We start from the raw sequence: 57148 nt of genomic DNA on the forward strand, positions 1-57148 counted from the left end.
AGTGGTTGCAAGGTCCTACCGATGGCCCGATTGCTGTGCCTGTTCGCGGGCGATCCGCTCGTTGTGGATACGGACGAGTTCGCGGTAACCGATATGCTTCCATTCCGGTTTCGGCTGTACTCCCCATTGATCCTGGGCCGTCGTCTGGCCTGCGGCTTCAGGTTTGCCGCCGAGCGGTGGCGCGTTGAGCGCACCCTGGTTGCATTCGAGCGTGTCGTCGGAGTAGCGGACCTTCATCATCTCGTCGCAGATTTCGGTGATCGACAAGGTGGGCCAGCCGTACCAGAGGGCGAGGGCGGGCACGGTCAGCGAACCTTCGACGACCAACGCGATCAGGCAGACGAGGATGCCGCGCTTGAGCCACTTGTGCATTCGCGCGAACGGTGCCGTCGTACCGAGCGGCAGATCTTGTTCCGGCGACGACTCCGCCGCAGGCGACTTATTGCTCATGGTGTTCTCCTGGAACCGGATTCGAGGTCAGTCGGAGAAGATCTCGCGATTGACCGTGTGCAGGTAGGGAATCGCGAGGAATGGCGTGATGTAGAAGATGTCGTACAACCACCAACCGGTCACCGGCAGCACGACGCCGTGGAAACGCACATCGGCGTACATGGTCATGTTGACGACGTAGCCGATCCAGATCACCACACCGAACCAGCAGGTGACGATCAGCCACTGGTGTCCCCAGCGCTTCATCTGCAGGAATGCGATCGCGGCCGCGACTCGCATCGGGAATACGGTGAGTATCAGCGCGACTTCCCAGCCTTTTTCGCCGGGTGCGCCCGCGCCGCCGATCCACAACTCGTTGTAGTGCCAGAAGTATCCGGCATCGACGAAATTGCCCCACGCGGTGAAGAACACGCGCGTGACGACGGTGTGGTTGGCGAATAGGTCCAGCACCCAGCCGATGCTGTTGAGGAAGGCGTCGAGAATGACCAGATAGCCGATCAGGGTGACGATGATCGGCCGGACGGACAGACCGTCGCGTTGTGCCTTGCGCTGCAACCACACCCCGCGCAAGAAGATCGGCAATCCGACGAATCCGAAGATGAAGGTGCCCATCAGCGCGGTTCCGGCGGTGAGCCACCGGTCGGCCCGACGCTGCGCGCGGCGACTTTCCTCGTGGTGTTCGTCGTAGGTCACCGGGGCTTCCTGCGCGGATTTTCCGGAGCCGCGGCGCAGGGTGAATGTCGGCATATTCATGATCGCCCCTACCAGTCCCTGGTCATATACATCTGCAATTGGATGAGGAACATCGCCAGCAGAAATCCGTATATGGCGATCTGGAAAACGATGAGCGCCCGGCGGCGCTGCCGATCTTGTTCGTTCATCGAACGGTCCTCCTTGGGTGACTACACGGCCGGGTCGTCGGCGGTGAGCAGGCTGGCCGCCGCGATCTCGCGTAGGCCTTCGTTGATGGCGCCGTCGCTGCTCAGCGGCGCGAGGACACATACTTCGGCCGCCTCGAGTTCGTTCGCACCCGCGGCGATGAGTCGCGCCGCCGCCACCAGCACGCGTGTCGACGGCGATTCGAAGTGGAAGACGTCGTCGGCATTACGAATGGTGTTGGCGCAGTTGACCAGTCGCCGTGCGACGGAAAGATCGATACCGGCTTCCGCGACCAGCACCTCGGATTCGCTCTCGGGCGGCAGATAAGCCATGGCGATGGTGACGAACCGCTGTCGCAGCGACGGCTTCAACTCCTTGAGCGAGCTGCGGTAGGCCGGGTTGTAGGAGCAGACGAGCATGAACGAGGCGGGCGCGGACACCACTTCGTCGGCACGATCCAGGAACAGCGTGCGCCGGTGGTCGGTGAGCGAATGCAGTATGGCCAGCGAATCGTGCCGGGCCTCGACGACCTCGTCCAGATAGCAGATCGCACCGGACTTGACGGCTTTGGTCAGTGGGCCGTCCCGCCAGGCGACGTCGCCGCCGGACACCAGGAATCGGCCGACCAGATCGGAGCTGGTGAGATCGTCGTGGCAACTGATGGTGACCACCGGGCGGCCGAGCAGGTGGCCCATGTGCTCGACGAATCGCGTCTTGCCGCAGCCGGTCGGTCCGGTGAGCATGACCGGCATGTGCTGCTGGAAGGCCCAATCGAACAGTTGCACCTCGGTGCCGCTGGCGTAGTAGAGATCGGTTGTCATCGAAACTCCGGAATTCGCAACATCATCGGTCGACCAACTCGCGGTGGATATGGGCGAGTACACGGGGCAGCTCCTCCACCCGCAGGATCCGGCGCGACCGGCGCGCGGCGAATACCTCGGGCAGCGGATCGACGCGGGTCGGGCCGACGGCGAGGTAGTAGATCGCGACGCCCGCGTCGTCGGCTTCCTCGATGGCGTGCGCGACATCGGCCCAGGCGTAGCGGCCCTCGTAGCCTTCGTCGGACATCAGGCCGTCGCCGATCACGATGATCAAGCGTCGTTCCGAAGGCTGTTCGAGCAGGCGACGGGTCAGGTGCCGCAGTGGCGCGCCGAGGCGGGTGTAGCCGCCGGTGATCAGGCCGAGACTGCTCGGGTCCACGAAACGGGCATCGTCGAAATCCTTCAGGCAGCGCACCTCGACCCGATGGCGGGTATTGCCGGTGAAGACGAACAGTCCGTGGCGTTCCCGGGCGAGCGTCATGGCTCGGGAAAGGGCGTCGGCGCAGGACAATTCGAGTCGAAAGATACGGCCGCCGTGTACGCCGAGGGAAGAACTGCCGTCCAGGAGTACGGCGGTGGTGACGTCACGGGACCCGGGCAGCAGCTCGCGGAACACCTTCGGCTCGGCCGCCGCACCGGAGATCGTGTCGACGTAATGGCCTACATACCGGTCGATATCGAGGTCCGACCCGTCCTCGAGGCCGCTGCGCATGGCCCTGTGGGTATGTTCTTCGAACCAGCGGCGGATATCGGGGGAGACCGGGGCGAGCGGTCGCGGTCGGGTGGGATGTTTGTGTTCCAGCACCGCGACGTGGTCGCGCAGAAAGCTTTTCGTCCACAGGTTCCATTCCGGATAGGGCAGGCCCGCGCGTTGATCGGCTCGGATTTCGACGTCTTCGTTCTCCGGTCGGCTCGGCGGGGGCAAGTTGGTATTGCGGCTGCCGCCGTCACCGCCGACGGGTACCGACATGACGCGATAGGAGTCGCTGCGCGTAGATGTCCACGGCATCCGGGCGTATACCCGACGCGCCGCCACGGCCAACCCACCACGCGCGGGTGCGACCAGCGGGAGCTTGCCCAGCAACGGATGCCTCGGAATCTGCTGCCGAGATCGCGCCAAACCCAGTGCACGGTCCAGTATTTCGTCGCCTTCGAGATCATGGTCGGCGATTTCGAGGTGGGGCAGCAGCCGACGGAGCTCGGGCAGCAGGCCCGGGAGCCGGTCGGCGATCCAACCCGCCGCCACGCCGCCCTCGACGATCGACAGCGCACCCAGTTCCCGCGGTGACAACTCGTGCAACGGGTATCGCGCGATGCGGTCCTTCGACGGCGAACACTGCAGTGCCACACCGCATGTCAGCGTTGCCCTGGTCCAGTCCGGCGCGACGGGTGGATATGGGACCTGGACGACGCTGCGGTTGGTGTTCAGGCCGAAACTGCGCCGCGCACCGGTCACCAGCCGCACGCCCTCCCGACGCCGCCCGGAGAATGCGACGGCAGTGACCGCGCAACTGCGCTCGATCGACAGCCCTGCCACCGCACCGTTCATGACGGACATCCACTGCCGCCGGGCCCGGACCTGCTCAGAAGGTGCCGATATTCTTCATGATCCAGTACCAGAACGCGATGATCAGCAGCACCGCGCCCCACGCGAGGGCGATGCGCACGAGGTCCAACAGCATGGCCGTATCTCCATATTCGTCGGTTCGAAGTGGGTCGATGGGTGGTCCGCGATGGTTGCTTCATCGGGGCTCCAGACTGCGCAGGACGGTGACCAGGTAGTTGTCGAGTACATTGGCGCGCAACGCCTTCGAGCCCGAGGTCGTAGTCAGCAGGGCGTAGAGCCCGAGCAGAAAGAACACCGCACTGTGGTAGGGATCCACGGCGATCTCGGCCTCGCCCTGATTGCGGGCGCGCTGGATCTCCTCGACCACCAGGACGATCACGGGATGTTCCCGCCATTCGTCGTCCAGTGGCCGTGTCGGCGAGAAGTGAATCGCGAGCAGCTCTTTGAACAGCAGGCTGCCCAGGCGGCGTTCGAGACCGACTATCAGCTGAATCGTTTTCCGCAGCGCCGATTCGAGATGGTGCGGTGCGGCGAGAAACCGGGTGAGTTCCTTGGCGATCCGGGCTTCCTCGCGTGCCTCCAGCTCCAGCAGCGCGTGCTCTTTGCTGGGGAAGTGGAAATAGAAGGTGCCGCGCGCAACGCCCGCCGCCTCGACGATCGTCCCGATATCGGCATCGGCCATGCCGACGTTCTTGAATTCGGCGATGGCGGCATCGAATACCCGCTGCCGGGTCTGCAGACGCTGGGCTTCCCGGCCCTGGGGCTTGTCCTGAACTTCGCTCATGCGCAAATTTCTAACTTCTATCGCTGACGGGTGTCAATGAAGAACGGTGCGCACGGTACTGACGTGCACCGAAATGTGTTCTCCAGCTTGCGATTTGCTATCGCGGAACGAATCCGCGAATTGCCGCTCAGAACATACTGACAGATGTCATTGAATCGCGTCAATGAAATCGATGGATCAGCGGGGAGCCTGATCACTGCCGTTCAGGACGTCGTCCAGCGCCGTCAGCCGCGCCTGGAGAAAGGCTCGCGAGATGGGCGCCCAGGTCTCGATCAGATCGAAGCCGTGGTACGCGCCGGGCACCACGTGCACCGTGCAGGGGACACCGGCGCGGCGCAGGCGTTCGGCATAGGCGATGTTCTCGTCGTGGAACAGATCGTTGGTGCCGACGCCGATCCAGGCCGGGCAGACCCCGGACAGGTTCTCGTATCGGGCCGGCGCGGCCAACGGTGGCACCGCACCGGACGCGGCCGGGCCCAGGTAGGAGTGCCATCCGAAGCGGTTGCTCCGCGGGCTCCACAGACGTAGTCCACGGTGGTCGATATCGGTGCGCTCGGTGGTCCGGTCGTCCAGCATCGGATAGGACAGCACCTGCAGTACCGGGAGCACCTCGGCGCGTTCGCGGGCCAGCAGTGCCAGGGCGGCGGCAAGGCCACCGCCTGCGCTCTCCCCGGCGAGCGCGATGCGTTCCGAATCGACGTCCGGCTGGTCGGTGAGCCAGCGCAGCGCGGCATAGCAGTCCTCGAGCGGTGTCGGGAAAGGGTGCTCGGGCGCCAGCCGGTATTCCACCGATGCCGCGACGACGCCCAGCCGGTTGGCGACTCGGCGGCAGAAGCTATCGCCCATTGCGGCGGTGCCGATGACGTAGCCGCCCCCGTGGATGAATAGCAGGCCGGGTGCCGGGCATCGGACCTGCGCCGGTCGGAACACTCGCACCGAGACATGCGCGTCGACCGTTTCGACTGTCCCGCCCGACGGTCGGGTGCGCCCGATGAGATTCGTCAGCTTGCGGACCGGGCCGAGCGTGCGCGCACCGACCGCCGAGCGCGGCAGGAACCGTGCGATGCGGAGTTCGGGGTGGAAGGCGGCATCCGAACCCATTGTGGTTCGTCCTCTCGCGGCTGCCGTCAGGCGACCAGGTCGTCCGACTCGAACGGGGCGAAGAATGCGCCCATTCCGCGTCCGGTCAGTGCGTCGCCAAGCGCGACGAAATCATAGGACGGACCCGGGTCCCCGCCGACGCGGCAGACTTCGACCAAGGCGTCGTGGTCGGCCAGCAGCGCACGGTGGATACGGATGAGATCGGCATCGAGCGATCCCGTCCGTCGCTCCGCGTACGCGACCATCAGATACAGACACAGCTGCTGTGCCGGGGTATCCGGATGTGGGTCGAGTCCGCGCGACAGTTTCGTCCGTAAAGCGTCGAAGGTCTGCTCGATGTAGTACAGGAATACCGGCCGCGGGCTGTGCAGGATCTTCGTCCGCACTTGATCGGCCAGCGCCTCGGCCGCGCTGAGCAGGGCCTGCACGGTTCGCGGTGTAAGACCGGGGACCTCGTTGTCGCTCATCTTCTCTCCTAGCGCAACGGCCCCGGATCGTGACATGTGCACCGGGGCTCAATGTCGAGCGTGAGCCGGCTCCACCGCTCTTGTGGCATTAACTGTAAACCATTCAGTATGCTGCCGCAAGTAAGTGATGGTGCGCTGCTCACGCAGGGGATTCGGCCGCGGGAGCGGCGAAATCGCTGGCCGTCGAGTCGGTCGTTCACGTGTTCGCCGCCTCTGGGTGGTGTTACAGTTAGCATTACTGGATGGGCAACTAATGCATATCGCCGTGCCCGAACGCGGCGGCGGAAGACGGGTTCGAGTGGGGTCGGCCTTCGGCGGTGATGCTCGATCTCAGCTGAGTTCCGACTGGAAAGACGTCACGCATGAGCACTGGAACCACCGGACAGTCGATCGGCGACACCGCAGCGGACCGGCCGCTGGCGCCGGCCGCGATCCTGGAATTGCAGCGGCAGGCCTATCTGCGGGAGGGGCCGCCCTCGGCCGCGGTTCGTCGGCGCCGGATCGACCGATTGCTCGCCATGGTCCTGGATAACCTCGATTCGTATGTCGACGCGCTGGCTCGCGATTTCGGCACCCGATCCCGAACCGGGACTCTGTTCGCCGAGATCATGGGCATGTTCTCGACCATCGAGCACACCCGCTCGCATATCGGCAAGTGGATGCGTGCCCGCAATCCCAAGTTGACGGCTCGCCTGTACGGGATCCGTGCCCAGGTGCAACCCACGCCGCTCGGTGTGGTCGGCATCATCGGGCCCTGGAATTTCCCCCTCCAACTGGTCGTCGTGCCCGCCGCGGCCGCCTTCGCCGCCGGTAATCGGGTCATGATCAAGATGTCGGAGATCACCGCGCATACCGCGGAGCTCACCCGATCACTGGCGCCCGAGTATTTCGACCAGTCCGAGCTGGCGGTGGTGACCGGTGGACCCGACGTTGCCGCCGCCTTCGCCGAACTGCCGTTCGACCATCTGTTCTTCACCGGATCGACCCGCGTCGGCCGACTGGTGCAGCGGGCCGCCGCGGCGAATCTGGTCCCGGTGACCTTGGAACTCGGTGGGAAGAATCCGGTGGTCGTGGCGCCGAATGCCGATATCACCCGGGCGGCCGCCCGGCTCGCCCGCGCGCGGATGGTCAACGGTGGGCAGGTCTGCGTGAGTCCCGACTACGTTTTCGTGCCCGAGGACCGCATCGACGCCTTCGCCGACGCGGTCGGTGCGAGTTTTCGGGATATGTTCCCGGCCATCGCGGCTGACGAGGACTACACGGCCTGCGTCGACCAGGCCAACTACGACAGGGTTCGCGCCCTCATAGACGAGGCACGTGCCCGAGGAGCGCGAGTCGAACAGATCGTGCCGCCGGGCGAGACGCTGCCCGACCCGAGCACGCGGAAGATCCCGCCGACCGTCGTCCGCGACATTGCCGATGACATGCGGATCGCCACCGAGGAAATCTTCGGACCGGTTCTCGTCCTGCGGCCGTATTCGAAGCTCACCGATGTCGTCGACCACCTGAGTGGTGGGCACTCGCCGCTGGTCGCCTACTGGTACGGACCCGGCGGGCGGGACTTCCGCACCTTCGTCAGGAATACGCGCAGCGGCGGCGTCTCCCGTAACGACTTCGCGCTCAATATGTTTCCGGAGGACGCACCCTTCGGTGGGGTCGGGGCCAGCGGTATGGGGGCATATCGCGGGAAGGCGGGTTTCGACACCTTCACCCATTACCGCACCGTGGTCGGCACCGACCTCCCATTCGTCGTCACAGCGCTGGCCGCGCCGCCGTTCCCGCGGTTCATCGGCCGCATCATCGATGTCGCGGTACGCGTCGCACACCGGCGTACGCGTCGCCGTCTCGGCGTTCGCGGCTCCGGACGATGAATCCGAGCGCCGGACTCGAAATCTTCCCGAGATCTGTTGTAATCATTACTGTATAGCTTACAGTTGCATCGTCAGACTGCGTCGTACGCAGCACACGACCGAGGAGCCACCGTTGTCTCGTTCCGTGACCAGATCAGAACCGTCCACGTCGCAATTCACGCTCGCGGCGGCCGCCGATGCCGCCGCGGCCGCCATCCCGGATCGGGAACTCATCTGCCAGGGCGATCGGCGCCACACGAACGCGCAGATCGCCGAGCGGTCCAAGCGGTTGGCGGCCTACCTGCACGCCCAGGGACTGGGCTGCCACACCGAACGCTCGGCACTCGCCGACCACGAGGTCGGGCAGGACCTGCTGGGGATCTACGCCCACAACGGACACGAGTACGTGGAGGCGATGATGGGCGCCTTCCGGGCGCGGGTCGCACCGTTCAACGTCAACTACCGATATGTCGAGAACGAACTGCGGCATCTGCTGGCGCATGCCGGTGCGACCGCGCTGATCTATCACGCCGCGTTCGCGCCACGGCTCGCCGAGGTGCTGTCCGAGCTGCCGACGCTGCGCGTACTGATCCAGATTGCCGACGAGTCGGGTAACGAATTGCTGGACGGCGCAGTCGATTACGAGACTGTCATCGCCTCGACCGCACCGGAACCGCTGCCCGTACAGCCATCTCCCGACGATCTCTACGTCCTCTACACCGGCGGCACCACCGGTATGCCCAAAGGTGTGTTGTGGCGCCAGCACGACATCTTCATGGCGGCCTGCGGCGGGCGGGATATGTTCAGCGGATCGCTCATCGGGTCCTATGACGAGGTCGCCGCCCGGGCGGCCGCGAATCCCGGTGTACCAATCATGCTGCTGCCCCCGCTGATCCACGGTGCGGCGCAGTGGGCCGTCCTTACCGCGATGATGACCGGGGGGACCGTCGTGCTGTCCTCGGTCGTGAAGCATCTCGATGCCGACGAGATCGTGCGCGCCATCGAGCGGGAGCGGGTCGCGATTCTGGTCGTGGTCGGTGACGCGATGGCCCGTCCGCTGCTCGCCGCGATCGAGTCGAGTTCGGCCGACGTATCGTCGCTGGTGGCTGTGGCCAGCGGCGGTGCTGTGCTGAGTCCGTCGGCCAAAGAGCAGTGGATCGCGGCGATTCCCGGTCTGGTCGTGATGGACGCCGTCGGTTCCTCGGAGGGCGGTACCCAGCTGAATCACGTCTCGGCGTCCGGATCCGTATCGACCGGCACGTTCATGGCGGGCGCGGATACCTGTGTGGTGGCCGAAGATTTCGGTTCGGTGCTGGCAGCGGGCCACGACGGTATCGGATGGCTCGCGCAGCGTCGCTTCACACCGCTCGGGTACAAGGGCGACGCCGCCAAGACCGCGATCACCTTCCCGGTCATCGACGGTGCGCGATACGTGCTGCCCGGCGATCGGGCACGGCTGCTGGCAGACGGATCCATCGAACTGCTGGGGCGTGATTCGGTCACGATCAACTCCGGCGGCGAGAAGATTTTCGTGGAGGAGGTCGAGCTGGCGATCTCGTCGCATCCGGCCGTCGCCGACGTCGTGGTGGTGGGCCGCCCGAGCGAGCGATGGGGCCAGGAGGTCGTCGCGATCATCGCCCCAGCCGAGGGGGCCGAGCCGGGTGCCGAGGAACTGATCGCCCACGCCGCGGAATCCATTGCGCGGTACAAGCTTCCGAAGGCGGTGGTGTTCTGCCCGGAGATCGTGCGCAGTCCGGTGGGCAAGGCCGACTACCGCTGGGCGCGCGAACAAGCGATCGCCGCGGGCTGAGCAGTCAGCGCCCGGAGGACGTCACCACGCAGGGCCCCGCCAGGCGAGATCGGATACAGCTGATTCGCGACAGAGATAAGGGAACCGAAGTGGACTTTGCCAGGGTCGAGCCGACCGCCGAAGATCAGGAATTCCTCGACCGGGCCCGGGATTTCCTCGCGGCCACTGTGACCGAGGATGTGCTGCGCCGCGCGCACGAGTCCGGCGACGGATTCGTCGAGGAGCTGCATCTGGCGATGGGGGCGCAGGGGTGGCTCGAGCGGGAGGTGAACAGCGCGGCAGACGGGGGACTGACGCCGGTGCAGCGCCGGAGCTGGGATCTCGAGCGGCGCCGGGCCAAGGTGCCGCTGGTGACCTGGGGCGCCACCATGATGATCCTGCGGGCGGTGCGAGAGTTCGGCTCACCGGAGCTGCTCGAAGAGGTGCTGCCCGGGGTGTATCGCGGTGAGATCCGGTTCGCCATGGGCTACACCGAACCCGAGGGCGGATCCGATATCGCCGCCTGTGCGACGCGGGCGGTGTGCGCGGGTGCGGACTGGATTGTCAACGGGCAGAAGATGTTCACCTCCGGCGCGCACAACTGCGGGTACGTATTCCTGCTGACCAATACCGATCCGGATGGGCGCAGACACCGCAATCTGACCATGTTCCTGGTGCCGCTGGACTTGCCCGGCATCGACATACAGGGTCTGCGAACCGTCGACGGTGAACGCACCAATATCACCTATTACCAGGATGTTCGGGTGCCGGACCGCTACCGGCTCGGCGAGGTGAACGACGGCTGGCGGGTGCTCAACGGTCCGTTGTCGGCCGAGCACGGCGCCGACGGCGCCGATCCGAACGGGCTGGCCGATATTGCGATCATGAGCGGCTTCGGCACCACGATGGCCCTGACCGCCGACCGCGTGACGGCGGTGGCCGCCGAGACCGGGCCCGACGGGCGTCGGCGACTCGACGACGGATCGATCGCCTACCGGCTCGGCCGGGCCCATGCCCGCATCGAGGCGGCACTGAGCGCACCGAGCCTGTTCGGGCGCGTGGCCATCGCGCAGACCATGCGGGATATTGCCCCGGACCTCATGGACGTCCTCGGTGACGGGTCGGCGCTGCCGGTGGATGACGCGGGCGCGGTGGCCGACGGCGCGGCCGAATATCTCTACCGGTGGGCACCGTTGATCGGCATCTACGGCGGGACCCTGGATGTATTCCGCAATATGATCGCGCAATACATTCTCGGGCTGGGACGTCCGAACTACTCTGCGATGAAATAGTCCCGGAACCACGCCCCGCGCGGATGCGCAGCACCAGGCATATCTAGCGGGGGATGATTTCGGCTTGTATCGCACACGGGATATGCCGGAGCTATAGCTCTGGTGTAGCCATACCAGATTCGTCGTCCCGGGGCCCCGGCCGGGACGACGAACGGTATCGGACAGGTTCTACGAGGCCGGTGCGGCGTCGCCCGAATTCAACTGGATCAGCAGGCTCGCGCGATCGAGGATGCAGCGCAGTCCGTATTCGAAATTCCGGTCGTCCGGTGCACCCGATCGCAGCCCCTTGTCCATGGCCTCGGCGAGCAGCGGTGTGGTCTCCGGCTCGACCAGAATGCTGTCGTAATACGCCCGGCCCTCCGCCTCCAGCTCCTGGTTCTTGTCGTAGAGCCGTTGCAGCACAACCGATCCGCGGATGTGCAGATTGATCGCGGAATAGATATCGAAGGCCTGCTCGACCGATAGGCCCGCTTCCACCAGGCTGGCCACCGTCCGCTCCACCTGTTCGGCCCCCACCCGCCCGGCGTGCTGGCTCAGCGCCGATCTGACCAGAATCAGATCGCACAGGATCGGGCTCGCGAGGAAGGTGCGGCGCATGGTGCGTGCGTGATTGCCCAGCGTCTCACGCCAATTGCCCGACTCGACGAACGGGAAGGGCACGGCATACACATACAGCCGCAGCGCCCGGTCGGTCATCGCATTGAGCAGATCGTCCTTCTTGCGGAAGTACCAGTAGATGCTGGTCACCCCGACATTGAGATGCTTACCCAGCAGCGGCATGCTCAGGCCGTCGATCGAAACCTGTTGTGCGAGTTCGAAGGCGCCATCGATGATGTCCTCGGGATTCAGCGAGCCGCGTTCGCGTCGCTGCCGTCGCTCGACGGTGATCCGTTTCGCCATTGCTAACCTCCTGTGCCCCACGCCCCGGTGAAGACCGGCTCGCGTTTTTCGGCGAATGCGGCGAACGCCTCGATGACGTCTGCGCCGGACAGGTTGATGGTCTGGGCGCGCGCCTCGTTGGCGAGCGCCTCGCGCATCGTCCGATCCGTTCCGTCGTTCAACAGCGCCTTGGTCTGCGTGAGTGCCAACGGCGGCCCGGCGGCCAACCGCACCGCCAGCTCGTCGACGAACTTGTCGACAGCCTCGTCGGGCTGTATCCATGTCACGAGTCCGAGGGCGTGCGCTTCTTCGGCGCCGATCATGTCGGCCAGCAATGCCAGGCGTTTGGCCTGCTGCAGGCCGACGAGTTTGGGTAGCAGCCAGGAGCCTCCGCAATCCAGCGACAGCGCCCGCCGGGAAAAGATCTGGCAGAACCGCGCGTCGGGCGTGGCCACCACCAGATCGCATCCGAGCGCGAGATTCCACCCCGCGCCCGCCGCCACGCCGCGCACCTTCGCGACGGTGGGCACCGGGAGGTCGTGCAATTGCTGCACGACCTCGTTGATGACGCGCAATTCCCGGCTGGGATCCGGAAACTCGTCCATGCCCGCGGTATCGGAGATGTCGGCACCGGAACAAAACGTACCGTCGGCCCCGGTCAGAACCACGGCACGAACGTCGCGACCGTGCGCGACTCGGCGGAACTCCGCGCGCAGCTCCGCCCAGAGCTCGCGGGTGAGCGCATTCTTACGGTGTGGGCGATTCAGCGTCAGTGTCAGCACTGCACCCACCTGCTCGGTGAGCAATACCGGTTCGTCGGTCACAACTTCACCTCGCTGTCGCTCGGCTCCGCCGTGACCGGCGGTGCTGTGCCTATGGTTCCCTCGCTACACTCGGTCACAATCTCGTCCTTTCATATCCGGATCAGCGGACGGGTTGGTCGGTACCGGGCCCGATGGCGCCCCGGTCACGTAGGCGGGCGATGTCGTCGGCGCTGAATCCGGCTGCGGCCAGGACGGTTTCGGTGTGCTGCCCGAGAGCGGGGATCGCGCCCATGGGCGGTTCGTATCCGGCGATGACGGGCGGCGGCAGCAGGGCGGGTACCGGACCGGCGGGTGTTTCGATCGGCCGCCAGCGTCGGCGCGCCGAAAGGTGCGGATGGGCGATCACGTCGGTGGGGGTGTTGTAGCGGGAGTTCCCGATGCCGGCCGCGTCAGCGCACAGCTGGACGGTGGCCAGGTCGTGTCGCGCGCACCACTGCGCGATCGTGGCATCGAGTTCGGCACGGTGGCGCACCCGTCCGGCATTGGTGGTGAATCTCGGATCATCGGCGAGATCGGACCGGTCGAGAATGTCGCGGGCCAGGCGCTGCCATTCTCGGTCGTTCGTCGTGCCGAGCACCACGGTGCGGCCGTCTCCGGTGGGGTAGGCGCCGTAGGGTGCGACCGCGGGGGAACTCATGCCCAGCGGCTGCTGATCGATTCCGGTGTGCCGGGTGTAGTTGAGCGCGTAACCCATCAGCTCGGCCGCCGTGTCGAAGAGGCTCACAGCCGCCGAGGCGGATTTCGTCGCGGATCTGCCGGGCGCTCGTCTGCCGCAGATCATCGCCACGATCGTCAACGCGGCGTACAGACCCGAGCACACGTCGGCGATCGGCGGGCCGGGTTTGGCCGGGGCATCCGGGAACCCGGTGACCGCGCAGACCCCTGATTCGGCCTGAATCAGCAGGTCATAGGCTCTTTTGTGGGACAGTGGTCCGCCCGGGCCGTAACCGTCGATCTCCATCGCGATCACGTCCGGATGCCGCACCGTCAGATCGTCCGCAGCCAGGCCGAGTGCGGCGGTCGCCCCCGGTGCCAGATTGGATACGAAAACATCGGCGGATTCCAGCAAGCGGTGCAGAACCGCTTGTCCCTCAGGATCTTTGAGGTTGAGCGCCACCGATTCCTTGCCGCGGTTCACCCACACGAAATGCGCGGCGAGCCCGTTGACCACATCGTCGTAGTCGCGCGCGAAGTCGCCGCCGCGCGGATTCTCGATCTTGATCACCCTGGCTCCGAAATCGGCCAGGGCGCGGGTGCACATGGGTGCGGAGACGGCCTGCTCCAGGGCCACGACGGTGACTCCGGCGAGCGGCCCCGCGGTCGGATCGGCCATCACATCACCAGGCCACCGTCTACCGGCAGTACCTGACCGGTGATGTAGGAGGCGGCATCGGAGGCCAGAAATACGAAGGCTCCGGCGACCTCATCCGGTTCGGCCCACCGCCGCATCGGAATGCGATTGAGCATCTGTTCGGCGAACTTCGGATCGGTGCGGATCTTGGCCGTCATCGGGGTGGCCGCCGCCGGCGCCAGCGCGTTGACGGTGATCTGCTTGCGCGCCAGCTCCCGTGCCAGCGATTTGGTCAGCCCGACGATGGCGGACTTCGCTGCCGAGTAATTGACCTGCCCGAGCGCACCGGCCAGACCAGCGGACGAGGTCACGTTGATGATGCGGCCGGTGCCGTCGGTGGGCAGGTATTCCAGCGCCGCCTTCGCGCAACGGAACGCACCCAGCACATGGATGTCGAGCAACAGCTGCACCGACTCCTCGGTGGTATTGCCGAACATCGCCGGTGCAGTCACCCCGGCGTTGTTGACCACGATGTGCAAGGTGCCCCCGGCCAATTCGGCCGCCGCGGCAACCGCGGCGGCGGCGGCCCCGGAATCCCGGACATCCAGTGCGGTGCTCGCGGCCCGCCCGCCGTCGGCAAAGATCTTTTCCGCCGTGGTCGCGGCTGCCGCCGCGTCGAGATCGGTGACCAGCACCGCAGCGCCCTGATCCGCCAGGGCGGTGGCAACGGCCGCACCTATGCCGCCGCCGGCACCAGTGACCAGCGCAGCGCGCCCGGATAGGTCGAAGCGGTTTCGATTCTGTTGCGGCTCAGGCGATGACATCGAAAGTCACCGGGAGTGTGTTGGGCGAACGGAACGGCTGGCCGAAGATATGTGGATCGCCCCCGGGTACCAGGGTGAATCCGGTCAGCCGACTCAGCAGGGCTTCCATGGCGACCCGGGTCTCCATGCGGGCCAGGTGCAGACCGAGGCAGGTGTGTGCACCGGCGGTGAAGCTGATGTGCGGAATGTGGGTTCGGAAGATATCGAACTCCTCCGGTCGCTCCCAGCGGGTCTCGTCGCGGTTGGCCGAGCCCAGGCACAGGTCGAGCACCGCGCCCTGCGGAATGGCGACACCTTCCAGTTCGGCGTCCTCGGTCACGTACCGCTGCACCAGTGTGAGCGGCGTTTCGTAGCGCAGCCCTTCCTCGACGGCCTGGGCGATCAGGTCGTGGTTGCGCTGCACTGCCTCGAATTGCTCCGGGTGCGTGAGCAGCAGATACAGCAGATTTCCGGACGACCGATAGGTGGTTTCCAATCCGGCGGGCAGCAGCAGCCGCAGGAAGGAGTAGATGGCCTCCTCGGTCAGCTTCTCCCCGTCGACCTCGGCTGTCACCAGATCACCGATGATGTCGTCGGTCGGCTGGGACCGCCGCTGCTCGATATGCCCGAGGAAGTACTCCTTCAGGTCGTTGGCGGCTGCCAGCGCCTGCGGAACCTTGTTGGCGTAGCTGATGATCGACACCGCCGCCTGCCGGAAGAAGGGCAGATCCTCCTCGGGGAGGCCGAGCAGTCGGGCGATGACCCGAGTCGGAAATTCGAAGGTGAATTCCTTGATCAGGTCGGCGCTGCCGCGCTCGGCGAACTCGTCGATGAGCGCATTGCAGATCGGCCGGACGATATCCGGTTCCCAGCGCACCAGTGACTGCGGTTTGAATGCCGTGGCCACCAGATTCCGGTGCGCCCGATGCTTCTTGCCGTCCATGGCGAGAATGGTCGGGCCCATGAATACGCCGATCGTGGAGTCGTACAGCTTGGAACTGAAAACCCGACTGCTGCGCAGTGCGGTGCTCACCGCCGGGTAGGAGACGGCGGCATAGCTGTCCGACGGGCGCAGCGACTCCGGTGTATGGGAGTAGTCCATGACCGTTCCGTGGAAGACACCGCCGTCGCGCCGCTTGGCGGCGAAGAACGGGTAGGGATCACGAAGATCGAGGGTGTCTTCGGCCGTCGCCGATTTGTCTTGAACAGGGATATCCACAGCTCACCTCTACGTTGTCACAGCGCACGGCGCCCGTCTGGTACGAGATACTGTAATATATACAGTATAGCTTCTTCGCGGGCACGCCGAACGGCTGTGGTCGGCATTTCGACAGGTTGTCGGCTACAGCTGAATCGGTGCCCCGGCGACCAGCGGCGCGACGAACCCGCCATCCACGTGGATGTCCTGTCCGTTGATCCAGCGCGCCTGCGGTGAGCCGAGGAAGGCGATGACGGGCACGATGTCGTCGACCGTGGCGTGCCTGCCGATCGTCGCCTTCACGGTGTCGAGGACGTCCTTGCCCATCGATGCCTCGAAGTCGGCCAGGATCGGCGTCTCGGTCGGCCCCGGGCTCACGGTATTCACCCGGATCCCGTATTTCTGCCAGGCCGCGGGTGCCAGCCGCTTGGCGTAGATGATCGCGGCCTGCTTCGATGTGCTGTACACCGGATAGGCCGGGTCCTGGCCCTGCTGCCAGCGCTCGACGGTCTCGGCGTCGGTCGCGGCGAGCAGTCCGGCAACCTCGTCGAGGCGCTGCTGCCAGCCGAGGGCCGCCACCGACGCGACCGTGACGATCGCGCCACCGTGTCGCAGCAGCGGCAGCATCCCCTCGACCGTGAGCCGCATACCGAGATAGTTCACCTTCAGCACATCCGCGGCGGGCGCGGTACCGGGCACTCCGGCGATGTAGGCCAGCAGATCCCAGCCCGTACCGATCCGGTCCAGCAGCGCCGCGATGGCCGCGGCGTCGCGCAGGTCGCACTGTTCGTGCTGTGCGGCCGGGGTTTCGTTGGGGCGCAGATCCACCGCGAGCACATGGTCGCCGTTGTGGTGGAAGTGGGCGGCGGTCGCCGCACCGATTCCCGATCCGGCGCCTACCACCACGATTTTGTGTTGCCGGGAGTCCATGAATACCACCGTTCCGCTGCACGGATGTGCGTTATAGAATGCTTGACAGTAAGGGTCACTATAAATCAGGCTGTTGGCCGATACAAACGATCTGGGACGCGGTCTGCCCGCCGGATCGGACCCGCATGAAGACGGATGGAATGGAAGTGCCGCAGATGAGCATGCCGATCGTCGACGAAGCCGCCAATGTCCTCGCGGACCCGACCGCCTATACCGACGAGGCACGATTGCACGGCGCGCTCACCGCGCTGCGGGCGAAGGCTCCGGTATCTCTGGTCGACGTGCCTCGGTACAAGCCGTTCTGGGCTATCACCAAACATGCCGACATCATGGCGATCGAGCGGGCAAACCGGCTGTTCACGAACTGGCCTCGACCGGTGCTGATGACGGCCGAATCGGATGAGATGCAGGCGACGGCCGGTATTCGCACACTGATCCATATGGATGATCCGCAGCACCGGGTGGTGCGCGCGATCGCGGCGGATTGGTTCAGCCCGAAAGCCATGAAGGCACTGAGTGATCGAGTCGAACAACTGGCGAAACGCTACGTCGACAAAATGCGCGATGCCGGTGGGGAATGCGACTTCGTCCAGGAGGTCGCGGTGAATTTCCCGCTGTATGTGATCATGTCGCTGCTCGGCGTTCCGGAGGCCGATTTTCCCCGGATGCTCGAGCTCACCCAGGAATTGGTCGGCAGCGACGACGCCGAGCTGCAGCGCAGCGCACCGGCGGACGAGAAGATGAACTCGCTGATCGAAATGTTCGAATACTTCAAGCATCTCACCGAGTCCTGGCGGGCGAATCCCACCGGAGACCTCGGGTCCACGATCGCCAACGCTCGTATCGACGGCGAACCGCTCTCGGATGTCGACACCATGTCGTACTACGCGATCATCGCCACGGCCGGGCACGACACCACGAGCAGCAGCATCTCCGGTGGCCTGCGAGCGCTGATCGACCATCCCGATCAGCGCGAACGGTTGCGTACCAATCCGGATCTGATGCCGCAGGCGACCGAGGAGATCATCCGGTGGGTCACGCCGGTCAAGGCGTTCATGCGGACGGCCGCCGAGGATACGACGGTCCACGATGTGCCCATCGCCGCCGGGGAATCGGTATTGCTGTCCTACGTGTCCGCGAACCGTGACGAGGACGCCTTCGACGACCCGTTCCGCTTCGATATCGAGCGGGAGCCCAATAAGCACGTCGCGTTCGGATTCGGCGTGCACTTCTGTCTCGGTGCCGGGCTGGCCCGGATGGAGATCAACAAATTCCTCACCGAACTGCTGCCGCGATTGACCTCGATCGAGCTGAACGGTGTGCCCGAACTCAGTGCGACCACATTCGTGGGTGGGCTCAAACATCTCCCGATTCGCTATTCCCTGGTGTGACCGGAACGCCAGACTCGAATCGACGAACGATCAATGTGGATTAGGACGTAGTAATGACGAATGCCCGGACCTGGGACGAAACCCTCGAAGACTTCGAACGGCGCCGTGCGCGCGCACAGGCGATGGGCGGGCCCGAACGGGTCGCCAAACATCGCGGCAAGGGCAAGCTCGACGCCAGGGCGCGCATCGAGCGGCTGCTCGATCCCGGCACTTTCCACGAATTCGGCACCCTGGTCGGTGGTGAGGTCGCCGCCGACGCGATCGTGACCGGTTCCGGACTCATCGATGGTGCGCCGGTGATGGTGGGGGCGGAAGACTTCACGACCCTGGCGGGCAGCATCGCGCCGGGCAGCAATTCCAAACGCTATCGGCTGGCCGAACTCGCGCTGCGCAACAAGGTGCCGCTGATAATGCTGTTGGAGGGTGCGGGATTTCGGCCCACCGGCGACCACTACGGGCGCACGCCAACCGATTTGCTGGCCCAGGCCATGTGCTCCGGCCGGGTGCCGATGGTCACGGGGGTGCTCGGCCCCTCGGCCGGACACGGTGCGCTGATCGCCCCGGTGGCCGATTTCGCGATCATGAGCCGGCAGGGCGCGATCTTCACCGCCGGGCCGCCGGTGGTGAAAGTATCGACGGGGGAGGATATTTCGAAGGAGGATCTCGGCGGCCCGGATGTCGCGCTGCCGAGCGGGCTGATCCACAACCTCGGCGAAACCGACGAGGATGTGCTCGACGCGATCCGCCGCTACCTGTCGTATTTCCCGTCGAGCGCGTGGTCGTATCCACCGGCGGTGGCTCCCGACGAATCGGCCGGGCCGCGGCCGACGCCGGAACTGCTCGACATCATCTCCCGTGACAACCGGCGCACCTACGATATGCGTGCTGTGCTCGATGTGGTCCTGGATCATCCCGACTGGTTCGAGGTGCAGCCCGACTTCGGCGAGGCGATCATTTGCGCGCTGGCGCACCTCGGTGGTCACCCGATCGCGGTGGTGGCCAACCAGCCGCAGGTGTTGGCCGGGTCGATCGATGCCGCCGCCGCCGACAAGGCCGCCCACTTCATCACGGTCGCGGACTCGTTCCATCTGCCGATCGTGTTCCTCGCCGATAATCCGGGCATGCTGCCGGGCAGCGAATCCGAGCAGGACGGCGTATTACGCAGTGGCGCAAGGATGTTCGTCGCGCAGACGGCGGCAACGACACTGAAGCTGCACGTGACGTTGCGCAAGGCGTACGGCTTCGGGTCGATGGTGATGTCCCTGATCGGGTTCGACAGCCAGGTCGCGACCTTCGCTTACCCCGGGGCGACCATGGGTGCGATGAGCGCCGCCGCCCTGAGTAGTGCCTCGCATGCCGAGGACGACGTCGCCGCGTCACTGCGTGCCATGGAACTGCAGGCGTCGTACCACTCGGCCGAGCATATGGGCTTCGACGAGCTCATCCGTCCGGAGGAGACGCGAAACGCGCTGCTGCTGTCACTGCAGCGGGGCATCTACGCCCGGCAGGCGGCGGCCGAGCCGGTTTCTCGCACCGTCATCGTGCCCTGATCAGGCCGGTCAGGCGATCGAGGACGGCGCGCAGTGAAAGGTCGCCGCGACGACCTTCGGTGGCCTGCTTGCGCTCCAGGGTGCTCAATCCGCGGCCTGCTGACTCGCGCACCGGGAGCGTCCGGGTGCCGGAACGAAAACCGGTACCCGGGCACTCGTCTGGTGCCTGTATTTGGCCATCGGCCTTCGGCGGAACCCTTGTGCAATGCTTTATCGATAGGTATACAGTAGACATATCTATTCGACCTGCGGCAGGTCGTTCGGTAGCAGGAGGTGGCACCCGGAATGGACTGTCACACCGCGCTATTCGGCTAGCTCGGTCCGCACGGCAAGGCCGCGGGCACCGCTGTCGTCGAAGCCGGTGCACGGGCCGGCCACCGGACAGGTCGAAACGACCATCCGGCGAACTGAAAGGACGCTGATGACTGCGCTCGACTACAAGGCGATCGACGTCGACAACCACTACTACGAGCCGCTGGACGCGTTCACTCGGCACCTGGACAAGAAGTTCCGGCGGCGGGGGGTGCAGATCGTCCAGGACGGCAAGTACCAGACGGCGATTATCGGCAACCGGGTGAACCGGTTCATTCCGAATCCGACCTTCGATCCGATCATCGTGCCGGGCTGCCTGGATCTGATCTTCCGCGGTCAGGTCCCCGAGGGGGTGGATCCGGCGACGCTGATGCAGGTCGAGAGCCTGGAAATGCGGCCCGAATATCGCGATCGGGATGCCCGCGTCGCCGTGCTCGACAAGCAGGGCATCGAGACGATCTTCATGTTCCCGACGTTCGGCTGCGGCGTGGAAGAGGCCCTCAGGGACGATGTCGAGGCGACGGCGGCGTCCCTGCACGCCTTCAATCTGTGGTTGGACGAGGACTGGGGTTTCGACCGACCGGACCACCGGATCGTCTCGGCGCCGATGATCTCACTGGCCGATCCGGCGGCCGCGGTCGCCGAGGTCGACTTCGTGCTGGCCCGTGGCGCGCGCGTCGTCCACATCCGGCCCGCCCCGGTCCCCGGTCTCGCCAAGCCGCGCTCGCTCGGTGACCGTGCGCACGATCCGGTGTGGGCGCGCCTGGCGGAGGCGAACGTGCCGGTCGCCTTCCACCTCGGCGACAGCGGATATCTGAAGATCGCCGCAATGTGGGGCGGTAAGGACACCTTCGAGCCGTTCGGACCGGGGGATGCGCTGGACAAGATCCTCGTCGACGACCGCGCCATCCACGACACCATGGCCTCGTTGATCATCCACGGTGTGTTCGATCGGCATCCGAAGTTGCGGGTAGCCAGTATCGAGAACGGCTCGGACTTCGTGCACCGGCTCGCCAAGCGGATGAAGAAGCTGGCCAACCAGTCGCCCCGCTCGTTCCCGAACGACCCGGTCGACACCCTGCGCGAGCACGTCTGGGTCGCCCCGTACTACGAGGACGATCTGCCGCTGCTGAAGGAGAAGATCGGCGCCGAGCGCATTCTGTTCGGCTCGGACTGGCCGCACGGCGAGGGACTGGCCGAGCCGGTGGCCTTCACCGACGAACTGACCGCCTTCGACGCGACCGACGTGCGAAAGATCATGCGCGACAACGCGCTCGAATTCCTTGGGCTGCCCGTCGCGGCTGCCGCGTGAGATCACGGCGAGGATCCGCGCCCATGTGTATGCGACCAGTCGGAGGGCTGCGTTGACCGAATGGAGTATCGGGGCCGTCTTCGACGCTGTCGCGGCGGCGGTTCCGGACCGGACGATGACCGTCTGCGGCGACCGGCGCAGCACCTTCGGCGAGTCGGCGCTGCGGATCCGGCGGTTCGCGAACTTCATTGCGGCTCGAGGTTTCGGCGAGCACACCCCGCGGTACCGGCTCGATCGGTGGGAGTGCGGTCAGGATTGCGTCGCGCTGCTCATGCGCAACGACCTGTATCTCGACGTGCTGATCGGCTGTATGAAGGCCCGTCTCGTACCCGCGAATATCAACTACCACTACACGGCGCGCGAGATCCGGGACCTGCTGGCGTATGTCCGGCCCCGTGGCATCGTCTTCCATCGATCATTCGGGCCGGTGGTGGCCGAGGCTGCGCCGGAGGATGTGGAGTTGCTGATCTCGATCGAGGACGGCAGTGACGCGCCCGTTCCGGCGGGTACGGTGCCGTTCACGGACACGGTGCTCGAGGGCGACACCGCTGCGGTAATCACCGCTACGCCCGACGATCTGGTGATGTTGTGCACCGGCGGAACCACGGGGCGACCCAAAGGCGTCCTCTGGCGGCAGAGTGATCTCTATGTGGCGTCGATGAACGGTGCCGATCACGAATCTCTCACGCCCGTACAGGATCTCGCGCGATCGACCGAACACGTGTGGTTCGCGGTGTCACCGCTGTCGCACGCCGCCGGCATCATGACCGCCTGCGCGGGGCTGCTGGCCGGGCAGACGATCGTGCTGTACGACGACCGAAAAGCCTTCGACGCGCGCACGGCTCTGGAAATAGCGGAATGCGAGAACGCGGCGTTGATGACGATCGTCGGCGACGCCTACGCCGGCCCTCTGGTCCAAGAGCTTCGGGAGCGCTCGTACAACCTGTCCTCGCTGCTGGCCGTCGGAACCGGGGGAGCGGCGACCAACCCGCGCCACAAACGGCAACTGCTCGAGTTGCTTCCGCACGTGATGGTCGTCGAGGGGTATGGAGCCTCGGAGACCGGTGGTATGGCCTTCGGGCGTAGTCGGCGCGGCGCCGAGGTCGAGACCTTCGATCCGGGCCCGGGCGCGACCGCGGTGTCGGCGGACCGCACCCGCTTTCTCGCGCCCGGTGATACCGAGATCGGGTGGGCGGCCAGAGTCGGCCGGGTTCCCCTCGGCTATTTCGAGGACCGCGCGGCCACCGAGCGCACCTTTCCCGAGATCGATGGGCAGCGCATGGCCATCCCCGGCGATCGGGCGAGCGTCGATGCCGACGGCACCCTCCGATTGCTCGGCCGCGATTCGCTGGTCGTCAATACCGGCGGTGAGAAGGTTTTCGTCGAAGAGGTCGAGGAGGTGCTGCGGGCGCATCCGGGGATATTCGACGCACTGGTGGTGGGGCGGCCGAGTCCGCGCTGGGGTCAGGAAGTCGTCGCGCTGGTGTGCCCGCGGGCGGGGGCGGACATCACCGATGTGGCACTGCGGCAGGTGTGCAAACTCGAGCTGGCCGGCTTCAAGGTGCCGAAGGAATTCATATTTGTAGCGGAGATCCGACGCCTGGGAAACGGTAAGCCCGATTATCGCTGGGCCGCGAAGCGGGTGGTTCCGGGCGTCGCGGAGGAAATTGGGGCATGACTGTGCGCAAAGTAATCGACTGCCTGGTCAACGTGCATTTCGGCGAGCGAGACCAACCAGACTGGATGCTGAAGGTCCGGGACGACTATTTCAAAGGACCCGTGTCGTTGTACGCACAGGTCGATCTCGCCGAATTGCTCGACGAGATGGACGAGCAGGGCGTCGAGAAGGCGATTTTGATGTATTCGATGGCGAAACCGTCGAAGACCGCACTGAAATTCGTCGAAGCGCGGCCGCACCGATTCGGTCTGGCCATCAACGGGGTCGATCTACTGCATCCGATTCGGTCCCTGCGCGAACTGGACGCACTGGTGAACGATCTGCCGGTGGCCTATACGACGGCGGGGCCGAGTTTCTGGGGCGATGGCCAGTATCCGCCGACCGATGCGGTCTACTATCCGCTGTACTACAAATGCGCCGAGCTGGGTCTGCCGCTGTGTATGAATACCGGAATACCGGGACCACCGATTCCGGGTGAGGTGCAGAATCCCATCTACCTGGATCGGGTGTGCTTCAGATTCCCGGAGCTTCGGCTGTGCATGATCCATGGTGCCGATCCGTGGTGGGATATCGCGATTCGGCTGCTCATGAAATACGAGAATCTTCGCCTCATGACATCGGCCTGGTCGCCCAAACGGCTCCCGGAAAGTTTGGTGCATTTCATGCGGACCCGAGGCAAGCAGAAGGTGATCTTCGGCTCGGATTGGCCGGTGCTTCGCATGCGCCGGGTGGTGCCGGAGGCGCTGGCGCTCGACCTCCCCGAAGACGTGCTGGACAACTATCTCTACAACAACGCACACGAATTCTTTTTCGGTGACCGAGCGGTCGTCGACTGAGTCGCGCGCCGGAACGAGGAGCAAGGGAAATATGGACCGCTACGAATTGCGCAGGCAGGATTACAGCCTGTCGGAAGACCAGACGGAACTCCAAGCGGTGTACGCGAAGTTCTTCAAGAGCCGGTGCCCCCTCGAGGTCGTGCGCGCGGCCGAACCGACGGGTTTCGACAAGAATCTGTGGGAGCAGCTGTGCGGTACCGGCGCGAGCACCATGGCGCTGCCCGAGTCCGTGGGCGGTGACGGCGCGACACTGGTCGATCTCGTCCTGGCCGCTGAGGAACTCGGCCGCGCCATCGCGCCGGTGCCGTGGATCGATCACATCTGTGCGGCGCGTTTGCTGGCGCGGCTGGGCGCACTGCGGCCCGATGCCGACGGCACGGCCGATGTGGTCGAAGGCAGACAGGTGGTCGCGCTGGATCCGTGCATCGACGCGGTAGCCGGAATCCGGCTCATCCCGTCCGGGTCGGTCGCCGATCAGATCATCGTCCGCGACGGCGACGATATGGTCGGGCTGACCTTCGCGACCCGGCCGGCGAAGGTCGACAATATCGGTCGCTTGCCAATGGCATGGGTCGATCCGGCGGCGGCCGACCGGCGGATCGTGCTGGCCAGCGGTGCCGAGGCGCTCGCGCACTATGAGCGCGCCCTCGATGAATGGCGGGTGCTCACCGCGGCCGCGCTGGTCGGGCTCGTCGAAGAGACCATGCGGATCGCGGCCGAATTCGCGAAAACCCGCTACACGATGGGTGTTCCGATTTCGACCCTGCAGGGCATATCCCATCCGCTGGCCAATATCGCGATCGTCGTGCAGAGCGGGCGCAACCTGGCTCGGCGGGCCGCCTGGTTCCTCGAATACGAACCCGATGTCCAGCCCGGACTCGCGGCGGCGGCGTTCGTGTACATGGCCGAGGAGGCCGCCAAGGCGGCCACCATGGCCGTGCACGTCCAGGGCGGACTGGGGGTGACGACCGAGTCGGCCGCCTCGGCCTATTTGGTGCGTGCCCGGGGCTGGCCGCTGGCGGCGGGCGATCCGGGTGCCAGCGCCGTGCGGGTCGCCGAACTGTTCGCGCGGGCTTAGGACGGAGCTACCGATGGACTTTTCTCTCGTTGAACTCTCCGCCGAGGACGCGGGCTTCCACGATCGGGTGCGAAAGTTTCTCGACACCCACGTCACCGAGGAGGTGCGTCGGCGCGATCGCGAGACCGGCGACAATTTCGACGCGGGCGTGCACCTGGCGATGGGCGCCGAAGGATGGCTGACGGCCGAGATGAATACCGGCGCGGACGGCGGCATGACCCGGGTGCAGCGGCGCATCTGGGATCTGGAGAAGCGGCGCGTGCACGTGCCCTGGGTCACCTGGGGCACCACCATCATCGTGGCGCAATCGGTCGAGCAGTTCGGATCGCGCGAACTGCGCGATGAGGTGTTGCCGCGCGTGCTCACCGGCGAGGTCCGGTTGTGCCTGGGCTACACCGAGCCCGAAGGCGGGTCCGATGTCGCGACGTGCAAAACCCGCGCGGTCCGCGACGGGGACCAGTGGGTCATCAACGGCGCCAAGATGTTCACCACCGGTGCGCACAACTGCCAGTATGTCTTCCTGATCACCAATACCGATCCCGAGGCGCGAAAACACAAGAGCCTCACCATGTTCCTGGTCCCGCTGGACACCCCGGGGATCGAGATCCAGGGCATCCGGACGGTGGACGGGGACCGCACCAACATCGTCTACTACAGCGACGTCCGGGTCGATGACAAGTATCGGCTCGGCGAGGTGAACGAGGGCTGGCGTGTGCTCATGGAGCCGCTCAGCGTCGAGCACGGCGTGGTCGACGTTGCCGCGGACGGCCTGCAGGATGTGTCGGTCCTGGTGCATCAGGGCCTGGTGATGGCGGCGTCGCTGGACAAGGTGGCGGCGATAACCGCGCGGCGCGGTCCGGACGGTCGCCGGCTGCTCGACGACGGATCGGTCGGGTATCGGCTCGGCCGCAGCATCGCTCGGATGGAGGCGGCGCTGTCGGCGCCGAATATGTTCGGCCGGGTCGCGATCGCACAGGCGATGCGTGATATCGCCCCGGAACTGATGGACATTCTCGGGTCGGCGTCGGCCTTGCCGATCGACACCGACGGCGCCATCGATGACGGCGGCGCCGAATACATCTACCGCTGGGCGCCGCTGTGCGGCATCTACGGCGGCACCCTCGAGGTCTTCCGGAACCTGATCGCGCAGCACGTGCTCGGACTCGGACGTCCCAACTATGCCGCGCCGGCCAAGTCGAAGACGAGCTGAAAGGAGTGCGGCTGTGCCGTAACGACACGATCGTCGGCGGCAAGCCGATCGCGTTCCCGGGGGCCGAATGCGAGGCTGCGGTGGTTCGTGACGGTCGACGGATTTCCGGGATCTCGGTGCCCGGGGCCACTGTGGCTGCAGGCGCCTGTGCAACGGCCGCACCCGCCGATCTGGATCGGCGGCAATGGTCCGGCGGCCTTGCGGCGGGTGGTGCAGCACGGCGATGGGTGGATGCCGATCATCGCACGGGCGGATATGGCCGCGGCGATGCGCACCAAGGCCATCGAGAATCCCGATCAGTTCGGCGACGGCGTCAGCGCGCTGCGTCGTCGGCTGGCTGCGGCGGGCCGTGACCCGGATGCGGTCGACGTCCAAGTGGTGTGTCCGCATTTGGATTTCGCCGACGCGGGCACGGTGCGCACGGCCCTGGACTGCCTCGACGATCTCGAAAAGCGCGGTGCCGCTTGGGCGGTGGTGCACGTCGACGGCTCGAGCCCGGAGGCGGCGGTGAACTTTGTCCGAATGTTCGGGCAAGTCGTCATCGCCGAACGATGACGCGGCCTGTTCGGGAAACCGGTCCCGCAGGGGTCGCGATACCCATGCCATATGTATTACTGTAAATATATCAGTATCGGCGGTTTCCGCCCTCGCAAGTCTGGAGGTGTCACGTGGAGGTCCCCTTCACCTGGAAGGTCACCGGGTGGTTCATGGTCGGGTGGTCGGCCGAATTTCCGCAAGGTGAGGTGCGGCCGCTCCGGTACTTCGGCGAGGATCTGGTCGCCTACCGTGACGAGTCCGGTGAACTGCACATATTGACCGGGCACTGCCGCCATCTCGGTGCGCATATCGGCTACGGCGGCAAGGTGGTCGGCGACTGTGTCGAATGCCCGTTCCACGGCTGGCGATGGGGCCCGGACGGCACCAATCGCCGCATTCCCGGCGAAGACCGGACGAACCGCGGTCTGCGACTGCGGGTCTACCCGGTCAACGAGCAAAACGGCTGTGTGTTCATGTGGCATCAGCCCGACGGCAAGGAACCGCAGTGGGAGATGCCCGATATCCTGCGGCTGTTCCCGGAACTCGAGACCGACCCGGACAACTTCTACCGTCCGTATCCGGAGTTCTCCCGCAAGACCGATCGCGAGCCGGTGCATCCCCAGGTCGTGCTCGAGAACGGCCCGGACAGTCTGCATTTCGAGTATGTGCATGGCGCCACCGTCACCCCGCGGATGCTGGACTACAGCGTCGTCGACCACACCTGGAACTTCCTCACCGGCTGGCCCGACGCCCGCAGTGACGATCCGGAGAAGATGGCGTTGAAGATCCACGCGCAGATGTTCGGTCTCGGCGGCTCCATCAGCGCGTTCGACGGATCGTCCAAGCATCGGCTCATCTTCGCCACGACGCCCGTCGACGACGAATGCTCGGACCTGTTCTATTCGATCTGGTGGCCGCGCAATCCGGGAGACGATTCCGATGTTCCGCCGCCTGCGGTTCGTGAGCGCGTCGAGAAGCAGTTCCTGGTCACCGTGTGGGAAGACCTGAGCATCTGGCGTCATCAGAAGTACGTCGAACGCCCGCCGCTCTCACCCAAGGACGCGAAACCGTATCTGTCGCTTCGCAAGTGGGCCACCCAGTTCTACGACGTACCGCCGGTCGGCACCGCGTGAGCCGGCTCGCGCTGCCGGATCTGGTCGCACCCGAGCATACGGCCATCGTCACCCAGGAATGTCAGGGTGCAGTCGTCGGGCCCGATGCCGGTCTGCCCGCCCTGGCGGATGAGGCGCGTCGTGAGGCACTGCCCAATATCGGCAAGTTGTTGCCCGCGGCGCGTGCGGTCGGAGTTCGGGTGGTGCATTGCGTGGTGTGGCGACGGGCCGACGGCCAAGGCTCCAATCACAATGCCGAACTCTTCGCCATAGGCCGCCGCGGTGTCGAGGTAACTCCCGGCAGTGCCGGCGCCACGCTGTTGCCGGAACTCGGGCCGGAACCCAGCGATCTGGTTCTCACGCGGCGACACGGCCTCGGTCCGATGGGTGGCACGGATCTGGACGCGGTGTTGCGCAATCTCGGTGTCTCGACCATCGTCGCGGTCGGGGTGTCGCTCAATGTGGCCATCCCCAACCTGGTCATGGACGCGGTGAATGCCGCCTACCGCGTTGTGCTGCCACGCGATGCGGTAGCGGGGGTGCCGCGCGAGTACGGAGCCGCTGTCATCGAGAGCACGCTGTCCCTACTGGCCACCGTGACCACGACCGAGGACCTGCTGCAAGCCTGGGGGCGCTAGGTATACCTCGCGACCGAGCTCGATCCCATTCGGTCGACGGCTGGAACCGGGGGCGATCTCGGCCAGTTCGGTGCGCGGCAGCAGTGTGCATATACGTGCCACGCATCGAACCGGCCGGTTTCCGCGCCGGTGGAGAGATCAGGTGGTGACGATCGTTGCCCCGGCGGTGCCCGGAGCACCGTAGAGAAGCGCGAAGCCGGCCTTGGGATTGCCGGATACCTGACGGTCGCCGGCGGTCCCGCGTAATTGCAGGACGAGTTCGTGGAGCTGACGCATTCCCGAGGCGCCGATGGGTTCGCCGTTCGCGATGAGTCCGCCGTCGGTGTTCACCGGCATCGAACCGGAGATCTCGGTGACACCGTCGGCGATCAGCTTCTCCTGGTCTCCGTCGGCGCAGAATCCGGCCTCGGCCATGTGAATGACCTCGGCTCCGGCATCGGTGTCCTGGAGCTGGAGGACGTCGATGTCTCTTGGTGAGATACCCGCGGACTCGAACGCCGCGCGCGATGCGTAGACCGAGGGGGACACGTCTTCCTGCACCGGTGCGTATGTCGTATTGACCTCATACGCGCCGTATCTGCGCGTCCGCACCGCGACGGCGCGCACGTAGATCGGCTTGCTGGTGTAGCGGTGCGCGATGTCGGCTCGGCACATGATCACGGCGGCGGCGCCTTCGTCCGGCGCGCAGAACATGTAGTGGGTCAGTGGGTAGTTGAGCATCGGCGCGGCGAGGATGTCCGCCTCGGAGACTGCCTTGCGGCGGAACGCGTTCGGATTCAATATGCCGTTGCGGTAGTTCTTTGCGGCGACTTTGGCCAGGGTCTGCACGGAGATCCCGTGGTCGTGCAGGTAGCGGTTGGCCTTCATCCCGAAGAACTGCGTGGTCAGATATTGACCGTTTTCGCCGTACCACTTGGGCATGCCGACGAGGGTGGGGTCGACGGTGAACGCGCCGCGCGGATGCTTGTCCATGCCGATCGCGATGCCGATGTCGTACTTGCCGAGCCGGATTCCGTCGGCGCAGGCTTCGGTGGCGCTCGCGGAGGTGGCGCAGGCGTTGAAGACATTGGTGAAGGGGATCCCGGTCAGTCCCATCAGGCTCACGATCGCGTCGGGATTGGCGACTTCCCAACTGCCACCGACGGCGAATTGAATGTCTTGCCATTCCAATCCGGCGTCGGCGAGTGCGGCGCGAATGGCGTCGGTCCCCATCTGCATCGCCGTCTTGCCTTCGAAGCGGCCGAATGGATGCATACCCACGCCGATGATCGCTACATCGTTGGTCATGTGAAAAGTCCTGTCCCTCAGGCTGGTTGGAAGGCGAAGGTGAGCACTTCGTTGCCTTCGGGGTCGGTGCCGAGCGGCACGGTCGTCAGCACGACTTCCATTCCGAATTCCAGCTTGTCCGGATCGTTCTCGGTGAGCCGGCCTTCGATCCGGATGACGTCGCCGAGCTGGACCAGACCGACTCCGAAGGAAACGAAGGTTTTCGGCGTCTCGTCGCCGAGATAGGGCGCCCCTGGGAGGAAACCCTGGGTGGTCCAGGCCACCAGGGTTCCGTTACGCGGGAGTGTGGTCGGTTCGATCGACTGCCGACTGCACCGCGGGCACAGGTCCTGGATGGGGAAGACGGTCGCGCCGCACTCGCCACACGTTCCGCCGACGAGCCGGAAGTCTTCGTCCGGCCAGTTGGAGATCTCGGGGGCAATTATTCTCCGCATACTCGTTCCTCTAGGTTGTAGATTTATATACAGTAAGCCATACCGGAAGTGGTGTCACAACCATGCCGTTTCTGGTGCCCGACGGTCGCCTGCGGTGCTTGCGACGGTCTCCGGAGGGTATTACGGTATGTATTTCGATACCAGTGGCGAACGGGTGGTGGAATCATGACGTCGAAAGTGCCTGCCGGATTCGAGGACCTCCTGCGGCGCCCGATCGTCGGCGTGCTCGCAACCGTGACCCCGCACGGATCCCCGGACCAGACGCCGATGCGATTCACCTGGGACGGCGCACATCTACGCATGAGCCATACGATTCCGCGGCGGAAGTTCACGAGCCTGCAGGCGAACCCCAACTATTCCTTCCTCATCACCGATCCGGACGCCCCCTCCCGGGTCTTGGAGGCGCAAGGATGGCTGGTCACCGTAGAAGGGGATGAGCGCGGGTCGTTCTATTCGATGTTGAACGAGTGGTACGGCGAAACCGAGAACGGCCTGCCCGCCGACGTGGACGATCGGGTCGTCCTGCTTCTCGACGCAACCAGGTTCATCGCCAAATAGACTGTGTGCCTGGCATTTACGCCGTTCGGGCCGCTCGGCCAGGCGCCACGAAGGAGACAAGACATGAGGCAGCCGATAGCCGCCCCGATCTTCGATGCCGACTCGCACATGTACGAGACCGCCGAAGCTCTCACTCGATACCTGCCCGAGCAGTACCGGCAGGCCGTCCAGTACGTCCAGATCGGCCGCCACACCCGGATCGCCATCAACGGCCGGATCACGGACTTCATCCCGAACCCGACCTTCGATCGTGTCGCCGCGCCGGGCGCGCACGAGAAGTTCTTCGCCGGTGAAAACACCGAGGGCCTCACCCTCCGTGAAATGCAGGGCGCCGCCATCGAAGCGCCCGCCGCCACCCGCAATCCGGAAGACCGGATCATCGAACTCGACCGCCAAGGCGTCCGCGAAACACTCAACTATCCGACACTGGCGAGCCTCGTCGAGCACTCCGCGGCCGATGATCCGGAGCTGACACAGACCATCATCCACGCACTCAACCAGTGGATGCTGGAGCACTGGACCTTCGCCTACCAGGACCGGATCTTCAGCACGCCGATCATCAACTGCGCCGAAGTCGACGGCGCGCAGCGAGAACTCGAATATCTGCTCGAGAACGGTGCGAAGGCGGTGCTGATCAAACCGGCGCCGGTGAAGAACCACCGTGGCTGGCGCTCGCCCGCACTGCCGGAATTCGATCCGTTCTGGCGCGACGTGGAGAACGCCGGCCTGCCGATCGTGCTGCATGCCAGCCAGCCGCCGCTCGACGAGTACGTCAACAAGTGGGAACCGCCGGCCACCAAGAACTTCATGGCCATGAGTTCATTCCGGTGGCTGGCCCTCGGGCATCGGGAGATTTCCGACATGATCGGCAGCCTGATCTGCCACGGCACCCTCACCCGATTCCCGAAGCTGCGCGTCGCCAGTGTGGAGAACGGCAGTTCGTGGATCCATCCGCTCTTCCACGACCTGGCAGACCTGACCAAGAAGATGCCGCAGAACTTCCCCGAAGACCCCCTCGAGGTCTTCCGGCGCAATATTTGGGTCAGCCCGTTCTGGGAGGGATCGGTCGCCGACGTCGTCGAGACGGTCGGCTGGGACCGGGTGATGTTCGGCTCGGATTACCCCCATCCGGAGGGACTCCCGGAGCCGAAGAGCTACTGGAAGTACGCCGAGGGTATGGACCAGCGCCGCACCTGGGACTTCATGGGCGACAACGCACGCCGATTCATGGGGTTGCCCATCGCGAATCCCGATCCGGCCGCGCAGCATCCGCCGGTGTTGGAGAGCAGCCGGTGAGCACAGTGGATTGGTCGGCGGAGTTCCCCGCCGGGAAAGTTCGGCCGCGCGGGCACGTCGGTGAGGCTGGTCGCCTACCGTGACGCGTCCACAGCCGTCCATCACACCCGAGAACGAATTCTTCTGGACCTCCGGCGCGGACGGCCGCCTGCGTATCCGGGAATGCCTGTCCTGCGCCGCGTTGATCCATCCGCCGCAACCGGTCTGCCGCTACTGCCGCGGCGGCCGGATGGGTGTGCGGGTGGTGAGCGGTTTCGCCACCCTTATCGGCTTCACGGTGAACCACCGCTTCCAGGTGCCTGGCCTGCCCACGCCGTATGTAGTGGCACAGGTTGCCCTGGAAGAGGATCCGCGCGTGCGGCTGACCACCAATGCGGTGGCATGTGAAGCGGAGCAGCTGACCCTCGGTATCCGTATGCAGGTGGAGTTCGAGCGTCTCGGCGAGGTGTGGCTGCCGCTGTTCCGCCCGGCGGCTGCGTCCGACCAGGACGGGCAGAACCCATTGGCTCCCTTGCCATCCGACGACATCGAGCTTGCCTCGATATCGGGACGGGTGCGGCCGATGGCGTCACCGGAGAAGTTCGAGGACAAGGTCGCGCTCACCGGAATCGGGATGTCGGACCTCGGGCGGCGGTTGATGGCCGACCCGCTGTCGCTGACGGTGCAAGCCTGCCGGGCGGCGGTCGAGGACGCGGGCCTGCGCCTGGAGGATATCGACGGGCTGTCGACCTATCCGGGATCCGGTGCCTTCGGGCCGTTCAGCGAGGGCGGTGTCACCGCCCTCGAATCGGCCGTGGGTATCCGGCCGACCTGGTACAACGGCAGCGCGGAGACCTTCGGGCCGGGCGGTTCGGTCGTCGCCGCCATGCTGGCGGTGGCCAGCGGGCTGGCCAGGCACGTGCTGTGCTTCCGCACCGTATGGGAGTCCACCTACGGGGAATTGGTTCGCGCCGGACGCATTTCGCCATCCGGCGGGATTACCGACGGCTGGCTCGTGCCGTTCGGCGCGACCTCGGCGGCCCATCTGCTGGCGCAGACCGCGCAGCGCCACTTCCACCGCTACGGCACCGACCGCGAGACCCTCGGCTGGATCGCGCTCAATCAACGCGCCAATGCCGCACTGGATCCGACCGCGATATACCGCGATCCGCTCACCATGGACGACTACCTCACGGCGCGTCCCATCACCACGCCCTTCGGCCTCTACGACTGCGACGTACCGTGCGACGGTGCGGTGGCGGTGATCGTCTCTGCCCGGGAGACCGCCCGAGATATGGCGCAGCCGCCGGTTCTGGTGGAGGCTGTCGGCACCCAGATCGTCGAACGGCTGGAATGGGATCAGAGCACCCTCACCCATGAACCGCAGGTGCTGGGCCAGGCCGCGCACATGTGGACGCGCACCAGCCTGAGGCCCGCCGACGTCGATGTGGCCGAACTCTACGACGGATTCACCTTCAACTGCCTGTCCTGGATCGAGGCGCTCGGTTTCTGCGGTATCGGAGAGGCGAAAGACTTTCTGGCGCAAGGCAAGAACATCGCCCGCGACGGTGTACTGCCGCTCAATACCCACGGCGGGCAGCTATCGCACGGGCGCACCCACGGCATGGGCCTGGTCCGCGAGGCTGTACTCCAGCTCCGGGGTCAAGCCGGAGTCAGACAGATTCCCGACGCTCGGGTCGGTGTGGTCACCAGCGGTGGGCTGACGCCCAGCGGTGTGCTGCTGCTGCGGGCGGACCAGTGACGGCCGAGGAGACCGATCTGCTGATCGGCGACGCCGTGACCGCGGCAGTGACTGCCCGGGTTACCGAGATCGACGGGATCGCGATGTCGGCGCTGTGCGCGGAAGTCGACGAGCCGCATCTCGAGTATTCGCGAGCAGCCTTGTCCGCACGCAACTCTCGGGCCCGGCGCTATTTGTGGCGCCGCAGCCCGGCCGGGGAAGGCGTCATCCGGCATCCTGGTGTCGGCCGGTGGTGCGCAGCGGCGCGCCGACGTGGTGCAGGTGCCTCAGCGCCTCGCGGTAAGAGGAGATCAGCCCGGTCTCGTGGTACGGCACGCCGATTTCGGCGCAGTAGTCGCGGACGATCACCTGGGCGTGACGCAGATTCGGCGTCGGCATGCTCGGGAACAAGTGGTGCTCGATCTGATAGTTGAGCCCGCCGAGGGCGAGGTCGGTCAGTACGCCGCCTCGCACGTTTCGGGACGTCAGTACCTGCCGGCGTAAGTAGTCGGGGCGGTCGTCGCCGGTCAGGGTTGGCATGCCCTTGTGGTTCGGGGCGAAGATGCAGCCCATGTACAGGCCGAACAGCGCCTGGTGGACAGCGAGGAACGCGAAGGCTTTGTCGGCGGGCAGGACCGCGAACAGTGCGGTCAGATAGGCAGCGAAGTGGCCGAAGAGCAGCGCGCCCTCCAATCCGCGGTATTTAACCGATCGATTTCTGAGCGCACGTGCGCCGGCCACATGGAGGTTCAGGCCCTCCAGCATCAGTAGGGGGAAGAACAGGAATGCCTGCGCGCTCCCGATGAGACGAGCCACGCCACGGCTGGCCCGCGCCTGCCGTTGTGACCAGACCAGAATGTCGGGTGCGACATCGGGGTCGAGTTCCTCGTGGTTCGGGTTGGCGTGATGCCGGGTGTGCTTGTCCTGCCACCAGCCGTAGGCCAGGCCTATGCCGGCGTTGCCGGCGAGTCGGCCCACGACCTCCGTCGGCCGCCGTAACCGGAAGACTTGGCGGTGTGCGACATCGTGCATGACGAGTGCGACCTGAGCGCACGTCACGGCCATGAACGCCGCGATCATGAGCGTCCACCACGAGTCGCCGATGAGGACGAACGCCGCCCAGCTGGCCGCGAACGCGATCCCGACGAGGCTGAGCCGGACGGCGTAGTAGAGGGGACGCCGGTTCGTCAGTCCCGCGTCGGAGATCCGGCGCAACAGACGGGCGTAATCACTGTCGCCGCCCCTGCGCCGCGATGATCGTGGAAATGGCTGTGGGACCAAGGCCGGTGTCGTCATAGATCTTCCTGAGAGCTGGGTCGGAGATGCCACCTTGGCCCGTCCTCTATACCGGCCCGGTCGATGTCGATCGGAGATTTGATTTCAGCGGGAACTGCTCGGTGTGTCGGGGCGAAGGTGACGATTCGAAGCTATCGGCCGGACTTTCGTTCGATGTAATCCCTTGGTATGACATGGAATCGGACTGAGGTGTGATAGCGGACGCGCACCGCAGTCCGAGGGTCCGAGGCGCAGATCCGGACCTCGTACCCGACGGCCCCGTCCGCGACGGCATTGCCGAAGACGAGAGGACCCCGCGACCAGGTGCGCTGCGCCGACCCCGCACCCGTCAGGCGGCGTCGAGGGCCGCGGTGATCTTGCGGGCCATCGCAGCCACTGCGGGACTGGACTCACCCGTGCGGGGCCCGGCGGCGGCTTCGACGGCGACCAGGACGGTGTCTCGGAAGTTGTCGGCCTCGTCCGGATGTTGCTTGCCGAGCAGGTTCATGGCTGCGGTCAGGCTCGGCAGCACCTGGTCGGCGAGTTCGGCGGCGGGCTCGCCTGGCCTTGCACGTTTGTCTTGCACAAATGTCTAATCTGGGCTAGCGTGGTCTTCGTTCGAGCGCGAAGGAGACCGAAATGACCACTACCCGAGCAACTTTCGACATCAATGGCCGCCGCATGTCCTACCTGGACTTCGGTGGCGCCGGGCGGCCGCTGCTGGCGCTGCACGGCCACATGTCCGAGGCCGCCAGCTTCGCCGAGCTGGCCGAACGGCTGGCGCCTGGCTGGCGGCTGATCGGTCTCGATCAGCGCGGGCACGGGTTCTCCGACCGCGCCGGCGACTACTCCCGTGCCGGTTACCTCGCCGACATCGCTGCGCTACTGGACCATCTCGGCCTGGATAGCGTTGTGCTGCTTGGGCATTCGCTCGGCGGCATCAATGCCTACCAGTTCGCCGCCCGGTACCCCGAGCGCGTCGAGGCCTTCATCGACGCCGACGGCGCTGTCAGCCTCGGCCTCGACGGCCACAACCCGCTGCAGTTCGTGCTCGCCCTGCCCTACGAGGCACCCACCCGTCAGGAACTCGTCGACGCCATCGGGCCGATGGCCGCCCACTTCGCCGATTTGGCGCGCGAACGCGCCGACGGCAGCTGGAGCCTGCCGTTCCACCCCCGCGACATCGTCGACTCCGAAGACCTAGTGCACGGCGACCATTGGGCCGATTGGGAAGCCAGCACCTGCCCCGCGTTGCTCATCCGGGCCACACACGGCGTGATTCCGCGCGAACAGGCCGACGCGATGGTCCAACGCCGCCCGAACACCCGCATAGTCGAACTCGACACCGACCACTTCGTCTACGCCAACGACCCCGACGGCTTCGCCAAGACCGTCAACGAATTCCTCGCAGACCTCTGAACCGGCCGACCACCGGTATTCGACACGGCTCGACTCCTGGCGCCCGAAGTCGGGACGTCGTCGTTCACCTCGGCTTCGATTTCGTTCCGCATGTCAGGTGGCGGATCAATCTGGTCGAGCTGCTGCGAGATCTTGACGTGAAGCCCGCAGTTGACATGACCAACTAGGGTTGGCGACGGTCGTGACCTTCCATGCCCATTGCCCGCTTCCTGCGTGTCAGTCGCTGGATGGCAGTGTTTTGGCCTGCTTGAGTTCCAACGGTGTGTCGTGCATGGCGAGCGTGCCGGATCCGGGTCGGGTGACGAGGATTTCGGCCCCGGATTCGTGGACGTACCGTTTCCCGAGGGCGGTGCCGTCGGCGAACTTCGGGTCGAGGCCGGTAGTGGTCTTCTCGGCTCCGATCGGCACCATCGGGGCGCCGCCACAGCGCAGCTCGTCGAGCGCGTCAGTGGCTCTGATGACGATTACCTGGGTTTCGCAGACCTGGCTTTCCAGCCGGGCGCCACTGTTGATCACGATGCTTCCTCGCTGGTTGGTGTGAGTTCTTCGATCAGGTTGCGCCGCAGCACTTTCCCGGTCGGTGTGGTGGGCAGCTGATCGCGGAACACGATGCGGTCCGGTGTTCGCGACCCGCGGAGATTGGCCTGGACGTAGTCGCGCAGTGCTTCCGGTTCCGGGTCGCTGCCGGGCGCAGGAACGACCACGGCGACGATGATCTGTCCCCACTGCGGGTCCAGGATGCCGATCACCGCGGCCTCGTGGACGTGCGGGTGTTCGACGAGCACGTCCTCGAGTTCGGCCGGTGCGATGTTCTCACCGCCCCGGATGATGGTGTCGTCGCTGCGGCCCCCGAGGAAAAGGTATCCGTCGTCGTCGATCGTGGCGAGATCGTTGGTTGGGAACCAGCCTTCGCCGTCGAGGACCGAACCGATATCGGCGTAGGCACCCGACACCTGCGGGCCGCGGACGAACAGCGCGCCGGTCTCGCCTGGGGCGGCGATCGTGCCGTCCTCCGCGCGGATCTGCAGTTCGATGCCGGGGACCGCGCGGCCGATCGAGCCGAGCCGTCTCGCGACGACGGGATCGTCGGCGTGGTACGCGCTGCGGTGATCCTCGGGGGTGAGCACCGCGGTGGTCGAACTGGTCTCGGTCAGGCCGTAGGCGTTCACCAGGCCGACGTCGGGCAGCAGCTCGAGGGTCTTGCGCACGAGTGGCATCGGTGCCTTCGAGCCCCCGTAGGCGAGGGTGCGCAGGGTCGGCAGTGCCACCGGTGCGGCGTCGAGCGTGGTGACGATCCGATCGAGCATCGTCGGTACCACGGTCGCGTTGGTGATCTGCTCGTCGTTCACCAGCCGGATCCACTCCCGTGGCTCGAACTGCCTGAGGTACACCATCTTTCGTCCGGCGTAGAGATTCGACAGTGCCGCGCCGACGCCGGCGATGTGATACGGCGGCACACAGATCAGCGCGGCGTCGCCGGGGGAGGCCGAGCCGAAGTCGACGGTGCCCATGACATAGCTCGTCAGGTTGGCATGGGTCAGCTCCACTGCCTTGGGACGTGCGGTCGTGCCGGAGGTGAACAGCACGACCGCGACGTCTTCGGGTGCGGCCTCGACGATCTCGGTGTCCGATGCCGCGGCTCGGGTGGCGGCGAGGAACAGGTCGGTGTCGATGATCTGTTTGCCCGCACCCTCGACCGCCCCGGCATACTCGGCGTCGACCACCACCAGCGGTGCGGGCAACCGGTCGATCAGCTCGCGCAGCGCCGAGGGGCTGAGGCGGTAGTTCAATGGGGTGAACGCTCGTCCGGCTCGGGCAGAGCCGAACAGCAGCAGGGGCACCATGACACCACCGGTGCCGACGTATGCGACGTGCCCGACACCCGACGAACCGATCAGCCCTGCCGCGCCGCGGGCCATGGCGCCCAGTTCCGCGGTACTCACCCGAACATTGCCGGACACCACCGCGAGCCGCGCGGGATCGTCGGCCTCGACCATGTCGAGCAATAGCGAAATGCTCAAACCTCAGCTCGCGTTCTGGGCGGTGGCCGCTTTGATCTGCGACTGGAACTGCCGCAACTTCTCCTCGGCCGGGGTGGCCCTGTGGCTGCGAGCCTGGATGCTGACATCGTGGTCCGCGGCGGCCGCGCGCAACGCGCCGACGGTGGCCTTCTCGCGCGGCACATGGGCGAACGGGTCGAAGGAGTACCAGCGCATCGCGTTCAGATGCGTCATCTTGTCGATCTCGTCGTCGGGCACCTGCTCGCGCTGGAGCACCTCGTGCAGTGCCTCGGGGGCGTCGGGCCACATGGAGTCGCTGTGCGGGTAGTCGGCTTCCCACGAGATGTTGTCGATGCCGATCTCGTTGCGCAGCCGCACACCGATCGGATCGCTGATGAAACAGGTCAGGAAGTGGTCCCGGAAAACCTCCGACGGCAGCTTGCCGCCGAAGTCCTGCAGGGTCCACGCCGAATGCATTTCGAAGGTGCGGTCGACGCGTTCCAGGAAGTACGGGATCCAGCCGGTGCCGCCCTCGGACAGTGCGATCTTCAGATCCGGATAGTCCTTGACGGGCTTGGACCACAGCAGATCCGCGGCGGCCTGCACGATATTCATGGGTTGGAGAGTGATCATCACATCCGGCGGCGAGTCGACCGCGGGTATCGAGAGCCGTCCCGATGATCCGATGTGGACGCTGCACACGGTGTCGGTATCGACCAGGGCCTGCCACAGCGGATTCCAGTACGGGTCATGGAAACTGGGGTAGCCCAACGCCGCGGGGTTCTCCGTGAACGTCAGCGAATGCACACCTTTGGCCGCGCAGCGGCGCACCTCGGCGGCGCACAGTTCGGCATCCCAGATCACCGGCAGCGTCATGGGAATGAAGCGCCCCGGATAGGCGCCGCACCACTCATCGATGTGCCAGTCGTTGTAGGCCCGCACCAGGGCCAGCGAGAAGTCCGAATCGTCGGTGGCGAACAGGCGGGCCGCGAAGCCCGGAAACGACGGGAAGTTCATCGACGCCAGAATGCCGCCGGCATTCATATCCTTGACGCGCTCATCGACGTCGTAGCAGCCGGGCCGGATCTCGTCGAGCCCTTCGGGTTCGAGCCCGTACTCGTCTTTCGGCCGCCCCGCCACCGCGTTGAGTGCCACATTGGGAACCACGATGTCGCGGAACTTCCACATGTCGGCGCCGTCGTCGGTGTGTATCAGCCGCGGTGCGTCGGCGGCGTACTTCTTCGGCAGGTGGTTTTTGAACATGTCCGGCGGTTCGATGATGTGGTCATCGACGCTGATCAGGATCATGTCGTTCTTGTCCACTTCCACACTCCTTCGAGGCGGTTACAGTATGGCTTACAATATAGCCTATGGTGAGGCTTTGCGGGTTGGTCGGCGGAATCCGGGTCAGAGGACAGCGCCCGCATCCTTGGCAGCGACGATGTCGTCCCAGTCCATGCCGAGTTCGAGCAGGATGGTCTCGGTGTGCTCGCTGTACTCCGGCGAGCGGCTCGGTGGCGCCGGGGTTTCATCGAATTGCACTGGGGCGCTGACGGTTCGGTATGCCTTACCGGCGCTGTCGGTCAACGTCATCAGATAGCCGTTGGCGGCCACCTGGGGGTCGTCGAGGACCTCCTGGGGGCTGGCGATGGTGGCCCACACACCCGGCTCCTCGGCAAGGACCTTCTGCCAATCGGCGAGATCGCGTTCGGCAAAGGTCTTGCGGAGTTCGGCGGTGGCGGTCTCGTGGTTGACGACGAGATTCGCCAGCGGAACGAACCGTTCGTCGGTGGCCATATCGGCCCGCCCGATGCGCTCGCAGAATCCGCGCCAGTACCGGTCGGCCTGCAGCAGCATCATCTGCATCCAGCGGCCGTCGCGCGTCTTGTACCGGTTGACCGCGGGATTGAGTGCGGTGCCCGCGGGATTCGGCGGAATCCGGTCGATGTCGTAGTAGTCGGCCGCCGCGATATCCGGTGCGACGGCCCACATGCCTTGCGCCAGTAGGGAACTATCGACGATCGGGGCATGTCCGGTGCGCTCCCGGTGGAACAGGGCCGCCGTGACGCCGCCTGCCAGAGTGATGCCGCCCTGGAGGTCGCCGAAGGCTGGTCCCTGGGCCATGGGATATTCGGCGTCCGGCGGGGTGAGCGCGTATGCGACGCCGGCGCGCGCCAGGTAGCTGGCACCGTCGAATCCGCCGCGTTCGCGTTCCGGTCCGCGACTGCCGTGGCCGCTGCCGCGGGCGATGATGATCTTCGGGTTGAATTCGCGAATCCGGTCGACGGACAAACCGGCCCGTTCGAGCGGTCCGGGCAGCCAATTGGTCAGGAACACGTCCGCATTCGCGATCAGCTTGCCCAGGATCTCGTGCCCGCGCTCGGATTTGATGTCCACGCCGATGCTGCGCTTGCCGTGGTTGCCGAGTTCCATCATGTAGTTGGCCTGCACCGGCGAACGCGCAGGATCCAGGCCGCCGACCACCAGGGCGCGACACGGATCGCCGCCCCTGGTGTCCTCGATCTTGATCACATCCGCGCCCCAATCCGCCAGTGCGGCGCCGGCGCTGGGCACGTACGTCCAGGACGCCAGTTCGACTACTCGGACATCATTGAGCAGACCCGACATAGGAGCTCCCTTTCCTGCGATTGCTCACCGTCTTGAAGTAATATACGGTAATGCTTACAGTTAAGCATCCAGGATGGATAATCCAGGCGGGTCTCGGACAACGTCGTCCGAAGGGGATCAGTGTCGCTCCCCGGGTACCCGGAGCTCACCGCCTGTCGCGCGCGAGGGCGGTGAGGCTCGACAACAGTGGCCGGTGCGTGCCGGATGATCAGGAGGAGATGTGAGCGAGCGCAGCGAGCGAACCGACCAATACAGCGCGCTTTCGCGCACGGCGGAGCCGAGTGCTGGCGAGGTGGAGTTGTGAGCGAGCGTCAGCGAGTGAGCCGTCAGCACAGCGCGCTTTCGCGCACGGCGGAGCCGAGCGCTGGCGAGGTGGAGTTGTGAGCGAGCGTCAGCGAGTGAGCCGTCAGCACAGCGCGCTTTCGCGCACGGCGGAGCCGAGCGCTGGCGAGGTGGAGTCGTGAGCGAGACCGTCGGGGAGACATCGCCGCCCATTATCGAGTTGGGGCGCCGCGCCGCCGAGCGGGCCGAATTCCGGATGCTGATCGACGGCGAATTGGTCGAGGCGCCTTCGGGTGCCGCGTTCGACAACGTCAGTCCTGCGACCGGCGAGGTGCTCGGCGGCACGGCGGCGGCGGGTTCGGCGGATATGCTGCGGGCGATCGCAGCGGCGCGTCGGGCCTTCGACAAAACCGACTGGTCGACGAACCGGGCGCTGCGGCAGCGGTGCTTGGATCAACTGCAGCAAGCCCTCGAGGCCGAAAAGCACGAGCTGGGAGAGGAGCTCGTCGCCGAGGCCGGATGTCCGACGATGACGCTGCGCAATGCGCAACTCGACTGGCCGCTGGCGGAATCCCTGCGCTATCCATCGCGGCTGATCGACGAATTCGTCTGGGAGCGGGTGCTCGAGGGCAGCGGTCTGTTCGGTGACCGCAACATGCGCGCCGTGATGCAGGAACCGGTGGGCGTGGTCGCGGCGATCTGCCCGTCGAACTTCCCGCTCGAGGTCGCGCTCAACAAACTCGGCCCCGCGCTGGCGGCGGGAAATACGGTGGTGCTCAAGCCCGATCCGAATACGCCGTGGCACGCCACTCGGCTCGGGCGGCTGATCGCGGAGGGCACCGACTTTCCGCCGGGGGTCGTCAATGTGGTCCCCACACCGTCCAACGAGGTCGCCGGATTGCTGGCGACCGATCCGCGGGTGGACATGATCTCGTTCACCGGGTCGACCGCGGTCGGGCGCACGCTCATGCGGCTGGGCGCGGACACCATGAAGCGGACGTTTCTCGAACTGGGCGGAAAGTCGGCGCTGATCGTATTGGAGGACGCCGATCCGATGGCGGCACTGCGCAGCGCGGTTGGCGTCTGCGTGCACGCGGGTCAGGCCTGCGCCGCGACCAGCCGGATGCTGGTGCACCGGTCGAAGTTCGACGAGATGGTCGCGAGCGTGGCCGCGGCTTTCGAGGCGGTGCCGGTGGGTGATCCCGCACTGCCGGAAACTCTGGTAGGGCCGGTGATCAGCGCGACACAACGCAGCCGCGTTCTGGATGCGTGCACGCGCGCGACCGTCGACGGCGCCCGACTGGTCACCGGTGGTGCAGCGGTGCAGAATCTGCCGCCCCAGCTGGCCGGTGGCTACTTCGTCGAGCCGACGGTATTCGTCTGCGACGATCCGAGCCTGCCGATCGCCCAGGAGGAGATCTTCGGTCCGGTCCTGGTGATGATGCCGTTCTCCGACGACAACGAGGCCGTGCGCATCGCCAACGACAGCGCCTACGGTCTGGCCGGGGCGGTGCTCTCGGGATCGCTGGAACGTGGCATGGGCATCGCGCGCCGCATCCGGACCGGCGCGATCGGTGTCAACGGCGGCATGTTCTACGGCGCGGACGCCCCGTTCGGCGGCTACAAGAACAGCGGAGTCGGCCGTCAATGCGGCCTGGAGGGTTTTCAGCAGTATCTGGAGACCAAAACTATCGGCAGCCGAATTCCGAGGCGGCACTGAACAATTCGCGATGCCGTGGCCACTACCGGCGCGCGGCCCACCACTGACGGACGGAAAGGGTGTAACCCGTGGGGAAATTGGACAACAAGGTCGCGGTGATATCGGGTGCCGCACGCGGGCAGGGCCGTTCGCATGCGGTCAATCTGGCCGCCGAGGGTGCGAGCATCATCGCATTGGATATCTGCGCCGACCTCGAGGGGAATACCTACCCACTGGCCCGTCCGGAGGATCTGGAGGAGACGGCCAGGCTGGTCGAAAAGGAAGGCGTCCGTGTCCATCCCGTGATCGTGGATGTGCGAGAACGCAGCGCGGTCTGGAGTGCGATCGCGGCGGGTGTCGAGGCGCTCGGCCGGCTCGACATCGTAGTGGCGAATGCCGGGATCTCCGCGATGGGCAAGGGCCAGACCATGCAGTCGTGGTCGGATACCGTCGATACCGATCTGGTGGGGGTGTTCAATGTCATCCAGGCCAGCATTCCGTATCTCGGCGCCGGAGCGTCCATCATCGCAACCGGATCGCTGGCGGCACAGCTGGGTAGCTCGACCAAGCAGGGGCCCGGTGGCTCGGCATACAGCTTCGCGAAACAGGTTGTCGCACAGTATGTCAACGACTTGTCGATCCAGTTGGCGAAGAAGTCGATCCGGGTCAACGCGGTGCATCCGACCAACGTGAATACCGACATGCTGCACAACGAGGGCATGTACAAGGTCTTCCGGCCCGATAAGGAGGCGCCGACCCGCGAGGACGCCGAGATGGCGTTCCCGGCGATGCAGGCGATGCCTGTCCCGTACATCGAACCGCAGGACGTCTCGAATCTCGTCGTCTTCCTGGCCGGTGACGACGCGCGCTACATCACCGGCAGCCAATTGCGGGTGGATGCGGGCGGTTTCGTCAAGGCCGTGCCGTGGGGCAAAGGCCGATGAACGAGACCGCGACCACCTACCGGCTGTTTCGCTGCATCATCTGCGGATTCGAATACGACGAGGAACTGGGCTGGCCCGATGACGGCATCGCGCCAGGGACCCGGTGGGACGAGATTCCGGATGACTGGACGTGTCCGGACTGTGGCGCCGAGAAGTCCGATTTCGAAATGGTCGAGGTGCCATGAGTGGAGCATCGCGCAGCGATTCCATGAGGGGCGGTGGCCGGCGACGGTGTCGATCTCGTCGAGATGGCCGACGCGGCAGGATGATTCGGTGCACCACCGGTGACCGTGCCGCGCGAGTAGACATGCGCGCCGCTCGATGGTGGTCTGTACTGTATTGCTAACTGTATGACTTAAAAGACATTCGAGGACGCTGCGCCCGCGGGTGCGGCTCGATAGTTCAGAGGTTGAGAGATATGACCAAACCTGTCATCGTCAGCGCCGTCAGGACGGCGATCGGACGATCATTCAAAGGGGCACTGGCAAATGTGCCCTCCGAAACCCTGGCGACCACGATCCTGCCCGAGGCGGTTCGCCGGGCCGGTATCGATCCGGCCGCCGTCGACGACGTCATTCTCGCCGAATTGAATTACGGCGGCGGCGATCTGGCGCGGCATGCCGCTGTGGCCAGCGGCATGCTGACCGTGCCGGGCCAGGCGGTCAATCGGCACTGCACAGGCAGTCTCACCGCGATCGGAAACGGTGCCGCGCACATCGTCTCGGGAATGGAGCGGGTGATCGTCGCGGGTGGTGTGCAGTCCCTGTCGACCGCGCCGCTGATGAAGTGGCGGGTGCCGGGCCGGGCCGAGCTCGAGTTCATCGAGCCGTGGATCCCGCCGTCACATCCGGAGACGCCGGATGCGCCGACCATCGATATGGCGATCACGGTCGGCTGGAATACGGCCGAGAAGGCAGGTATCAGTCGGGCGGAGATGGACGCGTGGGCGCTGCGGTCGCATCAGCGCGCGGTCGCCGCGATCGACGCCGGGAAGTTCGTCGACGAGATCGTGCCGATGAAGATCCAGCAGCTCGACGGTTCGGTGATCGACTTCGCGGTCGATGAATTCCCGCGCCGCGATACCACTTTGGAACGGCTGGCAGCACTGCCCGTGCTGCATCCCGAGATCGAGGGCTTCTCGATCACGGCCGGTAACAGCAGTGGGATCAACGATGCCGCCGCGGCGGTGACGCTGGTCGGCGACGACTATGCCGCGGCCGAGGGGCTCGAGGTCCTCGGCACGGTGCGGGCCTGGGCCAATGCCGCTATGACTCCGGCGGACAACGGACTGGCCGCGGGCAAGGTGATCGGCAAGATCCTCGACCGCGCGGGTTTGAAGCCCGCCGATGTGGCGCTGTGGGAGATCAACGAGGCCTTCGCGTCGGTACCGATCGCCGCGTGCCGCGAGCACGGACTCGACGAAGAACTGGTGAACTTCTCCGGCAGTGGATGCAGTCTGGGCCATCCGATCTCGGCTTCGGGTGCCCGCATGGTGACCACGTTGCTCTACGAACTGCGGCGGCGCGGCGGCGGCATCGGCGTTGCCGCGATGTGCGCGGGCGGCGGCCAGGGCGGCGCGCTCATCGTGGAGGTCTGACCTCGCTCGCCCTGGCGCCGGTTCGCGATCAGCGGACCGGGGCGTCCGGCTGCGGTTTTCATACTGAAAGACTTATAGTAAGCTTTTCCGAAACTGACGATACGAGTGGAGGCTATCGGTGTCGGATGAGGTTCTGCGGGAACGCCGTGGGCGCACACTGGTGATCACGATCAACCGGCCGGATGCGCGCAATGCGATCAATACCGCGGTCAGTCAGGGATTGGCCGATGCGGTCGACGAGCTCGACGAGAGCCCGGAACTGTCGGTCGCCGTGGTGACCGGCGCCGGTGGGAATTTCTGTGCGGGCATGGATTTGAAGGCATTCTCGGCCGGTGAGATCGTGATCGTGCCGGGGCGCGGCCTCGGCTTCACCGAAAAGCCGCCGGTCAAGCCGATCATCGCCGCGGTCGAGGGTTACGCGCTGGCAGGCGGCACCGAAGTGGTGCTGGCGACCGACCTGATCGTCGCCTCGAAGACCGCGAAATTCGGTGTGCCCGAGGTCAAGCGCGGCCTGGTCGCCGCGGGCGGTGCGTTGCTGCGGCTGCAGCGCCGCATCCCCTATCAGAAGGCCGTCGAACTGGCGCTGACCGGTGACAATTTCACGGCCGAGGAGGCCGCGGCCTACGGCATGGTGAATGTGCTCGCCGAGCCGGGCAAGGCGCTCGAGGAAGCACTGGCTCTGGCCGAGCGGATCACGGCCAACGGGCCGCTGGCTGTCGCGAAAACCAAAGAGGTCCTCGTCAAGTCCAGCGACTGGACCTCCGACGAGATGTGGCAGAAGCAGCTGGAACTGGTCATTCCGGTGTTCCAGTCGAAGGACGCGCAGGAGGGGGCACTGGCCTTCGCCGAGAAGCGTGCCCCCAAATGGACTGGCGCGTAAGGGCTTTCGGCTCGCGTGCCGCATGACAATCGACCCATGAAGTAAGGAGACGCTGTGTCGTTCGAAGGTGAAGTTGTACTGGTAACCGGCGGTGCCGGCGGGTTGGGCGATGCCACGGTGCGGCGGTTGCACGGCGCCGGCGCCGCCGTCGTGATCGCCGATGTCAACGATGAGAAGGCGACGGCGCTGGCCGATGAGCTCGGCAACAAGGTCGCCTATGTGCGCACCGACGTGCTCGACGATGCGACCATCGAGGCCGCGCTCGCGAAGGCGGACGAGCTGGGTGTGCTGCGGTACGCGGTCATCGCCCACGGTGGTTTCGGTGTGTTGGAGCGCGTCATCAACCGGGACGGCAGCCCGGCCACGCTGAAGGGCTTCACCGATACCATCGCGCTATACCTCACCGGTACCTACAACGTGCTGCGCCTGACCGCCGCGCGGATCGCGAAGCTCGACCCCAAGCCGAACGGGGAGCGCGGCGCGATCGTGATGACGAGCTCGATCGCCGGGTACGAGGGGCAGATCGGTCAGTCCGCTTACTCGGCGGCCAAGGGCGGGGTGATCTCGCTGACCTTGTCGGGCGCAAGGGATCTCAGCTCGGTGGGCATCCGGTTGAACAGCATCGCACCGGGCACCATCCACACCCCGCTCATGGACTTCCTCGGCGAGGAGCGGCTGGCGAAATTCGCCGCGTCGGTGCCCTTCCCGAAGCGGCTCGGCGCACCGGACGAGTACGCCTCGCTCGCACAGCACCTGCTGGAAAACCCGTACATCAACGGCGAGGTCGTGCGGATCGATGGTGCGCAACGATTCCAGCCGAGGTAAGTTGCCCGCCGATGGGTAGCGCACCGAAAACCCATGAGGCGCGACTGCGTTGGTGGCAGCTCGATTCAGCACCGCCGATGGCGCCACGTGCGCGGGCCAGTATCGACGAACCGATCCACAGCACGGTCCACGAAGTCCTGAACTACTTCACGAAATGCCCGCAGTGCGGGTATGCCGCGCAGGCGTCGAGCGCGACCCGGACCTTCGTCGGCGGTCGATCCGAGACGACGATCTACCCGACCTGTGGTCTGCCCTGCGGCTGGCAGGGTGCCACGCAGACAATCACCGAGACGGTTCCACCCGAGCCATTCCATTGATGGCTGAGCTGATGCGTCGAGCGAGAGATGGTGCCTACAGGCGATAGTCGCGCAGGACACCTTTGCTGATGATCCGTTTCTGGATCTCGCTGGTTCCTTCGCCGATCAGCATGAACGGCGCCTCGCGCATCAGTCGCTCGATTTCGTATTCGGTGGAGTAGCCGTAGCCGCCGTGGATTCGGAAGCTGGCCTGGGTGACTTCGTTGCAGAATTCGCTGGCCAGGTATTTGGCCATGCCCGCGGCGACGTCGTTGCGTTCGCCGGAGTCCTTGAGCCGGGCGGCGTTGACCATCATCAGATGTGCCGCTTCGACTTTGGTCGCCATCTCCGCCAGGCTGAAACCGATGGCCTGGTGCTCGACGATGGGTTTGCCGAAGGTCGAGCGTTGCTGAGCGTAGCGGGCGCCGAGTTCGAATGCGCGGATGGCTATTCCGCAGGCACGCGCGGCGACGTTGACGCGGCCGACTTCGATGCCGTCCATCATCTGCTTGAAGCCCTCGCCCGGAATGCCGCCGAGCACGGTGTCCGCGGCCGTGGCGTAGTTGTCGAACAGCAGCTCGGTGGTATCGATGCCCTTGTAGCCCATTTTGTGGATCTTGCCGGGAATGCTCAGCCCGGGCACCACCGTGCCGTATCCGGCGGGCTTTTCGATGAGGAAGGTGGTGAGGTTGTCGTGTGGACGTTCGCGCCCTTCGTCGGTGCGGACCAGGACCGCGACCACCGTCGCCGTCGAGCCGTTCGTCAGCCACATCTTGCGGCCGTCGATGATGTAGTCGCCCGCATCGTCACGGACCGCCTTGGTGCGAATGGCGGCCACATCCGAGCCGAGTTCGGGCTCCGACATCGAGAACGCACCGCGGATCTCGCCCGTGGCCATCCGGGGCAGGAAGTGCCGCTTCTGTTCCGGAGTGCCGTGGTGCTGAAGCAGATACGCCACGATGAAGTGGGTGTTGATCACACCCGAAATGCTCATCCAGCCCCGCGCCAGCTCTTCGACGCAGAGCGCGTAGGTGAGCAGCGATTCGCCGAGTCCCCCGTATTCCTCGGGGATCATCAGGCCGAACAGCCCCATCTCCGCCATGCGGTCGACGATGGCCTGCGGGTAGGTGTCGGCGTGTTCGAGTTCCTGAGCACTGGGAATGATCTCTTTGTCCACAAAGGTGCGGACCGTATTCAGGATTTCGGTCTGGATCTCGGAAAGGCCATGCGTTCGTGCGAGTTTCACAGCACCACCACCGTAAGTGTTTCCGCGACACACGCGGGCTTGGCCTGTCCTTCGTTATCGATGGTCCAGCGGACGGTGAGCTGTGCCCGCGACTGTTCGACGCGCAGGTCCGCGATGGTCGCGGTGGCACGGATGCGGGTGCCCGAGCGGACCGCTGACGGGAAGCGGACAGTATTGCTGCCGTAGTTGATTCGGGCCGTGCCGAAGTCGAGGGCGTAGATATCGCGGCCGAGCAGCGGGATCGAAGAGAGCGTGAGGTAGCCGTGGGCGATGGTCGCGCCGTAGGGTCCGTTCGCGGCGCGCTGCGGGTCCACATGGATCCACTGGTCGTCGCCGGTGGCTTCGGCGAAGGCGTCGATCCGCGTCTGGTCGATCGTCAGCCACGGGCCCGGTCCGATGGATTCGCCGACCGCGGCACGCAGCTCGTCCAGCGAGGTGAATATGCGCTTGGTCATGCCACCCTCTCGAAGATGGCCGCGAGGCCCTGTCCGCCACCTATACACATCGTTTCCAGACCGTAACGCAGTTCGCGCCGGTACATTTCGCGCGCGAGCGTCGCGAGCATTCGTCCGCCGGTGGCGCCCACCGGGTGACCGAGCGAGATGCCGGAGCCGTGCACATTCGTGCGTTCGAGATCCTGCTCGCCGAACTTCCACTCGCGCAGCACGGCCAGGGCCTGGGCGGCGAACGCCTCGTTGAGTTCGATGAGGTCGATATCGGCGAGGGTGAGCCCGGCCCGGCTCAGCGCCGCCTCGGCCGCGGGTACCGGGCCGATGCCCATGATGTCGGGTCGCACTCCGGCCGCCGCCCAGGATTTGAGGGTGACCAGCGGGGTGAGCCCGAGTTGCTCGGCTTTGTCGCGCGTGGTGACCAGGCACATCGCGGCGGCGTCGTTCTGGCCGCTGGAATTGCCCGCCGTGACCGTGGCATCCGGATCGAGCCGTATGCGAATGGGTTTCAGCTTGGCGAGCGCCTCGAGGGTGGTGTCGGCGCGGGGGTGTTCATCGATCTCGATCCGATTGTCCGTACCTCGGGCGGACACAGTGACCGGGATGATCTGTTCTGCGCTTGCGCCGCTCTGCTGCGCCGCGACCGCACGTTGGTGCGACAGCACGGCGAGTCGGTCCTGCTCCACACGGGTGATGTCGTAGGTGCTGCGCAGATTCTCCGCGGTCTCCAACATGCCGCCGGGGACCGGATGATGTTGTCCGCCCGCCGTTTCGCGGCCGCGGACCAGACCGTCGTGCACCTGCACGCCCCCGCGGACGCCGCCCCACCGCATATCGAGCGAATAGAACGCGGCATTGCTCATACTCTCTGCGCCACCCGCGACGACCACCTCGTTGGCGCCGCTCTGTACCTGCAGCACGGCCTGGATGACGGCCTGCAGACCCGAACCGCACCGCCGATCGATCTGCATCCCGCCGACCGTGACGGGCAACCCGGCGTCCAGTGCGACCACGCGACCGATCGCTGGGGCTTCGCTGTTCGGATAGCAGTGGCCGAGCACAACGTCCTCGATGAGGTCGGGCTCGATTCCGGTGCGCCGCAACAGACCTTGTAGTGCGGCGACGCCGAGCTCGACCGCGCTGAGCGATCTGAACGATCCACCGTAGCGTCCGATGGGGGTGCGGACGGGTTCGCAGATCACAACTTCACGCATGGAATTCGTCTCCAGGAGCAGGGAAATCGACGTCTCGGACCGGTCCGCCGCGGTTACATGAACCGTCCACCGGTCACTTCCAGGGTGGTGCCCGTCATGTAGGAGGACAGGTCGGAGGCGAGAAACAGCGCGACGTTCGCGACCTCGGTCGGCTCACCTGCGCGCGACATCGGAATCTCGGACATCTTCTGCGTCCAAACGTGTTCGGGCATCGCCAAGGTCATCGGCGAACGAATCAATCCGGGCTGGATCGCATTGACTCGCACACCATGTCCGGCCGTTTCCTTGGCGGCGGCCTTGGTCAGTCCGATGATGCCGGCCTTCGCGGCGGAGTAGTTGGTCTGACCGGCCATCCCGACCTTGCCCGAGAGCGAGGATATGTTCACGATGTTGCCGCGTCGGGCTTCCCGCATGATCGCCGCGGCCATCCTGGTGCCGTGCCAGGTGCCTTTGAGATGCACGGCGATCACCTCGTCGAAGTCCTCCTCGGACATCTTCCGCATGGAGGCGTCGCGGGTGATGCCCGCGTTGTTCACCATGATGTCCAGCGCACCGAATTCGGTGAGCGCCGTATCGAGTAGTGCCCCGATATCGGTTGCCTGCGTGACATCGCAGCGCACCGCACGCGAGACCTCATCGCCCAGAATGCGTTGTGTATCACCGGGATTCAGATCACCCACCACCACCCGCGCCCCGTGCAGCACGAATGTTTCGGCGATGGCGAGTCCGATGCCCTGGGCGCCGCCGGTGACAACGGCGACGCGGCCTTCGAGTAGCGACATGGATATGTCCTTTTGGCTGAGCTCAGTATTGAGTGGATCCGAGGTCGACCGATATCTGGGCGGCCGTGATGAAGCGCGCTTCGTCGCTGGCCAGCCAGCACACGGCATTGGATACGTCCTCCGGCTCGGCGACCCACGCCGGGAGGAACGGTGTGGTCATATGCGCCAGTTGCGGATTGGATTCGAACGCCCGGCCCAGCGCGGTGATCATGTCACCGCTGCCCATGGGGGTATTGACCGCACCCGGGTGCACGCTGTTCACGCGGATGTCGTGTTTGCCGAGTTCGGCCGCCAGTGATCGGGCCATTCCGGTGATGGCGTGCTTGCTGGCCGTGTAATGCACCATGAACGGCTGCATCTTCACACCCGCGGCGGAGCTGATCAAGATAATGGATCCCCCGCGGCCGCCGTCGACAATGTGCTGGGCGCCTGCGACGACGGTATTCCAGGTTCCGATGACATTGACGTCGATGACGTCGCGGAAGGATTCAGGAGTTATCGCATCCCAGCTTTCGGGGATGCAGATTCCGGCGTTGGCGACAATCGTGTCGAGGCGACCCAGGGTGTCGACGCCCTCGTTCACGGCCTTGCGTAATCCGTCCAGGTCCCGGATATCGACAGTGGAGGCGAGTATCCGGCGGCCGGTCGCTTCGACCAGCCGCACTGTCTCGGCGAGATCGTCGGGGGTTGCCGAATCGTAGGGAACCGCCGGCGGGAGTGGTCCCGCCACGTCGACGGCGATGATGTCGGCGCCTTCGGTCGCCATGCGCACCGCATGCGCGCGGCCCTGACCTCGCGCTGCGCCGGTTATGAACGCCACCTTATCCGTGAGTCGGCTGGTCACTTGCTCTCCTTTGCCTGCGGCGTCGTATGCGGATGGATCATATCCGCGAGCGGAGAACCGGCCTCTCGTTACCGTATCGCCGATCCACCGAAATATATATCGTATTGTCTATCGTAAGTGCAACGGTAGCCTAGTGGAGGCTGCCCCGCGGATCGAGTGAGGAGTGCGCGCATGTCGCAGGTCATCGGGTTTGTCGGTGCGGGACAAATGGGCGAACCGATGGTGGTTCGACTGGTGCGGGCCGGCTATCGGGTGGTGGTCTACGCGCGCCGTGCACCGGTGCGGGAACGTTTGCGCGCATGCGGTGCGGAGGTGGTGGATTCGGCCGCCGCGGCGGCCGCGGCCGCCGACATCGTGATCGTCTGCGTGTTCTCCGACGCGCAATTGGTCGAGATCGTAGGCGGCCCCGACGGCGTATTGGCGGCAGCGGGCCTGGATACGGTCGTGGTGTCGCATACGACGGGCGCGGTGTCGACGGTAATGGATTTGGCCGCAACGCATCCGGACGGGCCGGTGCTGTTGGACGGGCCGGTGAGCGGTTCGGCGGAAGATATCGCTGCGGGGAAGTTGACGGTGCTGCTGGGTGGTCCGGCGTTAGCGGTGGAAGCGGCGCGCCCGGTGCTCGAGGCCTATGCCCGAACGATTGTCGTCACGGGTGGGCTCGGCAGCGCATTGGCCGTGAAACTGGTGAACAACGCCCTATTTGCCGCGAATGCGCAGTTGGTGGCGCTCGCCGCGGAGGTGGGCAGGCGATTGGGCATCGAGGACAACGATTTGCTGGATGCGCTGGCGGCGTGCAGCGGCAACAGCTACGCGGCGACTTCGATTCGGCGCACCGGGGGATTCCCGAAATTCGAGCAGCTGGCAGCACCTTTCCTGCGCAAGGACGTGGCGGCGTGTGTCGCCGCGACATCCGATCTCGGCGTCGATCTCGGCCTGCTCGGCACCGTCATCGCCGCCGGTCCGTTCGATCTCGGCTGACGCCGAAGCGGCCGGATGCCAACGCGCGGCGGCCGCGAGCGGATCCGCTACTCGACGATGCCCGCGGTGCTGGGTTTGCGACTGTGTCGCATGATCAGCGCGATGACGAACGCGACCAGCACCGACCCCGCCATCGTCCAGAAGGTGAGCACATACGCGCGGTCGGTGAATACTTGCGGGATCGGCTGTTCGACCGAACGCCCGACCGCATTGATGTGTGCGACGACCGGATTCTCCGATTGGAAGGCTGCCATGATCGCCGTTCCGATCGCACCGCCCAGGTTCAATGCGACACCGAGCATTCCGGAGCCGATGCCCTGCTGGTCCTCGGGCAGCGCGTCGACCATCAAGATCGCCGCGGCTGCGTAGAAGAAGGCGAAACCGATCCCGAATACCGCACTGAGCTCGGTTGACATGGTGGCCATCAGGCCTCCTGGGAATCGAACTGTCATGGGTCGCGGGTGAGCACCCGTGGCGAACAAGCCGGTCCCGATACTTGGTCGGGCGGCGCGCATTCGATGTAGAGAGTATTACTGTTGCATATTCGGTATGGTCGATTTACAGACTTGTCCGTACTTGTTCGATGGGTAGAAAGTGAAGTGCAGGATGACCAACGAAGCTGTGGCGGAGTTTCTGGACCGCTTCCGCATCCCGCTCATCGCCGCGCCGATGACGGGGGTATCCGGCCTGGAGTTGGCCGTGGCGGCGGCCGATAGCGGTATCGGAGCCTCGTTTCCGGTGCACAACGCGGCGTCACCCGCCGAGGTCGACCGATGGCTGCAGCATCTCGAGCAGCGCGCGGGTCTGGTGATCCCCAACCTCGTCGTGCACCGGACGAATGCCCGGCTGGCAGCCGACCTCGACGTCATCACCGCCCATCGGGTACCCGCCGTCATCACCAGCGTCGGGTCGCCCGTCCATGTCGTCGGACCGCTGCACGACGCCGGTGTGCTGGTCTTCTCCGATGTGGCATCCCTGCGTCATGTCGAGCGCGCGATCGCCGCGGGTGTCGACGGGCTCGTGCTGCTCACCGCGGGCGCGGGCGGGCATTCGGCCCCCGTGGAACGCGCCCGATCCGATCGGGTATGCACTCGGTATCGCTGCCGGGCTCGATGTTGCCGCGCTCGTTGTCTTCGACCTGGCTGACGTCAACGATCAACCGGCGCGGGTATGCGAGGACTTCGATCTCGAAACCGTCTGTCCCGCAACCACTTGGGCCCGGACGGCGCGCCCGGGACCGTGTGCGGTGGGTGCGGCGTGATGAACCAGCAACTCGTCTTCACCCTGCCGCAGATCTGCGAGTACGCGGATATCGAGCTGGCCCACGCACTAATGCGCAGGCACCGTACCTGCAGGCGTCATCGGTGCGTGTGGAAGGCTGCGGCGTACTACACACTGATGGACGCCGGACGGCTCGTCCCGCAAACGGTGACGCCGCGCGAGCGGGCCGTCGCCCGGGGGATTGCGTTCCCTCCGTTGGACTGCGAGCCGCTCGCCCCGGGTGGGCCGACCCTGCGCACATTGCACGAGGTGCTGGACAAGCTCAACGAACTGGCGTCGCCGGTCCCGGGCCTGGGCGGGAACGATCGCGGCATCGACTGACACTTCGACGGGGTCCGCAATGAGCGAGCATCGCACCGAGGTCGACGGCTGGCGGGCGGACTGGCGGATCGGCCGCCACCGCATCCGAATAATGATGGTACGCAACCTATCCGAATCGCAACCGTTGCTGTCCGCCGCGATACCTGCTGTCGCACCCGACTTGGTCGAGCTGCGCGAGCGGTTCCCGGAACTCTCGCGGCTATGGGACTCGATCCGGCATGAGTACTGGGTTGAATGCTTTGTCCCCCAAGAACATTCACAGGGAACGATCTAGCGAAAGGGGTATCCGGTGACTTCCGATCCGGAATCGGCCCGAGTGCAACAGCTCGCGAGTCGGGCCGCACGAGCGGGCTACCTGCTGGTGCGCGATCAAGGCTGGACTCTGCTCGACGCGGAAGACGGCGAAGCGCTGTATTCCACAGCGTCCCTGGACCTCATCGAGCAATGGCTGTCCCAATGACACATCCGACAGTCACCTGCCACCGCGCGCCGACAATTCGGGTCGCTGATAACTGTCCGACAATTCGAGTCGACGGCCTAGACGGTCCGGGCGGAGCAACCCGGGTCGTGGATCGCGCTGGCGTGCAACGTCGTTCGCCCGACCGCAGTGTCGGTGGGCGGTAGTACGGTGCGCCACATGGCCGCGAACCCGTCGAACCCGTCGAACCCACACGACGCCTACTTCCGCAATGTGCTCGGCCGCCCCGCCGAGGCGGCCTCGGAACTACGTCTGGTTTTGCCGAAGGAGATTGTGGCGCGCCTGGATTGGGCCACGCTCGAGGTGCAGTCGGGTACGTTCGTGTCCGATGAGTTGCGGTCCCGCCAGAGTGACCTACTGTTCCGGACCCGCCTCGACGGTCGCGACGCGTTCGTCTATATCTTGTTGGAGCATCAGAGCCGCAGTGACAATCTGATGCCGTTCCGGATGCTCGAATACGTCGTGAACATCTGGAGCCATTACCTGCGCTCGCAGCCCGATGCTCGATTGTTGCCGCCGATCATTCCGGTTGTCGTTCATGTCGGCCCGAACGGATACCGGTGGACGGCACCGATGGACGTGGCGGATCTGATCGATGCCGACGTCGACGCGCGGGCAGCGCTCGGGGATTACCTGCCGCGGATGCGGTACGTACTCGATGATGTCAATGCCGTCGATCTGCTCGTACTACTGCGACGACCTATGACACCCGCGGCGAAGGTCATGCTCTGCCTGCAGAAGATTGTGTCGGGCAACCCCGACCTGGTCGCGCAACTGTTGCTCCTCCGCCCCGAACTTCGGGCCATTATCGCAGGTCCAGGCGGGAAACAGGCCTTCAGGGCCATTGTGAAGTACATTTTGTTCGTCGGTGATATAGATGCCGACGACCTCGATCCCCTCACCGATCAGCTCGGGCCTGAAGCCAAGGAGGTCATCGTGACTACCGCTGACAAGTTGCGCGCAGAAGGTGAAGCGCGTGGTGAAGCGCGCGGGCGGGCGGCGACGTTGATCGAGCTGTTGACCTTGAAGTTCGGTCGGCTGCCTGCGTCGGTGGAGCAGGCTATATGGGATGGCGGGTTGGAGCAGCTGAAGGTGTGGAGCGCGCGGGTGCTCACGGCGAGCAGTCTGGACGACGTACTGGCCTGAGTGGGGTTTCCACACCGGTCGCGCTGTCGACGCATTACTGCCCGCGCTGGGCGTTCTTGACGAGTCCGCCGCCGATGATCAGTCGCTGGATCTCACTGGTGCCCTCGTACAGTCGCAGTAGCCGGACATCGCGGTAGATGCGTTCGACGGCCACGTCACGCATATAGCCGGTGCCGCCGTGCACCTGTACTGCCAAATCGGCGACATTGCCCGCCATTTCGGTGCAGTACAGCTTCGCGACCGAGGGTGCGATGCGCCGGTCCTCGCCCGCGACCCAGCTGCGCGCGGCATCGCGGACCAGTGCCCGGCCCGCCATGACTCCGGTCTGCATGTCGGCGAGCATGGCCTGCACCAATTGGAACTGTCCGATCGCAGTGCCGCCCTGAGTGGCCGTCGCGGCGTAGGCCACCGACTCGTCGAGGGCGCGTTGCGCGGCGCCGACCGCGAGCGCGGCGATATGGATCCGGCCACGGGCCAGCGAGGTCATCGCCGCGCGATAGCCGATATCCTCGCTGCCGCCGACCAGCGCCTCGGGTCCGACGCGCACATCCTGGAATCGCACCTCCGCCGTCCACGCGCCCTCCTGGCCCATCTTGCGGTCCTTGGGCCCGACCTCGACGCCGGGGGAGTCGGCGGGGACGAGGAATACCGCGATCCCGGCGCCGTTTTCGTCGGCGGGGCGGGTGC

59 protein-coding genes (2 of these 59 running past the window's edge) are annotated in these 57148 nt (G+C 65.5%); 29 read left to right on the forward strand and 30 right to left on the reverse strand.

All coding sequences use genetic code 11. The features are described 5' to 3' along the window. The 8 genes from OIE68_RS07870 to OIE68_RS07905 all read right to left on the reverse strand — a co-directional run. Window positions 1-11: the start of a phosphotransferase family protein gene (locus tag OIE68_RS07870; protein ID WP_327098720.1), read on the reverse strand. The gene continues 1147 nt to the left of window position 1, outside the view; 11 of the gene's 1158 nt are visible here — the first part of the coding sequence; its start codon is at window positions 9-11; its stop codon lies off the left edge, out of view. Window positions 12-15: 4 nt separating this feature from the next. Beyond that, entirely contained in the window at window positions 16-450 is a 435-nt protein-coding gene (locus OIE68_RS07875) for a hypothetical protein (RefSeq protein WP_327098721.1), read from the reverse strand. A 27-nt stretch (window positions 451-477) separates the two neighbouring features. Beyond that, window positions 478-1203: a hypothetical protein gene (locus tag OIE68_RS07880; RefSeq protein WP_327098722.1), complete on the reverse strand. Its 726-nt coding sequence runs from the start codon at window positions 1201-1203 to the stop codon at window positions 478-480. Window positions 1204-1352: 149 nt separating this feature from the next. Then, a complete protein-coding gene (locus tag OIE68_RS07885; RefSeq protein ID WP_327098723.1) occupies window positions 1353-2150 on the reverse strand; it encodes a CbbQ/NirQ/NorQ/GpvN family protein in 798 nt (265 codons plus the stop codon). Window positions 2151-2172: 22 nt separating this feature from the next. Beyond that, complete coding sequence (locus tag OIE68_RS07890) at window positions 2173-3708, reverse strand: nitric oxide reductase activation protein NorD (protein WP_327098724.1); 1536 nt, start codon at window positions 3706-3708, stop codon at window positions 2173-2175. A 184-nt stretch (window positions 3709-3892) separates the two neighbouring features. Further along, on the reverse strand, window positions 3893-4501 hold the full coding sequence (locus tag OIE68_RS07895; protein WP_327098725.1) for a TetR/AcrR family transcriptional regulator: 609 nt from the start codon (window positions 4499-4501) through the stop codon (window positions 3893-3895). Window positions 4502-4678: 177 nt separating this feature from the next. Beyond that, window positions 4679-5602 carry an alpha/beta hydrolase gene (locus OIE68_RS07900; protein WP_327098726.1) on the reverse strand — a complete coding sequence of 308 codons (924 nt, stop codon included), beginning with the start codon at window positions 5600-5602 and terminating at the stop codon, window positions 4679-4681. A gap of 26 nt (window positions 5603-5628) precedes the next feature. Further along, the gene (locus OIE68_RS07905; RefSeq protein WP_327098727.1) at window positions 5629-6069 is read right to left on the reverse strand and encodes a hypothetical protein; all 441 of its coding nucleotides are present in this window, start codon (window positions 6067-6069) and stop codon (window positions 5629-5631) included. 431 nt (window positions 6070-6500) lie between these two features. Here OIE68_RS07905 and OIE68_RS07910 point away from each other — a divergent pair, with 431 nt between their 5' ends. The 3 genes from OIE68_RS07910 to OIE68_RS07920 all read left to right on the forward strand — a co-directional run bounded on the left by OIE68_RS07910 (window position 6501) and on the right by OIE68_RS07920 (window position 11000). Beyond that, on the forward strand, window positions 6501-7940 hold the full coding sequence (locus OIE68_RS07910) for an aldehyde dehydrogenase family protein (RefSeq protein WP_327101606.1): 1440 nt from the start codon (window positions 6501-6503) through the stop codon (window positions 7938-7940). A gap of 124 nt (window positions 7941-8064) precedes the next feature. Then, the gene (locus OIE68_RS07915) at window positions 8065-9729 is read left to right on the forward strand and encodes an acyl-CoA synthetase (protein ID WP_327098728.1); all 1665 of its coding nucleotides are present in this window, start codon (window positions 8065-8067) and stop codon (window positions 9727-9729) included. Window positions 9730-9818: 89 nt separating this feature from the next. Then, entirely contained in the window at window positions 9819-11000 is a 1182-nt protein-coding gene (locus tag OIE68_RS07920) for an acyl-CoA dehydrogenase family protein (RefSeq protein WP_327098729.1), read from the forward strand. A gap of 168 nt (window positions 11001-11168) precedes the next feature. On the opposite strand, the gene OIE68_RS07925 is transcribed toward OIE68_RS07920, so the two are convergent. The 6 genes from OIE68_RS07925 to OIE68_RS07950 all read right to left on the reverse strand — a co-directional run bounded on the left by OIE68_RS07925 (window position 11169) and on the right by OIE68_RS07950 (window position 16925). Beyond that, a complete protein-coding gene (locus OIE68_RS07925; protein ID WP_327098730.1) occupies window positions 11169-11900 on the reverse strand; it encodes a TetR/AcrR family transcriptional regulator C-terminal domain-containing protein in 732 nt (243 codons plus the stop codon). A gap of 2 nt (window positions 11901-11902) precedes the next feature. Beyond that, complete coding sequence (locus tag OIE68_RS07930) at window positions 11903-12703, reverse strand: enoyl-CoA hydratase/isomerase family protein (protein ID WP_327098731.1); 801 nt, start codon at window positions 12701-12703, stop codon at window positions 11903-11905. A 100-nt stretch (window positions 12704-12803) separates the two neighbouring features. Continuing rightward, on the reverse strand, window positions 12804-14036 hold the full coding sequence (locus tag OIE68_RS07935; protein WP_327098732.1) for a CaiB/BaiF CoA-transferase family protein: 1233 nt from the start codon (window positions 14034-14036) through the stop codon (window positions 12804-12806). Then, window positions 14036-14818, reverse strand: a complete 783-nt coding sequence (locus OIE68_RS07940; RefSeq protein ID WP_327098733.1) for an SDR family NAD(P)-dependent oxidoreductase — start codon at window positions 14816-14818, stop codon at window positions 14036-14038. The genes OIE68_RS07935 and OIE68_RS07940 overlap by 1 nt, the downstream gene beginning before the upstream one ends. Continuing rightward, complete coding sequence (locus OIE68_RS07945; RefSeq protein ID WP_327098734.1) at window positions 14805-16016, reverse strand: cytochrome P450; 1212 nt, start codon at window positions 16014-16016, stop codon at window positions 14805-14807. The genes OIE68_RS07940 and OIE68_RS07945 overlap by 14 nt, the downstream gene beginning before the upstream one ends. Before the next feature lie 123 nt (window positions 16017-16139). Then, complete coding sequence (locus tag OIE68_RS07950; protein ID WP_327098735.1) at window positions 16140-16925, reverse strand: coniferyl-alcohol dehydrogenase; 786 nt, start codon at window positions 16923-16925, stop codon at window positions 16140-16142. A gap of 155 nt (window positions 16926-17080) precedes the next feature. On the opposite strand from OIE68_RS07950, the gene OIE68_RS07955 reads away from it, so the two are divergent. Further along, window positions 17081-18316 (forward strand): cytochrome P450, encoded by a 1236-nt coding sequence (locus tag OIE68_RS07955; RefSeq protein WP_327101607.1) that lies wholly within the window; start codon window positions 17081-17083, stop codon window positions 18314-18316. Window positions 18317-18369: 53 nt separating this feature from the next. Beyond that, complete coding sequence (locus tag OIE68_RS07960; RefSeq protein WP_327098736.1) at window positions 18370-19866, forward strand: acyl-CoA carboxylase subunit beta; 1497 nt, start codon at window positions 18370-18372, stop codon at window positions 19864-19866. Here the strand turns inward: OIE68_RS07960 and OIE68_RS07965 are convergent. Next, entirely contained in the window at window positions 19853-19978 is a 126-nt protein-coding gene (locus OIE68_RS07965; RefSeq protein WP_327098737.1) for a hypothetical protein, read from the reverse strand. The genes OIE68_RS07960 and OIE68_RS07965 overlap by 14 nt on opposite strands. A 309-nt stretch (window positions 19979-20287) precedes the next feature. Between OIE68_RS07965 and OIE68_RS07970 the strand changes: the two genes are divergently transcribed. The 8 genes from OIE68_RS07970 (at window position 20288) to OIE68_RS08005 (ending at window position 28579) form a co-directional block, all read left to right on the forward strand. Continuing rightward, a complete protein-coding gene (locus OIE68_RS07970; protein ID WP_327098738.1) occupies window positions 20288-21490 on the forward strand; it encodes an amidohydrolase family protein in 1203 nt (400 codons plus the stop codon). Between the two features lie 52 nt (window positions 21491-21542). Then, complete coding sequence (locus tag OIE68_RS07975) at window positions 21543-23168, forward strand: AMP-binding protein (protein ID WP_327098739.1); 1626 nt, start codon at window positions 21543-21545, stop codon at window positions 23166-23168. Continuing rightward, the gene (locus OIE68_RS07980; RefSeq protein ID WP_327098740.1) at window positions 23165-24004 is read left to right on the forward strand and encodes an amidohydrolase family protein; all 840 of its coding nucleotides are present in this window, start codon (window positions 23165-23167) and stop codon (window positions 24002-24004) included. Before OIE68_RS07975 ends, OIE68_RS07980 begins: the two co-directional genes overlap by 4 nt. 31 nt (window positions 24005-24035) lie before the next feature. Then, on the forward strand, window positions 24036-25082 hold the full coding sequence (locus tag OIE68_RS07985; RefSeq protein WP_327098741.1) for an acyl-CoA dehydrogenase family protein: 1047 nt from the start codon (window positions 24036-24038) through the stop codon (window positions 25080-25082). 13 nt (window positions 25083-25095) lie between these two features. After that, window positions 25096-26292, forward strand: a complete 1197-nt coding sequence (locus tag OIE68_RS07990; RefSeq protein ID WP_327098742.1) for an acyl-CoA dehydrogenase family protein — start codon at window positions 25096-25098, stop codon at window positions 26290-26292. Between the two features lie 87 nt (window positions 26293-26379). Continuing rightward, window positions 26380-26847 carry an LLM class flavin-dependent oxidoreductase gene (locus tag OIE68_RS07995; protein ID WP_327098743.1) on the forward strand — a complete coding sequence of 156 codons (468 nt, stop codon included), beginning with the start codon at window positions 26380-26382 and terminating at the stop codon, window positions 26845-26847. Between the two features lie 113 nt (window positions 26848-26960). Then, window positions 26961-27962 carry an aromatic ring-hydroxylating oxygenase subunit alpha gene (locus OIE68_RS08000; protein WP_327098744.1) on the forward strand — a complete coding sequence of 334 codons (1002 nt, stop codon included), beginning with the start codon at window positions 26961-26963 and terminating at the stop codon, window positions 27960-27962. Beyond that, window positions 27959-28579, forward strand: a complete 621-nt coding sequence (locus tag OIE68_RS08005; protein WP_327098745.1) for a cysteine hydrolase — start codon at window positions 27959-27961, stop codon at window positions 28577-28579. Before OIE68_RS08000 ends, OIE68_RS08005 begins: the two co-directional genes overlap by 4 nt. 138 nt (window positions 28580-28717) lie before the next feature. Here OIE68_RS08005 and OIE68_RS08010 read toward each other — a convergent pair whose 3' ends face one another. Both OIE68_RS08010 and OIE68_RS08015 read right to left on the reverse strand, forming a co-directional pair. After that, window positions 28718-29866 carry a thiolase family protein gene (locus OIE68_RS08010; RefSeq protein ID WP_327098746.1) on the reverse strand — a complete coding sequence of 383 codons (1149 nt, stop codon included), beginning with the start codon at window positions 29864-29866 and terminating at the stop codon, window positions 28718-28720. A gap of 17 nt (window positions 29867-29883) precedes the next feature. Next, window positions 29884-30300, reverse strand: a complete 417-nt coding sequence (locus tag OIE68_RS08015; RefSeq protein WP_327098747.1) for a Zn-ribbon domain-containing OB-fold protein — start codon at window positions 30298-30300, stop codon at window positions 29884-29886. 165 nt (window positions 30301-30465) lie between these two features. On the opposite strand from OIE68_RS08015, the gene OIE68_RS08020 reads away from it, so the two are divergent. From OIE68_RS08020 to OIE68_RS08030, 3 genes are all read left to right on the forward strand, one after another. Further along, window positions 30466-30858, forward strand: coding sequence for a pyridoxamine 5'-phosphate oxidase family protein (locus tag OIE68_RS08020; protein WP_327098748.1), 393 nt, complete (start codon window positions 30466-30468; stop codon window positions 30856-30858). Between the two features lie 63 nt (window positions 30859-30921). Further along, window positions 30922-32154, forward strand: coding sequence for an amidohydrolase family protein (locus tag OIE68_RS08025; RefSeq protein ID WP_327098749.1), 1233 nt, complete (start codon window positions 30922-30924; stop codon window positions 32152-32154). Between the two features lie 79 nt (window positions 32155-32233). After that, window positions 32234-33895, forward strand: a complete 1662-nt coding sequence (locus OIE68_RS08030) for a thiolase C-terminal domain-containing protein (RefSeq protein WP_327098750.1) — start codon at window positions 32234-32236, stop codon at window positions 33893-33895. A gap of 204 nt (window positions 33896-34099) precedes the next feature. On the opposite strand, the gene OIE68_RS08035 is transcribed toward OIE68_RS08030, so the two are convergent. Next, window positions 34100-35170 (reverse strand): acyl-CoA desaturase, encoded by a 1071-nt coding sequence (locus OIE68_RS08035; RefSeq protein ID WP_327098751.1) that lies wholly within the window; start codon window positions 35168-35170, stop codon window positions 34100-34102. 328 nt (window positions 35171-35498) lie between these two features. Then, window positions 35499-35735: a hypothetical protein gene (locus OIE68_RS08040; protein WP_327098752.1), complete on the reverse strand. Its 237-nt coding sequence runs from the start codon at window positions 35733-35735 to the stop codon at window positions 35499-35501. Between the two features lie 53 nt (window positions 35736-35788). Between OIE68_RS08040 and OIE68_RS08045 the strand changes: the two genes are divergently transcribed. Next, a complete protein-coding gene (locus OIE68_RS08045; RefSeq protein ID WP_327098753.1) occupies window positions 35789-36568 on the forward strand; it encodes an alpha/beta hydrolase in 780 nt (259 codons plus the stop codon). 216 nt (window positions 36569-36784) lie between these two features. On the opposite strand, the gene OIE68_RS08050 is transcribed toward OIE68_RS08045, so the two are convergent. The 4 genes from OIE68_RS08050 to OIE68_RS08065 all read right to left on the reverse strand — a co-directional run bounded on the left by OIE68_RS08050 (window position 36785) and on the right by OIE68_RS08065 (window position 41196). Then, on the reverse strand, window positions 36785-37084 hold the full coding sequence (locus tag OIE68_RS08050; RefSeq protein WP_327098754.1) for a hypothetical protein: 300 nt from the start codon (window positions 37082-37084) through the stop codon (window positions 36785-36787). Beyond that, entirely contained in the window at window positions 37081-38589 is a 1509-nt protein-coding gene (locus OIE68_RS08055; RefSeq protein ID WP_327098755.1) for a class I adenylate-forming enzyme family protein, read from the reverse strand. The genes OIE68_RS08050 and OIE68_RS08055 overlap by 4 nt, the downstream gene beginning before the upstream one ends. A 3-nt stretch (window positions 38590-38592) precedes the next feature. After that, window positions 38593-39891 carry an amidohydrolase family protein gene (locus OIE68_RS08060; protein WP_327098756.1) on the reverse strand — a complete coding sequence of 433 codons (1299 nt, stop codon included), beginning with the start codon at window positions 39889-39891 and terminating at the stop codon, window positions 38593-38595. Between the two features lie 84 nt (window positions 39892-39975). Then, complete coding sequence (locus OIE68_RS08065; protein WP_327098757.1) at window positions 39976-41196, reverse strand: CoA transferase; 1221 nt, start codon at window positions 41194-41196, stop codon at window positions 39976-39978. Window positions 41197-41734: 538 nt separating this feature from the next. On the opposite strand from OIE68_RS08065, the gene OIE68_RS08070 reads away from it, so the two are divergent. The 7 genes from OIE68_RS08070 to OIE68_RS08100 all read left to right on the forward strand — a co-directional run bounded on the left by OIE68_RS08070 (window position 41735) and on the right by OIE68_RS08100 (window position 47740). Further along, window positions 41735-43198 (forward strand): aldehyde dehydrogenase family protein, encoded by a 1464-nt coding sequence (locus OIE68_RS08070; protein WP_419150751.1) that lies wholly within the window; start codon window positions 41735-41737, stop codon window positions 43196-43198. Window positions 43199-43266: 68 nt separating this feature from the next. Continuing rightward, window positions 43267-44121, forward strand: a complete 855-nt coding sequence (locus OIE68_RS08075; protein WP_327098759.1) for a mycofactocin-coupled SDR family oxidoreductase — start codon at window positions 43267-43269, stop codon at window positions 44119-44121. Then, the gene (locus tag OIE68_RS08080) at window positions 44118-44306 is read left to right on the forward strand and encodes a rubredoxin (protein ID WP_327098760.1); all 189 of its coding nucleotides are present in this window, start codon (window positions 44118-44120) and stop codon (window positions 44304-44306) included. Before OIE68_RS08075 ends, OIE68_RS08080 begins: the two co-directional genes overlap by 4 nt. A gap of 233 nt (window positions 44307-44539) precedes the next feature. Further along, window positions 44540-45718, forward strand: coding sequence for a thiolase family protein (locus OIE68_RS08085; RefSeq protein WP_327098761.1), 1179 nt, complete (start codon window positions 44540-44542; stop codon window positions 45716-45718). A 118-nt stretch (window positions 45719-45836) separates the two neighbouring features. Then, the gene (locus OIE68_RS08090) at window positions 45837-46598 is read left to right on the forward strand and encodes a crotonase/enoyl-CoA hydratase family protein (RefSeq protein WP_327098762.1); all 762 of its coding nucleotides are present in this window, start codon (window positions 45837-45839) and stop codon (window positions 46596-46598) included. Between the two features lie 54 nt (window positions 46599-46652). Beyond that, window positions 46653-47423: an SDR family NAD(P)-dependent oxidoreductase gene (locus OIE68_RS08095; protein ID WP_040699715.1), complete on the forward strand. Its 771-nt coding sequence runs from the start codon at window positions 46653-46655 to the stop codon at window positions 47421-47423. An 11-nt stretch (window positions 47424-47434) separates the two neighbouring features. Continuing rightward, the gene (locus tag OIE68_RS08100; RefSeq protein WP_327098763.1) at window positions 47435-47740 is read left to right on the forward strand and encodes a hypothetical protein; all 306 of its coding nucleotides are present in this window, start codon (window positions 47435-47437) and stop codon (window positions 47738-47740) included. Between the two features lie 34 nt (window positions 47741-47774). Here OIE68_RS08100 and OIE68_RS08105 read toward each other — a convergent pair whose 3' ends face one another. The 5 genes from OIE68_RS08105 to OIE68_RS08125 are packed head-to-tail and all read right to left on the reverse strand — an operon-like array spanning window position 47775 to window position 52254. Continuing rightward, the gene (locus OIE68_RS08105; protein WP_327098764.1) at window positions 47775-48965 is read right to left on the reverse strand and encodes an acyl-CoA dehydrogenase family protein; all 1191 of its coding nucleotides are present in this window, start codon (window positions 48963-48965) and stop codon (window positions 47775-47777) included. Beyond that, a complete protein-coding gene (locus OIE68_RS08110; protein ID WP_327098765.1) occupies window positions 48962-49420 on the reverse strand; it encodes a MaoC family dehydratase in 459 nt (152 codons plus the stop codon). Before OIE68_RS08110 ends, OIE68_RS08105 begins: the two co-directional genes overlap by 4 nt. Then, complete coding sequence (locus OIE68_RS08115) at window positions 49417-50628, reverse strand: acetyl-CoA C-acetyltransferase (protein ID WP_327098766.1); 1212 nt, start codon at window positions 50626-50628, stop codon at window positions 49417-49419. Before OIE68_RS08115 ends, OIE68_RS08110 begins: the two co-directional genes overlap by 4 nt. A gap of 53 nt (window positions 50629-50681) precedes the next feature. Next, window positions 50682-51410 carry a 3-oxoacyl-ACP reductase FabG gene (gene fabG / locus OIE68_RS08120; RefSeq protein ID WP_327098767.1) on the reverse strand — a complete coding sequence of 243 codons (729 nt, stop codon included), beginning with the start codon at window positions 51408-51410 and terminating at the stop codon, window positions 50682-50684. 22 nt (window positions 51411-51432) lie between these two features. Beyond that, window positions 51433-52254 carry a mycofactocin-coupled SDR family oxidoreductase gene (locus OIE68_RS08125; protein ID WP_327098768.1) on the reverse strand — a complete coding sequence of 274 codons (822 nt, stop codon included), beginning with the start codon at window positions 52252-52254 and terminating at the stop codon, window positions 51433-51435. A 171-nt stretch (window positions 52255-52425) separates the two neighbouring features. Here OIE68_RS08125 and OIE68_RS08130 point away from each other — a divergent pair, with 171 nt between their 5' ends. Continuing rightward, complete coding sequence (locus OIE68_RS08130; protein ID WP_327098769.1) at window positions 52426-53235, forward strand: NAD(P)-dependent oxidoreductase; 810 nt, start codon at window positions 52426-52428, stop codon at window positions 53233-53235. Between the two features lie 47 nt (window positions 53236-53282). Here OIE68_RS08130 and OIE68_RS08135 read toward each other — a convergent pair whose 3' ends face one another. Beyond that, complete coding sequence (locus OIE68_RS08135) at window positions 53283-53660, reverse strand: hypothetical protein (protein WP_327098770.1); 378 nt, start codon at window positions 53658-53660, stop codon at window positions 53283-53285. Between the two features lie 181 nt (window positions 53661-53841). On the opposite strand from OIE68_RS08135, the gene OIE68_RS08140 reads away from it, so the two are divergent. The 4 genes from OIE68_RS08140 (at window position 53842) to OIE68_RS08155 (ending at window position 56461) form a co-directional block, all read left to right on the forward strand. Then, window positions 53842-54381, forward strand: coding sequence for a nitronate monooxygenase (locus OIE68_RS08140; protein WP_327098771.1), 540 nt, complete (start codon window positions 53842-53844; stop codon window positions 54379-54381). 114 nt (window positions 54382-54495) lie between these two features. Then, a complete protein-coding gene (locus OIE68_RS08145; protein WP_327098772.1) occupies window positions 54496-54837 on the forward strand; it encodes a hypothetical protein in 342 nt (113 codons plus the stop codon). Between the two features lie 289 nt (window positions 54838-55126). After that, window positions 55127-55297: a hypothetical protein gene (locus OIE68_RS08150; protein WP_327098773.1), complete on the forward strand. Its 171-nt coding sequence runs from the start codon at window positions 55127-55129 to the stop codon at window positions 55295-55297. Between the two features lie 177 nt (window positions 55298-55474). Then, a complete protein-coding gene (locus OIE68_RS08155; RefSeq protein ID WP_327098774.1) occupies window positions 55475-56461 on the forward strand; it encodes an Rpn family recombination-promoting nuclease/putative transposase in 987 nt (328 codons plus the stop codon). Window positions 56462-56495: 34 nt separating this feature from the next. Here the strand turns inward: OIE68_RS08155 and OIE68_RS08160 are convergent, their stop codons facing one another. After that, window positions 56496-57148: the 3' portion of an acyl-CoA dehydrogenase family protein gene (locus tag OIE68_RS08160; protein ID WP_327098775.1), read on the reverse strand. 532 nt of this gene lie beyond the right edge of the window; only the last 653 of its 1185 coding nucleotides appear in the window; its start codon lies beyond the right edge, outside the window; its stop codon occupies window positions 56496-56498.

Source organism: Nocardia vinacea, assembly GCF_035920345.1.
Taxonomy (GTDB): Bacteria; Actinomycetota; Actinomycetes; order Mycobacteriales; family Mycobacteriaceae; genus Nocardia; species Nocardia vinacea_A.

Coding starts and splice junctions, on each gene's coding strand:
- OIE68_RS07875 (WP_327098721.1), bottom strand. CDS start 450: ATGAGCAATAAGTCGCCTGCGGCGGAGTCGTCGCCGGAACAAGATCTG.
- OIE68_RS07880 (WP_327098722.1), bottom strand. CDS start 1,203: ATGAATATGCCGACATTCACCCTGCGCCGCGGCTCCGGAAAATCCGCG.
- OIE68_RS07885 (WP_327098723.1), bottom strand. CDS start 2,150: ATGACAACCGATCTCTACTACGCCAGCGGCACCGAGGTGCAACTGTTC.
- OIE68_RS07890 (WP_327098724.1), bottom strand. CDS start 3,708: ATGTCCGTCATGAACGGTGCGGTGGCAGGGCTGTCGATCGAGCGCAGT.
- OIE68_RS07895 (WP_327098725.1), bottom strand. CDS start 4,501: ATGAGCGAAGTTCAGGACAAGCCCCAGGGCCGGGAAGCCCAGCGTCTG.
- OIE68_RS07900 (WP_327098726.1), bottom strand. CDS start 5,602: ATGGGTTCGGATGCCGCCTTCCACCCCGAACTCCGCATCGCACGGTTC.
- OIE68_RS07905 (WP_327098727.1), bottom strand. CDS start 6,069: ATGAGCGACAACGAGGTCCCCGGTCTTACACCGCGAACCGTGCAGGCC.
- OIE68_RS07925 (WP_327098730.1), bottom strand. CDS start 11,900: ATGGCGAAACGGATCACCGTCGAGCGACGGCAGCGACGCGAACGCGGC.
- OIE68_RS07935 (WP_327098732.1), bottom strand. CDS start 14,036: ATGGCCGATCCGACCGCGGGGCCGCTCGCCGGAGTCACCGTCGTGGCC.
- OIE68_RS07940 (WP_327098733.1), bottom strand. CDS start 14,818: ATGTCATCGCCTGAGCCGCAACAGAATCGAAACCGCTTCGACCTATCC.
- OIE68_RS07950 (WP_327098735.1), bottom strand. CDS start 16,925: ATGGACTCCCGGCAACACAAAATCGTGGTGGTAGGCGCCGGATCGGGA.
- OIE68_RS07955 (WP_327101607.1), top strand. CDS start 17,081: ATGAGCATGCCGATCGTCGACGAAGCCGCCAATGTCCTCGCGGACCCG.
- OIE68_RS07960 (WP_327098736.1), top strand. CDS start 18,370: ATGACGAATGCCCGGACCTGGGACGAAACCCTCGAAGACTTCGAACGG.
- OIE68_RS07970 (WP_327098738.1), top strand. CDS start 20,288: ATGACTGCGCTCGACTACAAGGCGATCGACGTCGACAACCACTACTAC.
- OIE68_RS07980 (WP_327098740.1), top strand. CDS start 23,165: ATGACTGTGCGCAAAGTAATCGACTGCCTGGTCAACGTGCATTTCGGC.
- OIE68_RS07985 (WP_327098741.1), top strand. CDS start 24,036: ATGGACCGCTACGAATTGCGCAGGCAGGATTACAGCCTGTCGGAAGAC.
- OIE68_RS07990 (WP_327098742.1), top strand. CDS start 25,096: ATGGACTTTTCTCTCGTTGAACTCTCCGCCGAGGACGCGGGCTTCCAC.
- OIE68_RS08010 (WP_327098746.1), bottom strand. CDS start 29,866: ATGACCAACGATGTAGCGATCATCGGCGTGGGTATGCATCCATTCGGC.
- OIE68_RS08015 (WP_327098747.1), bottom strand. CDS start 30,300: ATGCGGAGAATAATTGCCCCCGAGATCTCCAACTGGCCGGACGAAGAC.
- OIE68_RS08020 (WP_327098748.1), top strand. CDS start 30,466: ATGACGTCGAAAGTGCCTGCCGGATTCGAGGACCTCCTGCGGCGCCCG.
- OIE68_RS08025 (WP_327098749.1), top strand. CDS start 30,922: ATGAGGCAGCCGATAGCCGCCCCGATCTTCGATGCCGACTCGCACATG.
- OIE68_RS08035 (WP_327098751.1), bottom strand. CDS start 35,170: ATGACGACACCGGCCTTGGTCCCACAGCCATTTCCACGATCATCGCGG.
- OIE68_RS08045 (WP_327098753.1), top strand. CDS start 35,789: ATGACCACTACCCGAGCAACTTTCGACATCAATGGCCGCCGCATGTCC.
- OIE68_RS08065 (WP_327098757.1), bottom strand. CDS start 41,196: ATGTCGGGTCTGCTCAATGATGTCCGAGTAGTCGAACTGGCGTCCTGG.
- OIE68_RS08070 (WP_419150751.1), top strand. CDS start 41,735: ATGCTGATCGACGGCGAATTGGTCGAGGCGCCTTCGGGTGCCGCGTTC.
- OIE68_RS08080 (WP_327098760.1), top strand. CDS start 44,118: ATGAACGAGACCGCGACCACCTACCGGCTGTTTCGCTGCATCATCTGC.
- OIE68_RS08085 (WP_327098761.1), top strand. CDS start 44,540: ATGACCAAACCTGTCATCGTCAGCGCCGTCAGGACGGCGATCGGACGA.
- OIE68_RS08100 (WP_327098763.1), top strand. CDS start 47,435: ATGGGTAGCGCACCGAAAACCCATGAGGCGCGACTGCGTTGGTGGCAG.
- OIE68_RS08110 (WP_327098765.1), bottom strand. CDS start 49,420: ATGACCAAGCGCATATTCACCTCGCTGGACGAGCTGCGTGCCGCGGTC.
- OIE68_RS08115 (WP_327098766.1), bottom strand. CDS start 50,628: ATGCGTGAAGTTGTGATCTGCGAACCCGTCCGCACCCCCATCGGACGC.
- fabG (WP_327098767.1), bottom strand. CDS start 51,410: ATGTCGCTACTCGAAGGCCGCGTCGCCGTTGTCACCGGCGGCGCCCAG.
- OIE68_RS08130 (WP_327098769.1), top strand. CDS start 52,426: ATGTCGCAGGTCATCGGGTTTGTCGGTGCGGGACAAATGGGCGAACCG.
- OIE68_RS08135 (WP_327098770.1), bottom strand. CDS start 53,660: ATGGCCACCATGTCAACCGAGCTCAGTGCGGTATTCGGGATCGGTTTC.
- OIE68_RS08140 (WP_327098771.1), top strand. CDS start 53,842: ATGACCAACGAAGCTGTGGCGGAGTTTCTGGACCGCTTCCGCATCCCG.
- OIE68_RS08145 (WP_327098772.1), top strand. CDS start 54,496: ATGAACCAGCAACTCGTCTTCACCCTGCCGCAGATCTGCGAGTACGCG.
- OIE68_RS08155 (WP_327098774.1), top strand. CDS start 55,475: ATGGCCGCGAACCCGTCGAACCCGTCGAACCCACACGACGCCTACTTC.